The organism is Acinetobacter tandoii, from assembly GCF_008867985.1.
GTDB lineage: Bacteria > Pseudomonadota > Gammaproteobacteria > Pseudomonadales > Moraxellaceae > Acinetobacter > Acinetobacter tandoii.
In genome coordinates, this window is sequence record NZ_VXLD01000001.1 from 288358 (window position 1) to 346028 (window position 57671).

The following is a 57671-nucleotide window of genomic DNA, read 5'->3' on the forward strand; positions in this document are numbered from 1 at the left end:
TTAACCGAATCACGTGAAACACCAATGATCGTAGTTTTCAGTGCATCAAACTGGTCTTTTAAACATGAAAAACCAACGGCCTGTGTGGTACAACCTGGTGTTGAATCTTTCGGGTAGAAATAAACAATTAACCATTCACTAGGTACTTCAGTTAAGTTGATTTCGCCTGTAGTGGTAGGGAAAGTTTGATTTGGAAGTTGAATTGTCTCTGTCATGGTTCATCCTTCAATCTGGTGTTGTTCTAGTTCAAGGGGTAAAAAGGCGTAATTTTCGTGATAGAGAATATCACCTTTCATAATGTTGAGTGCATGTTTAAAAATTGGGCCATTAATCACTGTCGTGTGAAACTCACCCGCTTCTCCGCAAGGGTCAATCCCTCTGGCTACAAGCTCTTGTATATAGTCCAGTGTCAGAATTTGTCCCAGATCTTCAATTTTCATGCCTAAGTTCAGATTGACTGTCACAATAATGCTTTGAAACCCTAGTGAAATAAATTCCTGCACAATGTCTAAACGTGGACGTTGCCAAAGTGGCATACATAAACTGAGCTGACTTTTATCGCAAACAGATTGGTTCCATTCTGCATGTGCCATTAAGTCAATATCGCCTGTAACCAACGTTTCTGCGCCTAAGATTTGGGCTTTTTGTAGCAGTTGAATAAAATGACTTTCATAATCTTGCCAAGTGGCGGAAGCCGTAAAAATAGGTAATCCAATGGCATTGGCCTGTGCATGAATAATGTCGAGTGACATCCCATGTGAGCGTGACTTTAAGCCTTGTTCTTCAAGCATCACTATTAGTGCAACGGCTTCACCCATTTGCATGGCTTGATAGAGGGCGAGGCTGCTGTCTTTACCTCCACTATAGGACGCAACAAATTTTTGACCTTGAGCGTTTGTATTCCATTCATTGCACATAGTTTCAAGTTCTATCAATTTTGTGACATAGAAAAAGCCTGCATAAAGCAGGCTTCATTCATATTGAGCGAATTATTTTTTCGCTTGCGCGTTTTTCACTGCCGCTTCAGTTAATGACTTTAATTTTGTCGTTAACTGAGGGCCAAAGCAGGCTTGTAAATCTTTATTCTGCTTTTGAACAAAAGCCAAGGTGCTTGGACTTTTCTTTTGGTTAATTGCGCTTTGAATTTCCCATTTTTGAGCATTGGTCAATTTACCATCTGCCTCGACTGCACAAGTACAGTATTTGCTTACTTCAGCGCTAGATAATTTATTACCTTTAGCTGTTTCTTCTTTACAAACATTAATTAACGCAGCTTTTACATTGGTGCTTTTATAGGCTTCTTGTAATTTGTTTGACTCAGCAGCATGTGAAGCTGTTGCGAACAATGCAGCTGCAGAAACCAATGTAGAAAGAATAATGTTTGATTTTAAATTTTTCATAAACTGTACCCTGTAATTACGGTATGTAACGTGTTGGGTCTGCTACGCCTGCATCTTCAAAGCCTTGTTTGCGTAAGCGGCAGCTGTCGCATTTACCACAAGCACGTCCTTGGTCATCTGCTTGGTAGCAAGACACCGTTTGACTATAGTCTACGCCATGTTCTATACCTAAGCGAATGATATTTGCTTTGGATAAATGTAACAGAGGTGTTTCAAATTTAAGAGGTTTTCCTTCAACACCCACCTTGGTTGCCAAGCGTGCCATGTTGGCAAAAGCTTCAATATATTCTGGTCGACAGTCAGGATAACCTGAATAATCAACAGCATTGATACCAATCACAATGGCTTCTGCACCAAAAACTTCTGCTGCTGCTAAAGCATAAGATAAGAAAATGGTGTTACGTGCTGGAACATAAGTTACAGGAATACCCTCTTGGAGTTGTTCTGGTACATCAATGCTATGGTCTGTTAAAGCAGAACCACCTAAGTTACCTAAATCAATATTAATAATACGATGTTCAACACCAACACGTTGTGTTAGGGCTTTTGCAGCATCTAACTCTGTGGTAGAGCGTTGACCATACATAAAACTAATAGCCATACATTCATAACGTGCTTGCGCCCAAGCTAAACAAGTAGTTGAGTCTAAGCCGCCTGATAACAAGACTATGGCACGAGGGCGCATATGCAAATCTCCAAAATATTTAAAAGCAATTAACGACCAGTTTCATCGTTCCATAACAATTTATGTAACTGTAATTGGAAGCGAACAGGGAGATGGTCTTCTAAAATCCATTGCGCTAAATCACGCGCAAGTTGTGGTAAGCGCACAGCACCTTTTTCTACAGCAAAAGCAGGGGAGAACCAAACGGTACTGACTTTATCTTGTAGTTGGTATTGTGCGACCTGTAGTTTTGACCACTCATAATCTTCACGGTTGCAAATCACGAACTTAATCTGATCATGTTGAGTAAGATGATCTAGATTGCTGAGCAAATTACGTTGTTCTTCACCCGAAGTTGGAGTTTTAAGGTCTAAAACTTTAGAAATACGAGGGTCAACTTTAGACACATCTAAAGCACCACTGGTTTCTAAAGATACTTCACAGCCCAGATCTGCTAGACGTTGCATTAACGGTAAGGCATTCGGCTGTGCGAGGGGTTCACCACCTGTCACGCAGACATACGGAGTTTTAAAATCGAGTGTGGTTTGAATAATTTGATCAAGCGATTGGCGTTCACCACCTTCAAAAGAGTAAGTGGTATCACAATAGGTACAGCGTAGTGGACAACCTGTTAAACGGATAAATACCGTTGGCAGTCCTGCTGTATTGGCTTCACCTTGTAATGAATAGAAAATCTCCGTGATGCGTAAGCCCGCAGCCGGATCAGAAACAGGAATAGCTGAAGATCGGAGAGTATTCATAGCACAAGATAACCACAAGATAGAAAAATAAAAATCTCTACGACCATACCTGACCGTAGAGACCGAAAAGCAGTTTGAAAAATTAGTCTTCGCGTAATAATTCGTTCAAGCTCGTTTTAGCACGAGTTTTCGCGTCAACTTTTTTCACGATAATTGCAGCGTATAAGCTGTAAGTACCGCATTTAGAAGGAAGGCTACCAGAAACAACCACGGAACCTGCTGGTACGCGGCCGTAGTGGATTTCACCAGTTTCACGGTCATAAATCTTGGTTGATTGACCAATGAATACGCCCATTGAAATGACAGAACCTTCTTCAACAATCACACCTTCAACGATTTCAGAACGTGCACCGATGAAGCAGTTGTCTTCAATAATGGTTGGGTTTGCTTGTAATGGTTCGAGTACGCCACCGATACCTACGCCACCAGACAAGTGAACGTTTTTACCAATTTGTGCACATGAACCTACAGTTGCCCATGTATCAACCATTGTGCCTTCATCTACATAAGCACCAATGTTGACATAAGATGGCATCAACACCACATTTTTTGCTTGGAAGCTGCCTTTACGTGCAACAGCTGGTGGTACAACACGTACGCCCGCAGCTTTGAATTGTTCTTCAGTCCAACCAGAGAATTTAGTGTCAACTTTGTCGTAGAAACGAAGATCACAAGACTCAATTGGCTTGTTGTCGTTTAATTTGAATGATAACAACACTGCTTTTTTAAGCCATTGGTGAACAACCCATTCGCCGTCGATTTTTTCAGCTACGCGTAATGAGCCATTATCTAAACCTGCAATCGCTTGTTCTACAGCGTCACGAATTTCAGCAGAACAGTCTGCTGCTGTGAAATTAGCACGGTCTTCAAAGGCTTGTTCGATAATTGTCGAAAGCTGAGACATGATCTTCCTTCCAAAAAAATTTTGAAGATTTTACACTATATTTGCCCAAAAATAGATGAAAAATCGTCTTAGCATCGGAATTAATAATTAAGATAGTTCAGTAAAAACCTATGTTAAATTGTATAAGTTTTTAAACAAATAAGTGTTTGCAAACTATATTTTATGAAATATGTATCAAAAGTTAACAAAAACTAAGCAAATCGTTCATAAAAAGCACCGATGTTCTGGTCTAGCATGAGTTCATCAAAACAACTTCACGATTAAAAGTTTAATCTTCTGAGGAGACCAGCAATGAAAAAATTAAGTTTAATTGCAATTGCAACAACAATGACCGCTTTTGCAGGGACTGCAATGGCAGAAGAACCTGTAATTAATGATGGTCGTGTTTCTAATCAGCTTATTCCTACTTCTGTGCGTGCTGAAGCAGGAACGACTGGATACGGTGGCGCAGTCACTTGGACCGCGAACCCGTATGTTGGCGTAACTCTAGGTTACAATGGTGGTGATGTTTCTTGGTCAGATGACTTGTCTGTTGATGGCGTAAAATACGACATGGACATGAAGAATAACCTTACATATTTAAATGCTGAAGTACGTCCTTGGGGCACAAGCTCGAACATGTGGGCAAATTCACTCTATATGGCAGCAGGTGTGGGTTATGTCGATAGTGAATATACGCTCAAATCTAAAGCAGGTAGCGGTAATATCGAGATTGATGGGACTCCAACCAGTTTTGAGTCTGTGACAGGTAAAGTTAGCTATAACAATGACATTGCACCTTACTTAGGTCTTGGTTTTGCACCTAAAATCAATGACAAGGTTGGTGTGTTTGGTGAGGTAGGTGCTTACTACACAGGTAATCCACAAGCTAGACTGACAGGTGTCGGTGGTACAGCAGCGGATCAGGCGTTATTGGCTGAACACGAACGTAATGTCGAAAATGACGATAAATATGAGTGGATGCCAGTGGCGAAACTCGGTGTAAGTTATCACTTCTAAGAGATAATCTTATTCTAGAAAAACGGGCTAAATGCCCGTTTTTTATACATTCATACAATATCAGCTAAAAGTGATGTCCGATTTTTCCACCAAATACCCATGCATCATTTTGATTCACTGAATATAAAGTAGCAAGTTTGGTGTTCTCTCCCGCATGCGCTACAGTTTTGGCTTTGTTAAAGCGTAAATACTGTGTTCCTAAAGCAAAGAAGGACTGAGGTTGCCAGTAATAGAGGGCGCCTAGACCAACTCCATAGTAACCGTCGACAGGACTTAAGGTCGAAGCTGTATTACCGTTCCCTGAGTCCCAGCTCATATCAAGAGTAGAGACCCAGCGCGAACTGAATTGATGCGCAATGCCAATTTTTCCAGACCATTGATCTTCTTGATATTGAATCATGTTAAAAGAAGCAATTTCAGGGGCATATTGCGCTGCACTTTCAATAATGGCGGCAAACTGAGTCGGCTGAATGATGTAGTCACTCCAATTCACCCAGCGCAGTGAAGCATACAACAGATTTTGGGGTGAAAGTCCTGTTTGGAAATCCAGATTGACTGAAGAGGGTGTTTCTATTGTAGTTTTCTTTGCTGTCGTCAAGTGAATAGGCTGGTTCTGAATTGATTCATTTACATGCACTTGATGTTTAATTGCCGAGCGATAGGTTAGGCTACTGCGTAATGCGTATTTTGGAATTTGATAACTTAGACCTGCAAGCCAACCTAGGGCATGATCCTTTTCAAACTCGGCGCGGTATCCATTTAAAAAATAGAAACTTTGTCCAAACACATCTAAGTTGCCTTCAAAGCTTTGTATGCCGAGACCTGCATAAATTTGCCACGAAGGATTAGGCTGATAGCCAAATAGGCTAGTTATATTGTGACTGTCAAAATTGATATCTGTAGCTTCAATCTCAATCGGTCCAATCACGGTATTGGGGCGATAAAGGTATTGGATATCGACACCAAAGGGTTGATCAAAGATGAGACCGAATGAAACTTTCGGATGAGGCTGAAATTTTAAAGCAGCCTGTACAAAATTACGGTTTTCCACAAAGTTTCCAGTGGAAAAGTCAGTGACCCCAATTTCAGCCAATTCAGCTTGATTTTGGACTTGACCTGAAATATCTGCATTTAAACGGGCGAAGGTTAATTCGGCATAATTGCCTTTTTCAAAAAAAGGCCAAATGGATTGACCAGACAACTCCATGCCACCCGCTTGCAATGTGGGGGGAATAAAAATAACTATAGATGTAAATGTTCGGATCACCCACATATTAAAATACTCTGAATTATTATAAAAAGAGGTTTTGTTTTGGTGTGCGAGTGATTGTTATTGTGTGGAATTCTACAGAGTGAAGCAAGAGGTTTATGTCATTCACATTTTTGTGAATAGCACATTTGAGCATTGTAGTGTTGAGTTGATAACATGGAGGTAATACAGTGCATTACCTCCATGTTGATAGTTATTCTTCAGGATATGCGACTTTTTTCAAAGCTTTAATATCAGTTTCTGGTGAGCAAAGTGAAATAAACTCATAACCATAACCACGCAGTAAATGCCCTTTACGTACTGCAAGCCATGTGGTGTTTACACCAAAAATATCAGTTTGAATTTGCTTTAAGCGATAATCACGCTCAGCGTCGTAAGCAACATTATTGACAATACCAACGCCCATACCGAGTTCAACATAGGTTTTGATGACATCGGCATCCAGTGCAGACATGACAATATCGACATCGATATGGGCATCTTCAAATGCTTTATCAATTTTAGAACGACCCGTGAAACCACCGTGATAAGTAATTAATGGGTAATGTGCTAAATCAGCCAATTCAATGTTTTCTTTTTGCGCTAGCTCATGTTGTTGTGGGGTAATAATGCAGTGCTGCCAGTTATAAAATGGCACACTGGCCAAATTATCTTCAGTAGTCAAAGATTCTGTAGCAATACCGATATCCGCTTCGCCTTGTAACAACATTTCCGTAATTTCAACAGGGCTGGCTTGTTGCAAAATAAGGTGAACTTTAGGAAATTCTTTTTTAAATAAGTTCACAATTGGCGGCAGGACATAACGCGCTTGGGTGTGCGTAGTAGCAATGGTCAAAGTCCCTTCATCTACTTTATTAAAATCGTCGGCTAAACGTTTAATATTATCGGCATCGACCAACATCCGCTCCACAATGCCGAGTAAGGCTTGTCCTGGTTCTGTTAATCCCAGTAGACGTTTACCCTTACGAATGAATAATTGAACCCCTAATTCATCTTCTAAGTCTTTAATATGTTTACTTACCCCAGATTGAGAGGTATATAAGGCAGCAGATGCTTCGGTCAAGTTGAAGTTCTGTCGCACTGTTTCTCGAATAATTCTGAGTTGTTGGAAATTCATTTCTCTATACCTTAAAGCGGGTGAGGTGTTGATGCCTCACCTCTATGTCTCTATGCGACTTGATTTTCGAATAAGTGTAATGCAGTTGCACTCAACCAAACAGTTTGATTTGGTCTAAATTGGTGTAATTTTGACTCTTCTGGGCTGAGTGTGATTTCAATCAGGTTGCCCTGACGGTCTTGTAACTCGGCCAAGACTTTGCCTGCAATCCAAATTTCACGTAAGAATGTGGCTTGAATTGCATTGTCTTGGGGTTGGGTATGAATGCGTAATTCATTCGGACGTGCAAAGGCAATGACATTGCCATGTGGCACATGTTGAGCAGCATCTAACTGAATACGGTCTTCACCCAATTGAATAATGCCTTGATGATTGTGACCTTCAAATCGGTTGGCTTGACCTAAAAAGTCAAAGACAAACGGTGTGGCAGGTTTTTCGTAGACTTCGCGAGGCGAACCAATCTGTTCGACATTGCCTTTGTTCATTACCACAATTTGATCGGCAACTTCTAGCGCCTCTTCCTGATCGTGCGTCACGAAAATTGAAGTAATGTGCAATTCGTCATGTAAGGTACGTAACCAACGACGTAGTTCTTTACGTACTTTGGCATCGAGTGCACCAAAAGGTTCATCCAGCAACAATACTCGTGGCTCAACCGCTAAGGCACGGGCCAAGGCAATACGTTGACGTTGTCCACCTGAAAGTTGAGCAGGATAGCGGTCTGATAAGAAACCAAGCTGAACCAAATCCAGTAAACGGGTAACACGTTTTTTAATTTCTGCTTCCGAAGGGCGTGTTGCACGTGGACGAACTCGTAAACCAAAGGCAATATTGTCAAAGACAGTCATATGACGGAATAGGGCATAGTGTTGGAATACAAAGCCAACTTGACGCTCTCGGACATGTACATCAGTGGCATCTTGACCTTCTAAAATCACCTGTCCACCATCTGCCGATTCTAAACCCGCAATAATACGGAGCAGGGTGGTTTTACCGCAACCTGAAGGACCAAGCAAAGCCACCAATTGACCTTCTGGGAAATCTAAAGAAATATTTTTAAGTGCATGGAATGCACCAAAGTTCTTTTCAATGTTTTTGACTTGAATACTCATGGGGACATTCCTATTTAAAGACTTGAACTGCTGTTACTTTTGTTTTGCTTTTCCTGACGATATTCAACCCAAGTTTTCAAAATCAAGGTAACAATCGCCAATAGAGCCAATAAGGAGGACACTGCAAAAGCCGCACTAAAGGTGTACTCGTTATAAAGAATTTCGACATGCAAGGGTAAGGTGTTGGTTTCTCCACGAATGTGTCCTGAAACTACAGATACCGCGCCAAACTCACCCATAGCCCGTGCATTACACAGAATTACACCGTAAATCAGACCCCATTTAATGTTTGGCAGGGTGACTTTCCAGAAGGTTTGCCAACCTGAAGCGCCGAGAACCATTGCAGCTTCTTCTTCCTCAGTACCTTGTGCTTCCATAAGCGGAATAAGCTCACGTGCCACAAAAGGAACGGTAATAAAGACAGTTGCAAGTACAATCGCTGGGACTGCATACAGAATTTTGATGTCATGGTCGAGTAACCAATTCCCTATCCAACCTTGCGTACCAAAAATTAGTGCCAGCATTAAACCTGCAATAACGGGTGAAACAGAAAATGGCAGATCAATTAAGGTGGTTAAAATAGATTTTCCACGGAAATTAAACTTAGCGACCGACCATGCTGCCGCTACGCCAAACACTACATTTAATGGAACTGCAATTGCCGCTGTAAGTAAGGTAAGTTTGACCGCAGACAAAGTGTCTGGATCGACTAGAGCCTGAATATAAACTGCAATCCCTTGCTTAAAGGCTTCTACAAAAACCAGAATAAGCGGAAGAATTAAACAGCTTAAGAAAAAAATTAAGGCAATGCTCAGTAAAGTGTAACGGACCCAAACAGGTTCACGAGTGGCGTCACGAGACTGTAGGCGTTCAGCAAAGGCATTGCTGTTGGTAACTAAGCTCATATTGCATTTCTCCCTGTACGACGACTTGCCCATGCTTGTAATAAGTTAATTAAAAAGAGTAGTGCAAATGAAATTAACAGCATGACCACAGCAATGGTGGTTGCACCAGCATAATCATATTCTTCCAAACGAGAGATAATCATGAGGGGTGCAATTTCAGTTTTGAACGGTTGATTACCAGCAATAAAAATGACAGAGCCATATTCGCCAACACCACGTGCAAATGCCAAAGCAAAACCTGTGAGTAGCGCAGGGAATAAAATGGGTAAAATAATTTTAGTCACAATTTGCAGACGATTCGCGCCTAATGCAGATGCTGCCTCTTCGAGTTCTGTTTCTAGGTCACTTAATACAGGTTGAACAGTACGAACTACAAAAGGAATGCCAATAAAAATAAGCGCAAGCGTAATCCCGATAGGGGTATATGCCACTTGAATACCTAAAGGATCGAGATATTGTCCAACCCAACCTGTAGGTGCATAAAGTGAAGTTAACGCGATACCAGCCACCGCAGTGGGTAAGGCAAAAGGCAAATCGACCAAGGCATCGACAATGCGTTTACCAGGAAAACGATAACGAACCAAGCACCATGCCAGTAATAAGCCAAAAACAACATTAATGATCGCTGCTAAGAGTGCAGTAGTAAAGCTGAGTTGCAAGGCTTTTAAGATACGTTCAGAACTTAAAATTTCCCATAAGCCAGACCAACCAATATCTAGAGATCGAATAAAAACTGCTGAAAGTGGAATCAGTACAATTAAAGATAAATAGGCGAGGGTAAAACCTAGCGAAAGTCCAAACCCTGGCAGCACTCGGGATCGCTGCGACATGACAATTCCTCAAAATGTGAGAATACTGATCAAATAAAATCAGTAAAATAATCAGTAAATTAAATTATGCAGACCCTAGAGTGCATAGTTCAGAAAATGTGGATAATCATCAGACAGACGCATTCGAGACATTGAGCGTTCAGGAATCAGGTAGTCATAAATTTCAGGAAATGGTCCAAAACCTGATGCAACATTAATATGTCCCACTTGACCTAAATTCACTGGTTGCAGCTTCCAGCTACGTGCCAACTGTTGCGCATCTTCAAAGCTTAACCATGGATCATTTTCACTAATGAGCAAGGTTGTAGGCACCTGAATCTTCAATTGGTGAAAGAATGCTTGATAATCAGTTTTACTGTCACGTGCGAAACCCGCTTCGCCAAATCGGGCAGGATTGGCAGGTGCAACTAAAATCAACTTTTTCACATGCTTGTTTAGCTCAGGATGCAATGCTAATGCCGCCACTGTCGTTAAACAGCCAAAGCTATGTGCGACGATTTGTACATCACTTTGAAGAGGGCGCAGAGTTTTCGTAAATTGCTCTACCCAGTGATTAAGGACAGGTTGGTTCCAGTCAGTCTGATTTACACGGGAGCTAGACATGAGGTTACGTTGCAACCAAGATTGCCAGTGTTGTGCTTCACTACCACCTACACCCGGTACGATTACGGTATGAATCATGACGTTGCTCCTGTGTAATTAAAATAACGGTTTATTTTGCGCTATTGATTTTCACGATTTGATCGAAAATACCGCCGTTGTCAAAATGCTGTTTTTGCACTTTGCTCCAACCACCAAATTCTTTATCAATTGTCACCAGTTTTAATGGTTTGAAGGTTGTTGAGTATTTTTTCAGTACGCTTGCATTACGTGGACGGTAATAGTTCTTCGCTGCGATTTCTTGTCCTTGAGGTGAATACAGGAAGTTCAGATAACCTTTCGCAAGATTTAAATTGCCATCTTTTTGCGCATTCTTTTCAACAATCGCAACAGGAGGTTCCGCTAAAATAGATAAAGATGGTGTGATAATCTCAAATTTACCGGGTTGTTCACGTACAGCGAGGTGAGCTTCATTTTCCCAAGCCAGTAATACATCTCCGATTCCGCGCTCAGCAAAAGTTGTTGTGGCACCACGGGCACCTGAGTCGAGTACTTTGGTTTGTTTGTAAATTTGACGAACAAACTCTTGTGCTTTGGCATCAGAACCATATTTGTGTTTAGCCCATGCCCATGCCCCTAAATAGTTCCAACGTGCACCACCAGAGGTTTTTGGGTTCGGTGTAATAATGTCTACACCTGGCTTAACCAAATCGCCCCAATCTTTGATTCCTTTAGGGTTGCCTTTACGAACCAAAAACACGATAGTTGATGTGTAAGGGGTCGAGTTTTGTGGGAATTTCTTTTGCCAATCTTTCGGGAGTAAGTTGGTTTTGTCTGCAATCGCATCAATATCGGCTGCCAAAGCTAACGTAACAACGTCGGCATCTAAGCCATCAATAACGGCACGTGCTTGTTTGCCTGAACCGCCATGAGATTGTTTGAAGTTAATGTCTTGACCTGTACGGCTTTTCCAATATTGTCCAAACTGTTTGTTAAAGTCTTCATAGAGTTCACGTGTCGGATCATAAGACACATTTAGGAAATCCTTTGCCGAAGCATGTACTGCTGTAATTGAAATGAGTGCAGCAACAACCCCGAGTTTAAGTGTAGAAAAACGCATTTTCAGACCTCAATAATTCTAAATGTTCGTTAACATGAGCAAAGAATAGCGTTGTGTTTTTTGCAAAAAAAATAATAAAAAACGAATTTGATATGAATAAAAAAGAAATAAGTTAGATAATCTAGTCCCTAAACTACAACAGGATCTTTGGGGGTAGTTATGCTTTGTTTTAAGAATGCACAGGAAGTTACGAACGTCACCTTACTTGATCGTGCTTTTCATTATGGCGATGGCTGCTTTACGACTGCACGAATTGTGAATAATCAGATTGAGCTGGAACGCTTACATTACGCGCGTTTACAGTTGGCATGTGAACGTTTATCACTTCATGCAAATTTAGATTTGATTGCTGAAACTTTAGTAGAAATGCAACAAAGTTTTGGGTGTCTAAATGGGACTTTAAAAGTTGTCATTAGTCGCGGTGATGGACAACGCGGCTATAGTCTGCCCGATCATGTTGCTGACGTCTGGGTGTTCTTCTATCCACAAACTGTTGAGACATTTCATTACCAGAAAATTCAGTCGGGTATCTTGCAGCGTGTTATGGGATTGAGTATGCCAAACTTGGTGGGCATAAAAACTTTAAACCGTTTAGAACAGGTCATACTTAAACAAGAAGCCGATCAACAGGGGTTGCTAGAGGCTTTGGTGTTGGATGTACAAGGCTCAGTTGTCGAAGGGATAAGCAGTAATTGTTTCTTTCGCATAAATGACACATGGATTACGCCTGAACTTCGTTATAATGGCGTGCATGGTGTCATGCGTGCTGAAATTCTTCGTCGTATGCAGCAGCAAGATATTCCATGCGAACAGCGTTTGGTGAAATCGGAAGAGATAGTAAATATACAAAGCCTATTTTTCTGTAATGCCTTGCAGCCCATGAAAATTGCCACAGTGTTAGATCAGCAAACATTAATGGTTGAACCCTGCATTGAACTTTTTAATACCCTAGAATTGAATCAGATAGCCTAATTTTATTATGAGCAGTAAACCAAAACCGAAAAAAAAGCCTGCTAAAAAAGGCAAACCAACAGCAACATTCTCCGCTAAAAAATGGGGAATTTTTATTGGGCTATTTCTAGCTGTTGTCATAGGTATTCTTTGGTCAAGTTTATTTAAGACCTATCCAGTTGAAGGGAAAAAACAGCTTTTAGCCATTGGTCAGGGGGATAGTTACTCAGGTTTGATTGATCGACTGTCGAAAGAAAATAAGATTTATTTTCCTATCATTTTAAAGCTTTATCAAAAAATCATGATTCACGAGAGCTTAAAAGCTGGTGTTTATGAAATTGATCAGGGTATGAGTGTACGTCAGGTTTTAGAGTTTATTTCTAACGCTGAAAATGCGCAGATGAATCGTGTTTTGGTCATTGAAGGCACCACCTTTAAACAACTGGTAGAGCAATTACGACAAAATCCACTGGTAAAAAAAGAGGTTTCAAACTTGCCTCAGGCTGAAATGTTGCAAACCTTGAACATTCCTTTTTCACATCCTGAAGGTTTATTTGCACCAGACACCTATTTCTTTAATAAAGGTGAATCGGACAAGAAAATTTTGACAGACTTGTACCGCCGTCAAATGAAAAATCTCGATCAAGCTTGGGAAAATCGTGCTCCGAATCTACCCTATAACAATAAATATGAAGCGCTGATTATGGCGTCTATTATTGAAAAAGAGACCAGTTTGGACAGTGAACTACAGCAAGTTTCAGGTGTCTTTGTACGTCGTTTGCAAAAGGGTATGCGTTTACAAACAGATCCAACCGTCATTTACGGAATGGGAGATCGCTATAAAGGCAATATTACCCGCCAAGATTTAAGAACACCGACTGCTTATAACACTTACACCATGAGTGGCTTACCCCCAACGCCTATTGCTTTACCAAGTAAAAAAGCAATTGAGGCAGCAATGCATCCAGATGACTCCAACACGATTTATTTTGTTGCTACGGGTAATGGTGGTCATAAATTTAGCGCAACCTTGGACGAGCATAATCGCGCTGTCAAAGAATATTTATCCGTATTAAAGTCGAAGCAGGAGTGAAGCATGTTTATTAGTTTTGAAGGCACAGAAGGTGTCGGGAAAACCACTCTCATTCGTAAAATTCATGAGCATTTTCAACAGCAAGGTAAAGATGTCGTTCTGACGCGTGAGCCAGGCGGAACGCCAATGGCTGAGCAAATCCGTAGTCTACTTCTAGCGGTGAATCATGATGAATCAATGTCAAATGATACAGAGTTATTGTTGATTTATGCTGCACGTGCGCAGCATTTACAACAAGTCATTGTCCCAGCCTTGCAAGCAGGTAAAACTGTTTTATGTGACCGTTTTACTGATGCAAGTTTTGCTTATCAATGTTCAGGGCGTGGCTTGGATCAAACTAAATTAAATTTATTAAACGATCATTTTGTCTCTCATATGCCGAATATTACCTTCTGGTTAGATGCTCCAATTGAAACTGGCATGGCACGTGCGCGTGAACGTGGTGCTTTAGATCGTTTTGAACAAGAGAAAGTCAGCTTCTTTGAAAAGGTTCGTACAGGTTATCAAATGCTTTGGGAACAGCAACCTGAGCGTATGAAACGTTTAGATGCAACGCAGACACCAGAACAAGTTTTTGCCCAAGCTTTGTCATATTTGGTGTAATAGTTGATCAATTTTCCTAGTGTCGATCACTGAATAATCTTTTATAGTGGTGATCGAATAGGGAAGACGGATCATAATAGGCAATGAATATGCAGAGTAAACAAGCTGAAATTATTCAGTTTTTGATGCAACATTTTCCGCAAAGTTTGGAAAAATGTGAGATCGAATCCATTACGGAACGGGCAGCAACAGTCATTTATCATATTGATGATCGAGATTTGCGTCCTGGTGGTACGGTTTCAGGACCGACCATGATGACGGTTGCAGATTATGCTTTGTATATTGCAATACTGGGTGAAATTGGGATTGTCGGGCTAACGGTTACCACCAATTTGAACATTAACTTTTTACGAAAACCCGCTGCTTCGCAAGACCTACGTGGAGTATGTAAACTGATGAAAGTTGGCAAATCTCTTATTGTTGGCGAAGTCTGGATCTATTCAGTGAATGAAGATGAACCTGTAGCACATGTGACGGGAACATATTCTGTTCCACCTCGGCGCACAATTATATAACGACTTATTTGATTTATTGTACTTATTTAAATTTGATGGTTTAAAAGGCAGGTACAGTTCAAAATAACTGTACCTGCCGTATTTTATTCAGCATTCACTAAAGGTGTTTCAACTTGAAAGTTTGGAGGAGTGAGTACTGTTTTGCGTAGTTCGGGTGCCAATTCAGGATAGTCTAAAGTGAAATGTAGCCCGCGAGATTCTTTGCGTTCCATAGCACATCGAACAATCATTTCTGAAACTAACACCAAGTTACGCAGTTCAATCAGGTTTTTACTGACCTGATAGTCTTCATAATATTCCGTGATTTCACGCTTGAGCATTTCAATACGGTGTAAGGCGCGCTGTAAGCGTTTGGTGGTACGGACAATACCTACATAGTTCCACATGGTTTGACGTAATTCATCCCAGTTCTGCAAAATGACGACATCTTCATCGGGATTCATAACTTGCGAATCATCCCATTCTGGAACTTGAGGCGAGCGATAGTTTTCAACATAATGTGATTGAATATGTGCAGCAGCACTCATGCCGTAGACGAAGCATTCGAGCAGAGAGTTACTCGCCATACGGTTAGCGCCATGTAGTCCTGTATAAGAAGTCTCACCAATCGCGTATAAACCGTGGATGTCAGTTTGACTATGCTCATCAACCACCACGCCACCGCAAGTGTAATGTGCAGCAGGCACCACAGGAATCATTTCCTTAGTGATATCAATGCCCAATTCAAGTAGACGAGCATACAACGTTGGGAAATGCTCTTTTACGAAGGCTTCTGGCTTATGTGTAATGTCTAACCAGACATGACGGATACCTAAACGCTTAATTTCATAGTCGATAGCACGCGCAACAATATCACGTGGAGCCAGTTCAGCACGTTCATCAAAACGCAGCATGAAACGCTCACCATCAGGCAATCTTAAATAAGCCCCTTCGCCACGCATCGCTTCGGTGATGAGGAATGAGCGAGCTTGCGGATGGTATAAGCAAGTAGGGTGGAATTGGTTAAATTCCATATTTGCCACGCGGCACCCTGCACGATAGGCCATGGCAATCCCATCACCAGTAGCGATGTCAGGATTCGAGGTATACAGATAAGCTTTCATTGCTCCGCCACATGCCAAAGCGGTAAATGGTGCGAGGAAAGTATGAACTTGTTCGGTTTTCTCATCGAGTGCGTATAGACCAAGGGCACGATTATGTGCTTCGTCTAGACCAAGTTTTTGCGAAGTAATTAAATCTATCGCGATAAAGTTTTCAAAAATCGTAATATTGTCTTTTTCTTGCGCACGTTGTACCAACGTGGTCGAAATTGCACGCCCTGTCGCATCGGCTGCGTGAATAATACGACGTTGTGAATGACCACCTTCACGGGTTAAATGTAACTGCGATTGTTCATCTAAAGTGAACTGCACGCCATTATTAAGCAGGAAATCGACAGAAGGTTTGCCGCCTTCAACGGTTTGTTTGACTGCATCAAGTTCACATAAATGTGCACCTGCAATCATGGTGTCATCAATATGCTGTTGAATGGAATCCGTTTCATCCAGAACAGCGGCAACCCCACCTTGTGCATAATAAGTGCTGGCATCGGTTAGGGTTGATTTTGCTAAAACTGCAATGTTGAAATGATGAGGTAATGACAGTGCTAAACTTAAACCTGCACCACCACTGCCCACAATAATCACATCAAATTGATGCGTTGAGCTTAAATTAGACATTTCCATCAGCTAATTTTAAAAAAAGTTTGGTAATGACAACGCTTTTTGCGATAAAAGGCAAGTGTAAAATAGTCGAGTGCTCATCAGAAAAAGCAATTAACTTCCTATAACTTAATCTAAAAATAAGTACTTGTTTTGCTAAAACATAATTGAACATATTATTACGCAAGAATAACGAGTTTTATGATAAAAAATTTTTGTGTAATACGTAACAATAATTGAGTGAATGAGTTTTATGAAAAGTGGCTATTTACAAAAAGGAATGTATGCTGCGGTTTTTACAATGGTGGCAGTACAAACTCAAGCCGCACCAGCAGTGGATTTTTCAAATTTAGTTGAGCAAGTTAGTCCTGCGGTTGTGAGCGTGAATGTGGTCAAAAAAATGACCCAAGAAGAAATTATGCAGCAACAAGTACCAGAGATCTTACGTCGTTTTTTTGGTAATCAAGTCATAATTCCACAGCAGCAAGTTCCACAAGAAAAAACGGCTTATGGCAGTGCATTTTTTATCAGTAAAGATGGTTATTTGTTGACGAATCATCATGTAGTCGAAAATGCTTCAAAAGTCACGATTATGATGAACGATCGTCGTGAACTAGATGCAACGGTCATTGGTAGTGATGAACGTACTGATGTGGCATTGCTCAAAGTCAAAGGTAATCAATTTCCTGCATTAATAACGGGGAATGTAGATCAACTTAAAGTGGGTGAACCTGTATTGGCCATCGGTTCGCCGTTTGGCTTTGATTATTCGGCTTCTGCTGGGATTGTCAGTGCTAAAATGCGGAATATGATGGGTGAAACATCGGTTCCATTTATTCAAACGGATGTTGCCTTAAACCCTGGTAACTCAGGTGGACCATTATTTAATCAGCGTGGCGAAGTGGTTGGGGTCAACTCGCGTATTTTTAGTGGAACAGGTGGCTATATGGGCTTGTCTTTCTCTATCCCAATTGATGTTGCTATGGATATTGCAGACCAGTTGAAGAAGAATGGTAAAGTAACGCGTTCTTATCTGGGCGTTATGATGCAGGATATTGATCGTAACTTGGCAGAATCTTACAATTTACCAAAACCTGAAGGTGCCTTAATTACCGATGTAACACCAAATTCACCCGCAGCAAAAGCAGGTCTAAAAACAGGTGATATTGTGTTGAAATACAATGGTGCAGCGATTTCACGGACCTCAGAACTCCTCAATTATTTAAACCGTTCTGTACCAAATCAAACTATTCAACTTGAAATATTGCGTGATGATAAAACCCGTAATATTTCTGCAACCTTAACTACAGCCCCAGATGATACACCTGCTAAAGTAGATCAGGGCGCAGAAAGTGCTGGGCCAAAAATTGGGGTAGCAATTCGTGATTTAACACCTGCTGAATTAGCACAACTGAACATTAAAGGTGGTGTATTGATTCAAGACGTCATGCGTGGTGGGGTGGCGTCTCAAGCACGGATTCTACCAGGTGATGTCATTACCCAATTGAACAATACAACCATCAATAATTCGAAAGAGTTCATCAAAACAGTTTCAGGTTTAAAGAAAGATAGCATTGTGCGTGTTTCACTGATTCGTGAAGGACAGCGTGCTATTTTAGGGATGCGTATTTAACTGTTTTATGTGAAATCATGACATGAACTAGTAAAAGCCAGTCTATTCAGTTTAGACTGGCTTTTTTGACTGATGTTCGGACAGTCAAATCAGCTTAAGTGTGAAAAACATATACATGGTTTTTAAACATGAATGTAACCATGGACAGGACGAATAAATTAATGAGCGCGATTTTTGATTTAAATTTGACGGTAAAGCCAGAACATATTGATGTTTTGGGGCATGTGAATAATGTAGTTTATGTACAGTGGATGCAGGATGTTGCAACAGCACATATTGATCAGCTAGGTTTAGGCATTCAACAGTATTTAGAACTCAAACATGCCATGGTTGCAGTCGAGCATCATGTGCAATATCGAAAAGCAGCATTATTAGACGACCAAATTGTCTTACGTACATGGCTAAGTGACATCAATAGTATGTATTTATTTCGTCAATATGTTTTTTACCGACCAGCCGATCAAGCTGTGCTATTTATGGGGCAGACTAAATGGGCATGTGTTGAAATTGAAACAGGAAGACCTAAACGTATTTCGCCGACATTTTCGCAAGCGTATCAACCCTTAAATGATCAGATTAATCCATTAGATTTTTCACATAGCTATATGGTTTAAAAGCCGATTGGCACAAGTTTGAAAAATGTACAGGCTTAAAAACCTGAACGTTTAAACGAATTTATCACTTTTTCATTTTTGCAATCTGCTATAATCGGCAGCAATTTGTTTAACCGCTTACGCTTAGTACCTCAGCTTTGTACTTGGCACTATTTTTTTCTTAAGGTAACTCATGGCGCAAGCTAAAAAATCCGTTGATATCAATAACATCCGAAATTTTTCGATTATTGCTCACATTGACCATGGTAAGTCAACTTTGGCTGACCGTTTTATTCAAATGTGTGGTGGTTTACAAGATCGTGAAATGCAAGCCCAAGTTTTGGACTCAATGGAGTTAGAACGCGAACGTGGGATTACCATTAAAGCGGCTTCTGTGACCTTATATTATACGCATCCAAACGGGCAAGAATATCAATTGAACTTCATTGATACCCCAGGACACGTAGACTTTTCTTATGAGGTGTCTCGTTCTTTAGCGGCTTGTGAAGGTGCATTGTTGGTTGTAGACGCTGCACAAGGTGTTGAGGCTCAATCGGTTGCAAACTGCTATACCGCAATTGAACAAGGTTTAGAAGTTTTGCCAATTTTGAACAAAATTGATTTACCGCAAGCAGAACCAGAGCGCGTTATTCACGAAATTGAAGAAATTATCGGCATTGAAGCGACGGATGCCCCAACTTGTTCTGCAAAAACTGGCTTGGGTGTCGAGGGTGTACTTGAACGCTTAGTAGACGTGATTCCAGCACCTGTGGGTGATCGTGATGCGCCTTTACAAGCTTTAATTATTGACTCTTGGTTCGATAACTATCTAGGCGTTGTATCTTTAGTTCGTATTAAACAAGGTCGTATCCGTAAGGGCGACAAAATGTTGGTTAAATCGACAGGTCAAACTCATCCAGTAACTTCAGTGGGTGTATTTAATCCTAAGCATACGGAAACAGATATCCTTGAAGCTGGTGAAGTAGGTTTTGTAATTGCGGGTATTAAAGATATTTTTGGTGCACCGGTAGGTGATACCATCACGCTTGCAGCAACCCCTGAAGTTGCTACTTTACCGGGTTTCAAAAAGGTTAAACCACAGGTTTATGCAGGTCTGTTCCCGATTGATTCAAGTGATTTTGAACCGTTCCGTGAAGCATTGCAAAAATTACAAATCAATGATTCGGCATTGTTCTTTGAACCAGAAAGTTCAGATGCCTTAGGCTTTGGTTTCCGCTGTGGCTTCTTGGGCATGTTACATATGGAAATTGTTCAAGAACGCCTTGAACGTGAATACGATCTTGATCTGATTAGTTCTGCGCCTACGGTCGTGTACGAAGCATTAACCAAAAAGGGTGAAATAATTTATATCGATAGTCCATCAAAAATGCCTGATGGTTCAACGGTAGAAGATTTACGTGAGCCAATTGCTGAGTGTCATATCCTTGTACCGCAAGAATACTTGGGTAATGTGATGACCCTATGTATTGAGCGTCGTGGTGTGCAAAAGGACATGAAATTCTTAGGTAATCAAGTCTCGATTACTTTTGAAATTCCAATGGCTGAAGTCGTAATGGATTTCTTTGACAAGCTTAAATCATGTTCACGTGGTTTTGCATCGCTAGACTATAACTTCGTACGTTTCGAAAGTTCATCTTTAGTTAAGGTTGATGTCTTAATTAACAGTGAAAAAGTAGATGCCTTGGCTATGATTTGTCACCGTCAAGATGCTCGCCATCGTGGCATTGCATTAGTTGAAAAGATGAAGGATTTGATTCCACGCCAAATGTTTGATGTCGCAATTCAAGCTGCAATTGGGGCACAAATTATTGCGCGTTCAACTGTAAAAGCGATGCGTAAAAACGTATTAGCTAAATGTTATGGTGGTGACGTTTCACGTAAGAAGAAACTTCTTGCTAAACAGAAAGAAGGTAAGAAACGCATGAAACAAGTGGGTAGTGTAGAAATCCCGCAAGAAGCGTTCTTGGCTGTGTTGAAAGTAGAAAGATAAGAATTAGAGGTTGTTTAGCTCATGGATTTTGATTTTAATTTAATACTCGTGCCTGCCACCCTGATTTTTTTCTTGGTGTGGTTACTAGATAAGTTTGTATTAAAACAAAGACAAACTAAGGGAAGGGGTAATGAAAACTTCATTATTACATGGGCTTATGACTTCTGGCCTGTATTGGCGGTGGTTTTGGTTTTACGCTCATTCTTGTACGAACCATTTAATATTCCGTCAGACTCTATGGTGCCAACTTTAGAGACAGGTGACTTTATTCTAGTAAATAAGTTTGACTACGGTGTGCGTTTACCCATTGTGAATAAGAAAATTCTCGAAGTTGGTGAACCAGCACGTGGCGATGTTATTGTCTTCCGTTATCCACCACAACCGACTATTAGCTATATTAAGCGTGTTGTGGGTTTGCCAGGTGACCATATTATTTATGATCATGGTCAGTTAACGATTAATGGGAAAAAAGTTGCGAAAGTTCCAGTGGAATTTAGTCGTGAGAAAGATGCCTTAGATACACCGACCTCTATTTATCATAAGGAAACTTTGGGCGAACATACCTTTACCATGCGTGAGTTGGAAGGGGTGAATGTTGCTCGTCAAGCACCATTTATTAATTATATTGAAAATGGTAAATACTCAACTGAAAATGGTTTATATTGGGAAGTGAAAGTTCCTAAAGGGCACTACTTTGCGATGGGGGATAATCGTGATCAAAGTGCTGACAGTCGTTTTTGGGGATTTGTACCTGAAGAGAACTTAACTGGGCGAGCATTCTATGTTTGGATGCATAAAGAGCCTGGCTTTAAACTGCCGTCGTTTAGTCGTAACGGCAAAATTGATTAATTGACCGAAATGGAAAATAAAAAATGCGTCGAAATCAAAAAGGTGCATCATATATTGGTATTTTAATTGCAGTTATAGGCTTTGCTTTTTTAGCAAAGGTTGCCATTGCAGTTTGGGGACCCTATTGGGATGATCGTGTGATTGATAGTCAGATTACAGAATTACTGCAAAGTAGCCCTGCTGATACCAGTCCATCGAAATTTTCAAGCGAAATGGGGCTACGTTTAGATATGAACAATGTTCGCGATATTAAATTTGAAGACATTGCTCAAGTGACCAATATTGATGGTTTGCAAGTGAAAAAGAGTTATGAGGTAAGAAAGCCTTTCTTACTGAATATTGATTTAGTGTTAAAGTTTGAGAAAAGTTTTGATCAAAGGTCAGCCCAAACTAAGTGATATTCGCTTGGTGAATCGTATTGGTTATCAGTTTAAGCAAGCTGAGTTACTTCAGCTTGCTTTAACGCACCGTTCGGTAAGCCATAAATATAATTACGAACGCTTAGAGTTTCTAGGTGACTCGTTGTTAGGAATGATTATCGCTAATTATTTGTACCATGCTTATCCACATGAAAATGAAGGTCGTTTGACGCGTATGCGAGCGACCTTAGTTCGGCAAGAAGCCTTAGGTAAAATCGCAAATGATTTAAAACTCAGCACCAGCTTAATTTTAAGTACAGGTGAGTTGAAGTCTGGTGGGCATCATCGTGAGTCGATCTTGGCAGATACGGTTGAAGCGATTATCGGTGCAATTTATGTGGATTGCGCTGACTTAACTGTATTAGAGCGTATCGTGCTAAAATGGTATGAACCTTACTTAGATCATATCGAACCGACAGATCAACTGAAAGATCCTAAATCAAGATTGCAAGAATATTTGCAAGCACGTAAGAAGCCGCTTCCTATTTATGAAGTGGTCGATATACAAGGGGATGCGCCTAACCAACATTTCAAGGTGAATTGTACGGTTGAGGGCTTACCTCTATTTAAAGGTGAAGGTTCAAGTCGTCGTTTTGCAGAGCAAGCTGCAGCGGCGGATATTTTAAAACTTTTGGAGCAGTAATCTGCCATGTCAAATTCTTCCGATCACAACGATGCTGATCACGAGTCGCAAAGCGACACTAATGATTTAATTAGCCAGTTTTTTAGTGAACAAGGCACTACCATTCCTTCTGATTTCAGAAGTGGTTTTGTTGCAATTGTTGGTCGTCCAAATGTGGGTAAATCTACATTGATGAATCACTTACTGGGACAAAAACTTTCAATTACTTCACGTAAACCGCAAACTACGCGCCATAAAATTGTCGGTATTGATTCACGTGAAAAATCTCAGGCGGTGTTTGTTGATACCCCAGGGATGCATAAAAAAGAAGTACGTGCCATCAATAAAATGATGAACCGTGCGGCTTCTTCTGCATTGCGTGACGTAAACTTGGTCATGTTTGTTCTTGATGCAGACAAGTGGACTCAAAACGATGAACTTGTTTTGGAAAAACTTCAAAATGCAGAAATGCCAGTGATTTTAGTGATCAATAAAATTGATACACTTGAAAATAAAAATCATGCATTACCCTTGATTCAAGAGCGTGCAAAGTTAATGAATTTTGCTGAGATTGTTCCAGTTTCTGCACTTCGTGGGGCAAACTTGGAGCATCTACGTGACACAATTGAAAAATATTTACCTTTCCAGCCGCCAATGTATTCATTGGATCAATTAACAGATCGTTCTGAGCGTTTCTTGGCTTCGGAAATTATCCGTGAAAAAATTATGCGTCAGCTCGGTGAAGAGCTTCCGTATGATTTAACGGTTCAAATTGAATCATTCCGTATAGAAGATGCTGTTGTACATGAAAAAACAGGCAAACTTAAACCTGCATGTACTTATATTGATGCGACAATTTTTGTGGATCGTCCAGGACAAAAAGCAATTGTGATTGGAGAAAAAGGTTCAAAATTGAAGAAAATCGGTATGGATGCCCGTGTCGATATGGAAAAAATGTTTGAACAAAAGATCATGTTAACGCTTTGGGTGAAAGTGAAAGGTGGTTGGTCTGACGATGAGCGAGCACTGAAAAGCTTAGGTTATAGTGATATCTAAGTCTTCATAAAACAAATCTTATAGGGATAGTGTTATGGTCAAAGTATTTGCAGTTATAGCTTGTGTGTTGTTTTTGCAAGGTTGTATCTACAAGATCGTTACTGTCCCTGTAAAGATTGCTTATAAAACCACAAAAGGCGTGGTGAAAGGAACCGCAGCAGTGGTTGGTGCTGTTATCCCAGATGGGGATGATGAGGACAGCGAAAAGAATGATAAAGATAAGAAAGATTAGTTAATTTCTCATGCGTAACGAAGTACTGCATGGTTATTTAATTCACCATAGAAAATACCGTGAACGTAGTCATATTGTGCATTTATTTACCCAAGAGCATGGGCGAGTTGATGGTATTTTAAGACAAACTCCAGCTCCACAATATCAACCGTTGCGTCTACAAGCATCAGGAAAGTCTGAACTCAAAAATTTCAGTAAATTGGAAATTATGCATCATCCCATTTTCTTTTTTGGCGATGCTTTTTTTTCAGGTTTTTATCTAAATGAAATTTTATTACGCTTATGTCCGCTCGAAGTGGAAATGCCTGAAACTTTTCGGCAATATTCCGCAACCATTCAGCATCTACAAACACTCAATAATCACGCTAATCCAGCACTATTTTTAAGACAAATCCTACGCCAATTTGAACATGCATTATTAGAGGAATTGGGTTATCCACTTGATTTTACAATTGATGCAAATCAAGAGGCGATTCAAGTACATCAAAACTATGCTTTTCAGTTAAATGATGGCTTTATTCCCACTGTTCGGGCTTCATCTTCTACGCTGTTGGGTGAACAGATTCTGAGTATGCAGGATTATGAAAGTGGTAGGGAATTTAACCTAGAACAGTTACAATTATTGTCGAAGCTGTATAGGCAAATGATTACATCCTTGTTGGGAGATCGACCGTTGAAAAGTCGCCAGCTTTGGATTCAAAACACTCAATCTAAAACATGATTAGGAAAAAATGATGGCTGCTTTGCTTGGTGTAAATATTGACCATGTTGCAACTTTGCGACAAGCACGTGGAACAACGTATCCGGACCCAGTTAATGCTGCTTTAATTTGTGAGCAAGCGGGTGCTGAAGGAATTACACTGCATTTGCGTGAAGACCGTCGTCACATTCAAGATGATGATGTGCGTCGTATGCGTCCAGTATTAAAAACTCGTATGAATTTGGAGCTTGCTGTAACGCCTGAAATGATTGCATTTGCGAAAGAGATTCAGCCACAGCATGTGTGTTTTGTACCAGAAAAGCGTCAAGAAGTAACCACGGAAGGTGGGCTGGATGTGCTTGGTCATTTTGAAGAAGTAAAAGCGGCGACACAAGAACTTATTGCTATAGGCTGTGATGTTTCGCTTTTTATTGATGCAGATTTTGCCCAAATTGATGCTGCTGTTGCATGCGGAGCACCAACCATTGAAATTCACACAGGGGCTTATGCAGATGCTGAAACGCCTGAAGCACAGCAATATGAGTTGGATCGTATTGTGAAAGCTTCGCGCTATGCCGCCGAAAAGGGGTTGGTGGTGAATGCTGGTCATGGCTTAAATCTAGAAAATGTTACCCCGATTGCACAAATTCCTGAGATTCATGAATTGAATATTGGTCACTCTCTAATTGCAGATGCTGTATTTGTTGGTTTGGCGCAAGCTGTGCAAGAAATGAAAGCAGTGATTAAAGCTGCACGTTAATTATCTATTTTAAGATTCAAATATGTCGAATATAAATTACGATGAACTAATGAAGCCAGTCATTGGCTTCTTGGGTTGTACTACGCCACAAGCTTGGTTGGATGAAGCATTGAATCATCTTGAGATTCTGATGCAAGACCATGCCAATTGTGAAAAAAAAGCAGCAGGTACTGCAATGAACCTGATGTTTCGTTACAGCTTCTTTACGGATCTTCAAGTGAAGCTGGCTCAATTGGTGCGTGAAGAAATGCTGCATTATGAGCAAGTGCTTGAGTTTATGAAGAAGCGTGGTCAAGCGTGGTCAAACTTAAGTGCTGGGCGTTATGCGGGTGGATTGCGTAAGGAAGTTCGCACTTATGAACCAGAAGCCTTAATTGATATTTTGATTATTGGAGCTTTTGTAGAGGCACGTTCTTGTGAGCGTTTCTATGCACTGGCTCCGCTTGTGGATGATGAGTTAGGGCGTTATTACCGTTATTTACTTAAATCTGAATCACGGCATTTTGAGGATTATTTGACTTTGGCACTAGATGTTGCACGAACAGGAAAATTGAAGGATCCTGAAGAAGATATACAGCAACGCATTGAACATATTCGTGAAGTTGAAGCAAATCTGATTCTATCGTCTGATGAAACTTTCCGCTTCCATAGTGGTATTCCAGCCATAGTTGCAGCGTAACGTTAGATCATGGTGTTTCAACTGGATGAACCACCATGATTTTACTGAATCTTTTTTTTAATCAGGTTTGCGGAAAAAAAGTCCAATACCAATCAAAAAAATAAGACCAGTTTGCATGAAAAAGGCAGTATTAAATCCTGCATAAAATTGCTGTGCATAGCCTGCAATCATCAAGGCTCCAATCCCATAAAAAAGCATGTATAAGGGTCTAGAGAAAGCATAAAGCACACCAGATAAGCTAAGAAAAAAACATCCTATAGTCATGTAGTGCAGATCCCAAATGACACTATGGACGGCAAATAATATACAGACCAATAATCCAATAGAAAGATTCCGATAACTTTGAAACCCTCTGTCAATACGATAGAAATAAGCGACAAGTAAGGGAATGAAAAGTAATAACAATGGAAAATAAGTTAGCTTGTTACGTCCTAAAAAGAAGCTTGAAGGCTTGGAGGTAATTGGGTTTTCATTAAAGCTTAATCTAACCCAACCATTTTGATAACCTTTGGGTATTTGGGCATTCACTAAAAATTGTAATTGTTGCGCGTGTACAACAGGAAGTACATAGGCATCGCTATGTCCATAAAAGTACCAAGATTGATTGGTTTGGATAGCTTGATAGTCAGTGTTATTTGCTGTATTGAAGTTAAAAAATGGAGTAGGGGTAGATTGAGATGATAAGGATGTACAGGCTTGTATTAATGTCCCATTGGTACAGATAGGTAGGACATAAAATTCAGCATCTTTACGAGAGCTCTGTTGACCACCAAAATCCAAATAAAAATGGAGTTGGCTGCTTTGATTATTAAATGTAGTGGATGGGCTAAGCCAAGCACGATCTCCTAAACTTTTGGTTAATTCATTCAAGTTCAAATTAGTTTCAATTACATTTGAGTCAAATTGACCTATAGGAATAATCCATTGTTGTGTGGTTGGAATGGGTTGATTGGTCAGAGCATCATATAGCAATGGCGGGGTGTTACTTAGTTGTTCGACTTTACCTTGTGGATGACAACTGACTAAGACAAGACCGATCAGAATAAGAAAGCTGATGAGCACAATGCTGAAAATTTTGAGCCTGCGCAAGGTTGAATGGTGTGTCGAATTCATATACTGAACTTTTTATAAAGAATATAAGATATTTTTTTCATTATTTAGGCATAAAAAAGCCCGCTTTAATGCTGCGGGCTTTTTTGTATTTGGCTCTCCAACCTGGGCTCGAACCAGGGACCTGCGGATTAACAGTCCGTCGCTCTACCGACTGAGCTATTGGAGAATCTGAGTGCGATTATAAGCAGATTTTAAAGTAGGTCAAGCATTACTAGCATAAAAAGAGAGATTTTAAAGTTGTATGTTTTATATTTGAGCAAACAAAAAGAATTTATATAAAAAAAGCGCTTTTGACTTGTACTTTGAAAAAAGCGTTGTTAGATTAATTAAAGAAAGTTGTTGAGGTGTAAACCTTAACAGTGTGGATTTAAACCAACTTGCCAGCACTAAAATGGCTAAATCGGAGTAAGCGAATGAATACGCTCAGCATCCCTGAAATTTTTTCTCAATTCTCATATTATCAAGAAAACTATTTATCTTTAATTCAGCAGCCAGAATTATATTACACGGCTGTAGAAGGTGCTTTTGTATCTGTACGACCATTTGCTACGGTGCAATTATATTTAGGTGATTTATTGCAACTGTGGTTTTCAGAAAAGTGGTTGGTTGAATCTGAACGTGAAAGTTGGATTGCAACATATTTTTCTGAGCAGACCGAAGCGCAAGAACGTGTTTATATTTATGCTTTAGAAGGCAAACTCTGGTCTAAGTCATTACAAGCTCAAGCTTGGTCGAAATCACAGCATGCGTCATGTACTATTCAGCTAGAACGAACTCTGAAATATTATTGCTATTACAAAGCTTTAACTGCACCACAGTCGAAATTAAAATCTGTGCAAAAAACCTTTCATCATGCTTAATTTAATATTATTGCACAACACCAAGGGGTGTTGTGCAATAGCATTTACGCGCGAATAATCATGCATGTGGCTGTCGCATGCGCATAGAGTTTTCCTTCTTCATCTATGATTTTTCCTTCAGAAATCCCCAAATTCTTACTCATGTTGATGACCGTTCCAATCGCAATGAGTTCTTTATTTTGAGGAATTGGACGGCACATTTTAATATTAAGATCGATGGTGCCATAGCCGACACCTGCCTCAAGCATAGTGTGAACTGCACAACCTGTTACTGAATCAAGTACTGTTGCTGCAAAGCCACCATGTACGCCACCTAAGGGGTTTAAATGGCGCTGATCTGCCTTGGCTTTAAAATGAATGCTACCAAGTGTGACTTCATAGGGTGCCATAGGGATCGTTTCACTGATACTCGGTGCAGGTACTTTTCCAGCACACATGGCTTCGAGCAACTGTAATCCAGTCATTTCTTTTATGTTCATTTGCAATCCTTTAATTTATCAAGTTCTAAAAAGGAACTATATGGTTAAGATAATAGTGAGCGCAAAATGAAGTCAAGTGAAGATGAAGACTGGGGGGTTACGCATCTAGCTCATAAATTTTATCGAGGCTATCTGCTCCCGTTAAAATATGTAGAGAAATGCGTTCACCTGTTGCCCAAGTGGCTTGATCAGAGTTGAAGTCAACATCAACAATATCTAAATCACGGCAAAGGGTTAAAGCACTTTCGATAACGATAAACTGCGGTGAACGGGCTTTTAAGCATTTAGCAATGTAACGTTTAATATTTTGTTGTCGGTATACATCGATAATCTTATAGCGCATGATGAACTCATAGGCATTTAGCTGTGTGTGAGCGTATATTAGAAGATCGAGCCAAAGGTTGCTATGCTTAATGTGTTGCGAAATGTTTGATTCATAAAAATAAATAGGGTTTACATTTATTTATAAAGTGTAAGCAGTAGAATGAGTAAAATTATTTTTTAATACACATTGATGAAAATTAAAATAGTTCAAGAGGTGTCAAAAATGAAAAAAAAGGGCATGCGCAGTGCTTATGCGGGACAACACAATTTGAAGTAAATTTAGCAAATTATCAAGTTCATGTCTGTCATTGCTCGCTTTGTCGTCGGCAAAGTAGTGGCTTACTTATGACGATTGATGTAGAGCCTGAGAGTTTGGTTTTTTTTAAACAGGATCAATTGGGAGTTTTTAAATCATCGGAATGGGGTGAACGTGGTTTTTGCAAGCAATGTGGGACCACTTTGTTTTGGCGTATGCACGATCATAGTTATTGCAATATTAATGTGTTTGCACTGGATCAATTGCCTAAAGAGCTGAGTTTAGACATGGAAATTTACATTGATAATAAACCCGATTTCTATTCATTGAGTCAGCCAACTAAAAAATTAACAGAGGCTGAAGTGGTGGCGATGTTTAACCCCTAAATATCTGTCGATAGTTATAATATATAGAAATAAAAAAGAGCCCAACTATTGTAGAGCTCTTTTTTACAAAATAATAGATGGGATTATTTTGCTGTTTTTTCAGCGTCAATCGATGCAATTGCAGCGTCAACGCCTTCAATTGAATCTGCTGCTTTCTTGATACGAGCAAGTGCATCTACAAGTACTTCATCAGCAGTTGCGTAAGAAATACGCATGAAACCACCAAGACCGAATGCATCACCAGGAACTACGGCTACGCCAGTTTCTTCTAATAACCATTCAGAGAATTCTGTGCAAGATTTTAAACCTTTTGCACGAATTAACGGACGGATGTTGGCATAAGCATAGAATGCGCCATCAGCAGGTAAGCATGAAATACCGTTGATTTCGTTTAAGCCATTCACAACTAAGTCATGACGACGTTTGAATGCTTCAATCATTGGCTCAAGTACATCTTGAGGGCCATTCAATGCAGCTTCAGCAGCAACTTGCGAAATAGAAGTTGGGTTAGAAGTTGATTGAGATTGAATTTTTTTCATTGCGCCAATGATTTTTGCAGGACCCGCTGCATAACCAATACGCCAGCCAGTCATTGCATAAGCTTTAGACACGCCGTTTAATACGATTGTACGGTCATATAAGTCTGGGGCAACAGTGGCGATGTTGTAGAACTCGTCATCCCAACGGATTGGTTCGTACATGTCATCAGATGCAACAAATACTTGTGGGTGACGACGCAATACTTCAGCTAAAGCTTCAAGTTCAGCTTTGGTGTAGATCATGCCTGTTGGGTTAGATGGGCTGTTCAGTACCACTAAACGAGTTTTTTCAGTGATCGCCGCTTCTAATTGTTCTGGTGTAATTTTGAAACGCTGTTCTTCACCACATTTCACAATGACAGGTGTACCTTCAGCGATGATTACCATATCTGGATAGCTAACCCAGAAAGGCGCAGGAATAATCACTTCATCGCCTTTGTTTAACAAAGCTAAAGCTAAGTTAAAGAAAGATTGTTTACCACCGCAAGAAACCAAAATTTGGTTTGCTTGGTAGTCAAGGTTATTGTCGCGTTTAAGTTTTGCAATAATTGCTTTTTTAAGGCCTGGCGTACCATCTACAGCGGTATATTTAGTAAAACCGTTGTTAATTGCTGCAATAGCAGCATCTTTGATGTGTTGCGGGGTGTCGAAATCTGGTTCACCAGCTCCCAAACCAATGACATTTTTACCAGCAGCTTTAAGTTCAGCAGCTTTGTTAGTCACAGCTAGTGTAGGGGACGGTTTGATGGCATTTACACGATCAGATAGACGTACGTCCACGGCGTTATTCCTTCTTATGGAGGGTAAAAAATAAAAAGCATATTATCTTAGCCTAAAAAGAGTGACTGCGTCGTTTAAAAAAAGTACAAATTCATAAAAAAGCGTAAAATAAATCTTTTTTGCTTTGAAAGCAGGCAAAAATTATTAAGTGCTAGGAAGTCACTCGCAACTGAGCGTAAAAAACTTTAAACTACAGGCAGATTTTATTTGAGTCATGGTCATGAGTAAGCAACAGCCTACGAATAAGCCATTGGTGAAACTCCCATTCCCAATGCCAGCAACTGATGAGCAATCGTCAGACTCAGCTGCCCATAATCAGGTTCGTCCTAAACCTGAGCAATATGCAGATCGAACTTGGATGCCTCCACGTGGTACACGACGTTCGATGGGTAAACGTTAAAAAAAGAAGTGCACATGCACTTCTTTTTTTATGAACAAAATTAACGTATGCGACGTTCATTGTGTTCATAATACTGTTCTTTATTTAGATACATCATTTGATCTGCGCGTTTAAGCATGTCTTCAACACGTTCATGTGCTTTGATAGTTGCATGTCCAATCGATAAGCTAATCGGTTGACTGGCATAAAATTGATTATCGACATGTAGCAGTTCTTGCAAACTCTGCAAGCAGTTGTGTAAGGCTGCTTCATCTGCACCTGGCAAAAGTACCACTAATTCATCACCACCTATTCGGGAAGCAGAATATAAAGTATTTTGAATGAGCTGATTTAATATACCGCCCATGCGTCGAAGTAGTCCATCACCAACATCATGTCCTAAACTGTCATTTACTTCTTTTAAGCCATTCATATCTAGAAAAATGCAGGAGACTGGACGTAAAGGACTACGTTCCAAGCGATTCATTTCTTCGGTGTAAAATGAGCGATTGTAAAGTTTGGTCAAGACATCATGTTTGCCCAAATATTCCAGATAATTTTCGGCTTTTTTTCTTGCTGTAATATCGGTCAGAGCAACTTGCACCATGCTCCAATCATCTTTGTAGTCTGGGAAAACGGTAAATTGTAGTAAGACATGTCGGATACTGCCATCAAGGGCATAATTTACGGCTTCCCGTTGATGATGAATGTTGCCATTCCATAATTCAATTAATTGCTCACGGAACGTTTGTACCATTTCTTTCGCAAAAATTTTATGGGTATTTTTGAATAGAGTATCTTTGTCAGCCGCGCCAAACAAATCAAGCGTTGCTTGGTTGACATCAATGATAATAATGTCCTGAATACATTGCAGAATAAAATCATGATGTACATCTAAGAAGGTTTGAAAATCCTGAATGCCCATGTGCTTGAGTTGATCTAGACGATATTTGATTCGGCTAAAATCTTCGACCCACAAAGAGGTCGGAGAATATTTAAACCTTGATTCAGCAAGTAGTCGGTTTTTTTCTTCTAATCGACAGGCTGTTTTATATGGTGTTATATCTTCAGTTGTGATTAATAGTAGTGATAAATCATGTTCATGCCCAGGAATAACTGTACCTCGTAACTGAATATCTAAGCGTTGTCCTGAAATGGTGTAATTGACTGTACTACTCATAAATTCAGTATGACCTTCCCATAAACTGATTAACTCTTGAATATGAGTTTTGGCCATGTCTTGTTTGAAGATGAGATCCAGATTTTGTTGTAAGTGAGCCAAGTCATGTGCTTGAAAGAGCTCTAAAGTTTTGGTGTTGACTTGTAGAATTTTAATTTTACGTGCGCAGTCTAATACGCGAGATTCATCTTCGAGTAAAAAGTGTTGGAGGTCTTGGATACCTTGTGCTCGCCAGAGATCAAATTGTTTTTTGACCTCGCTAAAGTCTTCTAGCCACATGGCGATGGGGGATAATTCAAAAATTGAGGAATCTAATAATTCCATGGATTGCTCGTATTTATTATTTAAGTTGAACTTAGTATAGGGATAATTTTTTCATTTTTAAATCATGTGATTAATAAAAGCATTAAATCTAAATTGGTGATGATTTTGGCATTAAATTTGCCATAAAATGGGGTTATCTGAACTCATTTTCAGTGCAACCCCATATTAATACAGTTGAATTAGTGAGCTGCTTTTCGGGCTTTATTCTCAGGTCTAGGTGCTGCTATTTCGCGTTGATGATTCCAGACATCGAGGAAATCTTGTTCATTGATGTTGTAAAGCTCAAGTAATGCAAGCACTACACCGCCAATCACCATGCGACTTTCTAAAGGTGAATCTACCTTGAAGCCTTGTGCATCTAATCGGTGCAAAATATCTTCAATTTCAAAAATACGATCTCGCCCATTACTGTCGGTTGGATACATTGGTGTATTTAAAATGATTTGTGCCAGACTTTTTTCATTTTCTGCCAATGGAAGCTGTTCAATCACTTGATCAAGTGGTTCATTGGGGAAAATGACGTGATCTTGCAAAACAGCTTTTAAGAATGCTTGGCGTAATTTAGGTAAAGTTTGCTCCACAAAAGGACGGAATGAAACAGGGAAAATGACGTTATGAGAAATGCCTTTAAACATCGGTGCAATTTCTTCAACTTTATAACCTGCAACACCGCAACCTACGGAAGTAATGAAATATTTGGTTTTAGGATGATGCTTGGTATAAATTTTAAAATCATCAATATAATGTTGAATTTGGGATAGTGGCATTTGTTGTAAATGTTCATTCATGGTGGGAATAGCATAGCTTTGACCTGCCCAGCCACGCCCTGAACCTTTCATGGCACCAAAATGTAATAAGGCAATTTTAGCAGCACCGCCCGCATGCGTACCCGCCAGATTACTGCCAAAAACAAACACGGTATCTTCAGGTAAACTTTTTACAATTGTTTCATCGTGGTAATGGTAGCGCATAAGTACTTTATCTAATCATCATTATTGATTCATGTTGCAACTGAATAGGGCATGGGTCAAGTAGCAGGCTATGCTTTTTTAAACAGATTATTTTTAGGCATCATTTGAAGTAGATGTGAAATATTCGAACATGCTTCATGTAAAAGTCTAACAATGCTTATTGCATGTTGCTTAACTGCCCCCATACTATGTTAAGTCATAAGTGTACCGAAGATGGAAACCATGCAAGAGCGTCAAAAACCTGTGCAAGATAACCAACAACCTTTTGATTTGGTGACTCAGTTTCAACCTGCTGGGGATCAGCCGCAGGCGATTGAAAAACTGGTACATGGTGTTGAGCAAGGTTATCGCAATCAATTATTACTTGGTGTAACAGGGTCTGGTAAGACGTATACCATGGCGAACGTGATTGCTCGGACGCAACGTCCCACTATTATCATGGCGCATAATAAGACACTTGCAGCCCAGCTTTATGGCGAATTTAAAGCATTTTTCCCGAATAATGCGGTTGAGTATTTCGTCAGTTATTACGATTACTATCAACCTGAAGCTTATGTGCCATCTTCAGATACTTTTATTGAGAAAGATGCTGCCATTAATGATCATATTGATCAGATGCGTTTGTCTGCAACGCGGGCTTTACTTGAGCGCCGCGATGCCATTATTGTCGCTTCGGTTTCTGCTATTTATGGTTTGGGTGATCCGAATGCCTATATGAGCATGTTGTTACATATTGTACAGGGCGATCGAATGAACCGAGATGACATCATTCGTCGTCTGGTTGAAATGCAATATAGCCGTAACGAATTGGAATTTTTACGTGCGACTTATCGTATCCGTGGTGAAATTATTGATATTTTCCCTGCCGAATCGGATCAACATGCGATTCGAATTGAACTGTTTGATGATGAAGTCGATTCCATCCGTTGGTTTGATCCATTAACAGGAAAAATGATTAGAAAAGTCCCACGTGTCACCATTTATCCGAAAAGCCATTATGTAACACCCAAAGATAATCTTGAGCGTGCGATTGGTACCATTCGAGAAGAACTCAAAGATCGTCTTGTATTTTTCCGTGAACACGACAAATTGCTAGAAGCGCAGCGAATTGAACAGCGTACCCGTTATGATTTGGAAATGATGCAGCAGTTGGGTTATACCAACGGTATCGAAAACTATTCGCGTCATTTATCTGGACGGCCATCTGGGGAAGCACCACCCACTTTATTTGATTATGTGCCTGATGATGCCTTATTAATTATTGATGAATCACATGTGACTGTGCCACAAATTGGCGCTATGTATAAGGGTGACCGTTCGCGTAAAGAGAATCTGGTGAATTATGGTTTTCGTTTGCCAAGTGCTTTAGATAACCGTCCAATGAAATTTGAGGAATGGGAGCGCATTGTTCCGAGCACCATTTATGTAAGTGCAACTCCCGCAAAGTATGAATTGGAAAAATCCGAACAAGTGGTTGAACAGGTGGTGCGACCAACAGGATTGGTTGATCCTGAAATTGAAATTCGTCCAGTATTGACACAAGTCGATGATGTGCTGTCTGAGATTAATATCCGTAAAGAACTCAATGAACGTGTTTTGGTGACGACATTAACCAAGCGAATGGCGGAAGATTTGACCTCATATTTAAAAGAATATGGTGTGAAAGTCGCATATTTACATTCAGATATTGATACGGTTGAGCGCGTCAAAATTATTCACGAATTACGTTCAGGTATTCATGATGTTTTAGTCGGGATTAACTTGTTACGTGAAGGCTTAGACATGCCAGAAGTGTCTCTGGTGGCAATTTTGGATGCCGATAAAGAAGGTTTCTTGCGTTCAGAACGTTCTTTGATCCAAACTATTGGTCGTGCTGCACGTAATTTAAAAGGTAAAGCGATTTTGTATGCTGACCGTATCACCGACTCTATGCAAAAGGCGATTGATGAAACTGACCGTCGTCGTGCTAAACAAATTGAGTTTAATTTAGAACACGGGATTACACCACGAAGCGCTGTGCGTCAGGTTGTCAAAGAAATTGACACAGGTGAAGTACTCAATGATGATCAGATTGAAGCCAATATTGCAGATCAGGCACAAGCCTTATCGGCAGATGAACAACATATTTTGGCGAATCCGAAATTGTTCAGTAAACATATTACTAAACTAGAAAAAGAAATGTTGAAAGCATCGAAAGAGTTGCAGTTTGAGCAAGCAGCACGTTTACGTGATGAAATTGTGCGGTTGAAAGCACAGTTGTTGCAATAAAGTCACAAACTTTTTGCAGCAAAATCATTACATAACGCTACAGTGTGTAGGATCAAAGCCCGTTATTTTTTAAAGAAATTACATTCGGGCTTGGTCCAGATCAATCGTTTAAAGGATGTTGTTATGAGTGAAAATCATCTTCCTAAAGCAAGTTGGCGTATAACAAAAATAGTCATTGGTGGGGCGATTTTAGTGGGGTTGGGGGCTGCGACTTTGGCATATGCGCAAACCAGACCCATGCCTGTGGTTGAAAAAGTCGAATTAGACCGCTATTTGGGAGTGTGGTACGAGATTGCTCGGAAGCCTATGTACTTTCAAAATAAATGTGCGCGTGATGTATCTGCGACCTATACCTTAAATGAAAATGGCAATGTGAGTGTGGATAACCGTTGTTATTCTAAAGAGGGGATTTTGCAGCAAGCTTTAGGTGAAGCCTTTGTGCAAAATCCGCCATTTAATTCGAAGTTAAAAGTCAGCTTTTTACCCGAAGCTGTGCGTTGGATCCCTGTTGCACGAGGTGATTATTGGATTTTGAAACTGGATGATGACTATCAAACTGTGTTAGTCGGTGAGCCGCGCCGTAAATACATGTGGGTGTTGTCACGTACACCAGAAGTAAAACCAGAAGTTATGAATGAATATTTAGAATATGCTAAAAGCTTGGGCTATGATTTGAGTGATTTAATTCGAACAGCACACACTAAAGGCAAAGCAGAATAATTTTAAGACTTAAAATAAATTTTGAAGATACATTATCCGAACACATTCAAAGTTGTGACTTGTGTGAAAGTTATTCTAATCATGACGTATTTTATTTAACTTATCGCTATACTAAGCCCAGCGAATAGTTTGGGTGAAAAGATGTATAAAGGCGTAGCACTGTCGGTATTGGCATCCGTCACATTTGGCGTGCTTTACGGCTATACAGAATTTTTAAAACCTTTAGATAGCGAGCAGACTTTTGCTTGGCGTATGTTGTCGACATTGCCTTTTTTAACCTTGTTTATGTGGTGGTCAGGCGAACTCAAGCTTATTGCTGAATTATTCAAAAAAGTACTCCAAAATCCAATTTATCTCCTTTGGCTGTTCATCAGTTCACTGTTATGTACCTCACAGTTATGGTTATTCCTCTGGGGACCAATCAATGGGCGAGGGTTAGCGGTATCGTTAGGATATTTTTTACTGCCTTTGGTTATGGTGCTGATTGGTTGTGTCTTGCATAAAGAGAAACTTTCCCGTTGGCAACTGTTGGCTGTAATTCTTGCGGCACTGGGTGTTATCCATGAGATTTGGCGTATAGGTAGTGTCGCGTGGGAAACATGGTATGTTGCCTTGGCTTATCCTTTATATTTTTATTTACGCCGACGCTTTAAATCCGATCACTTGGGTGGTTTTTGGTGGGATTTGTTTTTAATTCTTCCAGTCGCTTTTTATCTGTTATCTGATGCAGAAGCTTTAAGGGTCATATCGCACTACCCGCATCTAATCTGGGCCATTATCGGCTTGGGTTTTTTAAGTGCACTTGGCCTAGGAAGTTATATTCTAGCGAGCCGTTTTTTACCATTTATTTTATTTGGTCTGCTTAGTTATTTAGAACCCGTATTATTGGCGACAGCATCAATTGCTTTAGGTGAGCAAGTTGCGCCTGAAGAATGGCTGACTTACATTCCAATTTGGTGTGCAGTTCTGGTCTTGGTGCTTGAAGGATGTTTACATTTGTATAAACAACAGCGTCAGAAACAAAACCTCATTCGTAATATTGATAAAGTAGAAACACGCTTAAATGATCAAGATTAGTTGTTCTATTAAGGGCGTTTAGGCTAGCTAAGAATCCACAAAATGAAGGGATTCTCATGTTCTCTTTTGGGGGTTAAAAGAAAGTCAGATTTATTGAAATTTGGCAGGAAAAGTACAATCATCATAAAAATTACAACTATTTTGTAAATTTATAATGAATATGTAGGAAAATAGCAGCGACTGAACCAGCTTTTGATTCAAACTTGGCGCTAAATCCTTTACAATTGTTGGGTTTTAAAATTTATGCTTAGATTAAATTAATTAGAGGACGTATCTGTGAGCAAAGAGACTATTATCGCCCTACACGCAGAACACCAAGGTCGCTGGAAAAACCGTGAAGAAATCGCGGAACAAATGATCGCTTTGATCGGTCAGCTTTACCGTGAAAAAAATATTGTGGTTTCAGTGTTTGGACGTTCTTTAGTTAACCGTTCAGTTATGCAAATTTTAAAAGCACACCGTTTCACTCGTATGATGGACGTTGAGCTTTCAGTTGTACACACGTTCCCAATTCTTCAAGCGTTGGCTAAAATTGAAAATATCGGTACTGCTGAAATTGATCTAGGCAAATTAGCTGTTGCATTTAAAGAGCAAGGTGGCGATGTTGATGCATTTGTTGCAGCAGCTGTTAAATCTGTAGAAGGTCGTGCGACTTCAGTAGAAGGTCGTGACGTTGTCCTTTACGGTTTTGGTCGTATCGGTCGTATCCTTGCACGTTTAATGATTGGTCAGTCTGGTCTTGGTCGTGGCTTAAACCTAAAAGCGATTGTAGTTCGTAAGTCATCTGACGGTGATTTAGAGAAACGCGCGTCTTTATTGCGTCGTGACTCAATTCATGGTCCATTCTCTGGCACGATTTCTGTAGATGAAGAAAACGAAGCAATTATTGCTAACGGTCAATTCATCAAAGTTATTTATGCGTCTAATCCAACTGAAGTTGATTATACTGCTTATGGTATTACCAATGCGTTAGTGATTGACAACACGGGTAAATGGCGCGATGCAGAAGGTCTTGCACAACACCTTAAATGCCCAGGTGCTGCACGCGTAATTTTAACTGCACCTGGTAAAGGTGAGATGAAAAATGTGGTGTTTGGTGTAAACCAAGCAGACATTCTGGATGAAGACCAAATCATCTCAGCTGCAAGCTGTACAACCAATGCAATCACACCAACATTGAAAGTATTACATGACAAATACACAGTGTTAAATGGTCACGTTGAAACAGTTCACTCGTTCACAAACGACCAGAACTTAATCGACAACTACCACAAAGCAGACCGTCGTGGTCGTGCTGCAACATTGAACATGGTAATTACTGAAACTGGCGCGGCGAAAGCAGTTGCGAAAGCACTTCCAGCACTTCAAGGTAAATTGACAGGTAACTCTGTACGTGTTCCAACACCAAACGTTTCACTTGCGATTTTGAACTTAACTTTAGATAAAGAAGTGGATCGTGAAGAAGTAAACGAATACATCCGTCAAATCTCAATCAGTTCAAACCTTCAAGGTCAAATTGGTTACACCAACTCAACTGAAGTTGTATCTTCTGACTTCATCGGTTCACGTACTGCGGGTGTGTTTGATGCACAGGCAACGATTACTTCAGGCAACCGCTTAACTGCATACGTATGGTATGACAATGAAGTGGGTTATAGCTGCCAAGTATTACGTATTGCTGAACAAATGGGCGGTGTAAGCTATCCAAAAGTTCCTGCTGAAACAAATGCATAATTTGTTCGGTTAAGAAAAAAGAGCTTCAGAAATGAAGCTCTTTTTTTTGTATCAAAACTCCCGACATTCTTTTTTGAATTGACCAAAATAATAAGATGCATTCATATTAGGTCAATGCCATAATTCCGACAAAATTAGTAGTATTAAGCGAAACGCGCTATGTTAGTGTCGCTTTTTCATCTCAAAATAAATGTGATCGTTACTCGATTGGAATTAAAGACAGTAATGGTCGATAGAACGGCTCAAATGAATTGAGTCTATTAAAAACGAACTTAAAGGATTAAGTCATTGCAAATAAAAAAAGTGCTTGCTGGTTTGGCATTTTTGAGTCTAGCAACCCTCAGTGGTGTCTTACTTGCAATTTGGATCTTTCAACATTTCAGTATTTATATTCCTCTGAACAATCAAGCTGTGAATATTGACTTGCAAGAGCCATTACAGGCCAAAGTTAAAATACATGATGCCTTAGATGTGGATGTCTCTGGGCGAATTCGCGCCGAAATTCCAATTCAAGAACAGCTTGAGATTCCACTGGCGCAGACACTTACCCCACGCGTGTATTTTGATAATCAAGTGCCAATTAAAACTATGATTCCTGTGCGAGAAGCTCTGAAAGTGCAGCAAAATTTACCCATCGATACGCGTGTAAATGTGATGATCATGGGGAAAAATATTAGTCTGCCGTTAAAAGGTTCAATCCCGATCAATCTTGATGTGCCGATTCAGATTGATGTGCCATTAGAACAAAATGTACATCTGAAATTTGATGCGCCTGTGCGAACAGTATTGAAAGAAAATCTGCATATTCCTTTAAATGCAACGTTAAAGACCGAAATACCAGTGCAAGGGCAATTAAATGTACCCATTAAGACAGCCCTAAATGCCACCGTAGATGTCAAAAATACCTTACCCGTAAAAATTCAGAATGGACAACTTAAAGTCCCTTTAAATACGGTAAAACTTTCGTCTCCACAGTACGAACAACCACAGTTGGTTCGAGCTGAATAGGAGGGATAAGCAGGTGTTTTTTTCTTATCGCTTTTGGTGTTTGAGCTTTATTGGGTTGGTCGCTACGATTGCACTTTTATTTTGGTTGTACTTGAATGTGATTGCATCGATGCAAATTTCAGCACACCGCTCCGAAATTATATTACCAGCATCTTTGCCGACTCAAATTCATGTGGGTAATTATTTGGATATTCATTCTAAAGGGCGGTTGGGTACACAAATTGATATTGATCGGCGATTGGAGTTGCCGTTAAAAGGAAAATATCTTGCCGCTTTACAGTTTGAAGTCGAAACGCCAATTACTGTGAATATTGACTATCAAACCATGATCCGTATTGATCAGTTGATGCCTGTGGAAACGACTACAGATTTAATTTATCAAAATCGTTTGTTGCCTCAATTTCCTCTGAAATTGAATATTCCAGTTAAATTGGACGTACCTTTCCATTTAAAGCGAGAGTATACCATTCCTGTGAAGATTCAATTTGATGGTCCCGTGTATTTTGAATTTAATGAACCTGTTGGTTTACACGTCGTTCATCATTTTGCACCACAACTCAACTTGAATGATCCAATGAAGATGGAACGCATCGCAAGTTTTAATGCCACCATGTACAACGCTGTACGAAAAACCTCAGCCAATTTAGAACTGAATATGCATTTGCCTGTACGGAATATTCATCCTTGAGTAAAGAATGCAGCGCTTCCTTGATGGTTAAAGATTAATCTGGTAGCTTACCTATTGAAAGTACGTATAAGAAAAGTAAGCTGATTAAAGTAAGGGGAATACATGAGTACCTATGCAACCAGTAATCTATTGGGGCAAGTTCTTTCAACTGCTTGCCCATCACGCGAAATACTTGAGCATCTTTCCAGTAAATGGTCGTTGTTGGTGTTACATTGTTTAAGTGAAGGTGTACACCGCTTTAGTGAATTAAAAATAAAAATTGAGGGGATTAGCGAAAAGATGCTGTCGCAAACCCTGAAAACATTAGAGCAGGATGGTTTTATTCTACGGACAGTTTATCCGATTGTGCCACCGAAGGTTGAATATCAATTGACAATTTTAGGCTCGCAGGCTGTGGAAAAAGTGAATGAGTTAATTTTCTGGATAGAGCGAAATTTATCTGAAATCTTAGAGCAGAAACCTAAAGTAAACATTTAGATAAATGATGTACTTGGTCGTTTAACTTTAGGCATTAAGCCGCATTGAGATTAATCTCTTTCTTAAGAATCTTAATTAAATTAAAGTTTAATGTTTCAAGTATGCTTAAGTTCATTGTGTATAAATTAATGTAAAACAAGTATAAAAATAACTAGACCTATAAAAATAATGCGTGAAATTCATATTTAGTTGAATAATACTATTCGAGAAATTCTTTAAAATGTGGCAGAATAAGCGGTTTTAAAGATTTTAGAGGATTGGCAGTATGCGCTTTGTTGATGAAGCAGTCATTACCGTAGAGGCTGGCGACGGTGGCAATGGCGTAGCCAGTTTTCGCCGTGAAAAATTTGTACCTTTTGGTGGGCCAGATGGTGGAGATGGTGGTCGTGGTGGCAGCATTTATATTCAAGCTGACGACGACACGAGCACACTGGTAGATTATCGTTATACCCGTAAATTCCGTGCAGAACGGGGTAAAAATGGTTCAGGCGCAAACTGTGCTGGGCGTGGCGGACAAGATGTCATTCTCAAAGTTCCAGTTGGTACAACCATTGTAGATACTGACTCTGGCGATATTATTGGCGATTTGGTTGAAGATGGTCAGAAAATTCTAGTGGCTTCTGGTGGTGATGGGGGGTTAGGAAATACACACTTTAAATCATCGACCAACCGTACGCCGCGTAAATGTACGCATGGTTTTAAAGGTGAATTCCGCGAAATTCGTTTAGAGTTGAAAGTATTGGCAGACGTTGGTCTATTGGGTATGCCAAATGCGGGTAAATCAACCTTTATTCGTGCAGTTTCAGCAGCAAAACCAAAAGTTGCAGATTATCCATTTACTACGATGGTACCAAACTTAGGTGTTGTCGATGCAGATCGTCACCGTTCATTTGTCATGGCGGATATTCCTGGACTAATCGAAGGTGCTTCGGAAGGTGCAGGTCTTGGTATTCGTTTCTTAAAGCATCTGGCACGTACACGTATCTTATTGCATATTGTAGATGTACAGCCTATTGATGGTTCGGATCCTGCATATAATGCTAAGGCGATCATCAAAGAATTAAAGAAATTTTCTCCAACCTTGGCGAAACTTCCAGTGGTTTTGGTACTTAATAAGTTAGATCAACTTGCACCAGACACCAGTGAAGAATGGTGTAATCACATTCTTGAAGAATTAGAATGGAAAGGTCCAGTATTTAAAACTTCTGGTTTACTCGCAGAAGGGACAAAGCCAGTAGTTTATTACCTCATGGATCAAATTGAACAACAACGTGAACGCGAAGTTGAAGATCCTGAGTACGCAGCAGAAGTGAAAGCATTCCGTGAGCAGCTAGAAGCTGAAACACGTGAACAAACCATTGCCGCTAAAGAAGCTTATCGTGAAATGCGTCGTCAACAGCGTCTTGCTGGTCTATTGGGCGATGATGATGAAGACGATGATGATGGCGACGATGGCGATATGGAAGTGTTTTACGTTCGTTAATTTCCAAGCGAACAACATGTAACTGAGGACAAGATGATAGAAGTGGTAGATGGGCAACGTCAGCTCAAGGCTTTAAAACGTATCGTTGTTAAAATCGGATCATCTTTACTCACAGCAAATGGGCAAGGCTTAGATTTAGATGCAATTTCGCATTGGGCGAAACAAATTGCAGATTTACACCAAGCTGGACATGAAATTATTCTTGTCTCCTCAGGCGCTGTGGCTGAAGGTATGGTTCGAATGAAGCTAGAGAATCGACCCACCGATCTACCCAGTCTTCAGGCATGTGCTGCCATTGGTCAAATGGGTTTAATCCATACATGGTCAAGTGTACTCGAACAGCACAGTATTCAAACAGCGCAAGTACTTTTAACCCACGATGACCTTGCGGATCGTCGTCGTTATTTAAACTCTTGTGATGCTTTGCAAAATTTAATCGATTGGCGTGTGATTCCAGTCATCAATGAGAATGACACAGTTTCCACTGATGAAATTCGTTTTGGTGATAATGATACTCTTGCAGCAATGGTTGCAGGTCAAGTCCATGCAGATTTGTTGATTATCTTAACAGATCAGCAGGGTATGTTTGATTCTGACCCACGCTCAAACCCAGATGCGAAACTGTTCCATACCGTACGGGCTTTAGATGAAAGCTTGTTTGATATGGCAGGTGGTGGTGGTAAGTTTGGTCGTGGCGGTATGTTGACCAAAGTTCGTGCTGCACGACTAGCGGCAAAGTCGGGTTGTCCAACCCTGATTGCGAGTGGTGAAAGTGATCAAGTGCTTGCCCGTTTAATGGCAGGTGAAATGCTTGGCACTTTGTTTATCACGGACAATGACCGTATTACCGCGCATCAGCAATGGTTGGCCGCACATTTGCAAACTGCGGGACGTCTAATTTTAGATGATGGTGCAGTTAAAGCCATTAAAGACAATCATCGTAGTTTATTACCTGTTGGTGTGAAAGCGGTTGAAGGGCATTTTGACCGTGGCGATGTTGTAGAGTGTGTTGACCCTTCTGGTTATCGTGTCGCGGTTGGGCGTGTTAATTTTAGTTCGCGTTCGGCAGAATTGGTTAAAGGTTTGTCTTCAGACAAGGTTTATCAAGTTCTGGGTGAAGCTCGTTCGCTTGAGATGATTCATCGCGATCATATGGCAATTTACTAAAAAATTTAAAAAAATCCCGCTTTAGAGCGGGATTTTTTATTTTAAGACCAAGTTATTTAATATAGCCTTTTTGAATCAGTGGTCTAAATACATAGAAGTGAAGCGTCAGTACCCATTCCATAAGTTTTTCTTTATAGTGATTCCAGAGCGTTAAACCAGACAAATTCAGCGCAAAAGCCAGTACAAAGGCACCGAGCATATCTAAAGGGAAATGAACACCTACATAAATGCGTGACCATGCAACTAACCAAGCCAGCATAATTAAGAAAATACCAAGTTTACGGTAAGTTGAAAAGAAATAAGAAAAAGCAATACTGCTAAAAATGAGCATATGATCGCTAGGAAAAGAGCCATTCGGCGAGTGATAAATCAAAGTTCGTCCAACATCCATCACAAAAGGGCGTGGGTGATAGTAGATGTGTGAAATACATTGACTGATGAAAAGCGCAATGCTGGTAAAAATAAAGGCTTTAAGAATTTGTTTCTTTATTTGATAGTCACCACGTAACCAAAACCAAGCAAAAAGTGCAATCATGCAATACAACAGGTCATTAGCAATAAAAATCGCAAAATTAATCTTTAAGTCGCTAGCATCTGAAGATGCATTGATGAATGAAAAGAGCGAGAGATTGAGTTCAGAAAGAGACATGAAAGCGGATTATGTATGCAAAGTGCGTAAAGTGTAATAATTCTGTCATCCTGTTGAAATAAAAAAAGACTACAGATTTGTAGTCTTTTTTTATTTCAAGAAACTTACGTCGTTTACGTATTATTCAGCTTAGAAGTCAAATGAGGTTTGTAGGTAGAAAGTACGTGGTTGCCCAACATATTTACCGCCAGTCGAATCGGTAGAACGTGTGAAATATTGTTTATCGAACACATTTTTAATACCGCCAGCAATTTTTAAACCGTAGTATTGCTCACCAAAGTCATAGGCTGTACGTACTGCAAAAGTTGAGTAACCTGGAATATCCCCGTACTTACCATCCGAAGATTCTATAATTTGATAAATACCAGACTCTTGGTTTCCTGGTGAATGTTGTTTCGATTGTGCAAACATATCGGCATTGACAGTCCATTGATTCACTTTATAGCCTAAACCCACATTGGCTGTATGACGTGAATAAAATGGAAGATCTTTATCTTTAAAGTTGCCTGCTTCAGCAACAGCCTTCGTGAAGGTGTAATTGCTATATATTTTGAGTCCCTCTAAGGCATCTGCGAGGTAAGCAAAGTCATAAGCCAGACCAAGTTCAATACCTTTATGGCTGGTTGCACCTAAATCGGTCCAATAGCCATTTTGAAGGGCGTCACGTTCTAGAATTAATTCTTTATTAAAGTCTAAATAGAATGCAGTTAATTCTGCATTCAAACCATTACCTAAATATTTTGTACCAATCTCATAGTTATTAGATTTCTCAGGTGAAAGACCATCTAAAGTAGAAATTGCTATACCTGTTTTTGAGTTTGTGGTTGCTAACTGATTGTATTGTTGAGGACCAAAAGATACGCCCGCATTTGCAAATATATTCCAGTTATCAGTGGCTTTATACATAATTGCCAGACTTGGTAACCATTCATCAGATTGAATGGATGGATTTACGGTATTCAGTAAGTTACCAGATTTATAGGCGCTAAAATTATTGTGCGTATCAATAGATTCAAAGCGGACACCAGGGGTAATTACCCAATTGCCTAAATCGAATCGGTTATCAATGTAGAAGGCATGTGCTTTAGTGCCACCTTTACTCGATGTGCGTGCGAGGAATTTCCCTGGTTGAGCATCAATAGCATAATCTGTACGCCCCGCAAACTCAGTACTATCTTCATCCATATAACGATAGCCGATAGTAACTTCACTCTGTGTATTACCAATTGAGTAAGCGCGAGAAAAACGAGGTTCAATTGCAAATACAGAATAATCTCGAGGAGCATTGTCTAAACGTTTGAACGGAGTACCATCCTGACGTTGTTGATTTGTTCCCAAATTACTCGTACGGAATGAATCAATATAATAGGTTAATAATTCAAAATTATTTCGTTCATCTTGATGGGTATAACGCAAAGACACATCTGAACGACGACCTGCAAAATAGCTTTGTGATTGGTTGGATTGATATGGGTTTTCTGCATATTGTTTTGCAGTTAAACCTTCAGGCATTTCTCCACGACCTTCATAATGATGTAAATTTAGCGCTACAGCATCGGCATCTGTAATTTGGTACGCTGTTTTTAACATGACATCATCAATGTCTATTTGATTGTTAGCTTCGCGGTAAGCATTTCCTTTGGTTCCTGAATAAAGTAAAGCAAGCCCTAAACCGTTATCTAGAGTACCACCCATAAATAAACTTGGGCTAAGTTTGGTTTGATCTGTGCCAGAAGTATATTCAGTGGTTAAGCTTACATTGCCTGCAAAATCTTTTGGGATTGCACGCGTAGCAAAGTTGATAATACCGCCCACATTTTGTGGTCCAAAGCGTACGGAACCAGCACCACGAACAACGTCTATAGATTCAATATTGCCTAATGATACAGGAGCAAGTGAAAGTTGAGGTTGACCATAAGGTGCAAATGATAACGGTACTCCATCAAGTAATACGGTTGAGCGAGGGGATAAACGTGAAGTTAAACCACGAACACCAATATTCAAAGAAACGTCACTACCGCCAGTACCATTATTTTCTTGGACTTGGACACCAGGAACTTGTTTAAGTGCATCTTTAATGGATGTTGCCGCAACTTCATCTAAACGTTTACGGTCGATAATCGTGCGTGCCCCCGCATGTTTTTGAACTTTTTCAGCATTAGCATTTTCCAGCCAGTTACCTTCAGCTTGAAGGGTAATAGTCTGTAATGTGTTCACAGAATGATTATCTGAATCTGCTGCGAAAGCTGCTTGTGTAGCAAAACAGGTCAAGGCAAGCTGAATTGCTCGGGTTAGCGGTGATACTTGAGTTGGCTTGTGAATACCAGACTGAATCAAAGGGTTTGACATATTGAACACAGAGATTGCAAATTTAGCGATATTTTATCGAGACTCTCGCAATTATTAAATAATAATAGTTATCATTAATTACTATTATTTTTCAAAATTATGATTAGATTTTGATCTTGAATGTGATGTAAAGTAACAAAAAATAAAAAACCGTGTCTGTGGCACGGTTTTTTTAAGTTAAATCTACTATTATTTAAATTGTACAGTACCGTTTGCATTCACCGTAATTTTAGATTCACCTGCTGCAACTTCAGGCATTGATGCTGCTTCTGCATCGGCAAATTTTGCCATACTGCTACGCATCATAATGGGTTGAGGGTAGTTGTTGCTGGTATTTAAATTTAAATTGACTAAATTATAGCCTGACTTATTCCATGACTGACTCAATAACTGCGCGCGCTGTTGGAAGTTTTTAGAGGCTTCAACCATAAGTTCATTTTCAACTTTTTTACGTTGAGCATCTGAAACAGTAAAGTTGATTGATTGAGTTTGAAAGTTTTGCTGTAACTCATTCACTAACTGACTCGCTGCTTTAAAGTCGGTACTTTCAATTTGAATTTCAGCACGACCACGCCATTCTTTTAATTTGCGACTATCGTTGTCATAAATTGGATAAGTCGTTTGAGACCCTGTTTCGACTTTTACATTTGGGTACTTACGCGAAGTCGCAATCGCCTGATTCATAAGTTGAGTGATTTGGCTTGCCAATTCAGCAGGCTGTTTATTGCTCTTTTCAATATAGAGTACAGCGTGCATTTCGTCATTTGAAACTTGACGTGATGCTTCTGCTTGTACGTTTACTAAATTGTAATTCAAAGCTTCTGTTTGCTGCGCAAAAGCAGTGCTGCTGAATAAACCACCGAGGAGGAGGGAAGAAACTACAAAATGGCGCATAAGAAGTAACCTTTATTTGAATTTTTCAAACTTATTTGATTAAGGTAATGGTATAGGCAGTTCATGGGGAACTTTTGCAGGAATTGTGGTGAGTTTGTAAATTTTTGCATGAAAGCCAAGCTAAAAATATTTAAATTAAATAGTCTTAAATCAAGGGTTTAATTTTATAAAAAACGATAAATAAAATGATCAGGAAATGAAATTTCTAAAAAGTAAAAAAAATCGTATTTTCTTTCACTTGTCACAATGTAAGATGATAATGAAAGGGCTGGTTAGGTGTACAGTTTATTTCAAAAAATTAGGGCGTATATTTGCTAAAAGTTGTTTATTTTCCTGAAAAATTCGGTATCATGCCGCTCCTAGTTATTTAATTAAATACTGTCTAACTAGATTCTATAAAGCACCGAGTCAAAGGACCGCAAGTCACCAGACTTATTTCTTTCAACCCATATCAGAGATGGTAATTCGATATGAGCGTTTCTTCTGTAAACCCTGCCACTAATTCTACTAACGAATACTATTTGACTCGCCAAAGTCAGATGGAATCCAATGTTCGTAGCTATCCACGTAAATTACCGTTAGCGATAGCAAAAGCATTAGGTTGCTGGGTTACCGATGTTGAAGGTACAGAGTACCTTGATTGTTTAGCTGGGGCAGGAACATTGGCATTAGGCCATAATCATCCTGCGGTCGTTCAAAGTATTCAAGATACACTGACAAGTGGCATTCCATTACATACTTTAGATTTAACTACACCGTTGAAAGATGCTTTCACGGAAGCGTTGCTTTCGTATCTTCCGGGCGGTAAAGAAGAGTACTGTTTACAGTTCTGTGGTCCATCTGGTGCAGATGCGACTGAAGCAGCGATTAAACTTGCGAAGACTTATACAGGTCGTAGCTCAGTAATCAGTTTCTCTGGTGGTTATCATGGTATGACCCACGGTTCTTTGGCAATGACAGGTAACTTGTCTGCTAAAAATGCTGTGAATGGTTTAATGCCAGGCGTACAGTTTATGCCATATCCGCATGAATACCGTTGCCCACTGGGTTTAGGTGGTGAAGCGGGTGTTGATGCGTTAACCTATTTCTTCGAAAACTTCATTGAAGATGTAGAAAGCGGTGTCACTAAGCCAGCAGCAGTTATTCTTGAAGCGATTCAAGGTGAAGGCGGTGTTGTGACAGCACCAACCAAATGGTTGAAAAAAATCCGTGAAGTGACTGAAAAGCACAACATTGTATTAATTCTTGACGAAGTTCAAGCGGGCTTTGCTCGTTCAGGTAAAATGTTTGCCTATGAACATGCAGGCATTGAGCCAGATGTAGTTGTAATGTCAAAAGCTGTTGGTGGTGGTTTACCACTTGCGGTGCTAGGTATTAAACGTAAGTTTGATGCATGGCAACCAGCGGGTCACACGGGTACTTTCCGTGGTAACCAGTTGGCAATGGGTACTGGCTTGGTCGTATTAAAAACGATTACTGAGCAGAACTTAGCGCAAAATGCACAAGAGCGTGGCGATTTCTTACAAGCAGAATTGAAAAAATTAGCGCAAGAATTCCCATGTATTGGTAACGTTCGTGGCCGTGGCTTAATGATCGGTGTTGAAATCGTTGATGAGCGTAAACCAGCTGACCATATGGGTTCTTTACCAGCAGACGGTCAATTGGCAGCAGCAATCCAAGCGGCATGTTTTGATAACAAACTTTTGTTAGAAAAAGGTGGTCGTAACGGTACAGTGATTCGTTTACTTTGCCCATTAATCATTACGCAAGAAGAGTGTGTAGAAGTAATTGCTCGCTTTAAGAAAGCAATTGCTGAAGCGCTTATTGCAGTGCGAGGCGCTCAATAATGGTTGATTTTGCAGAACACCGTAAAGCGTTACTCTGCAATGATGCCCAATCCATTGCTGACTATGAGTCAGCAATGGAGCAAGCTACCAAAGCGGTAGCGGCATGGTTGCAAAATGACAAAATGTACACAGGCGGCAGCATCAAAGAATTACGTGATGCGATTGCTTTTAACCCAACTAAAGAAGGTTTAGGTGTACAAAAGTCATTGGATCGTATGGTTGAGCTTTTCTTAAATAAAAGCTTAAAAGTACATCACCCTCATTCTTTAGCACATTTGCATTGCCCAACCATGGTTGCAAGCCAAATTGCTGAAGTTTTGATTAATGCAACCAACCAATCTATGGACTCATGGGATCAAAGCCCAGCGGGTTCTTTGATGGAAGTTCAATTGATTGATTGGCTTCGTCAAAAAGTCGGTTATGGTGCAGGTCAAGCAGGTGTATTCACTTCTGGTGGTACACAGTCTAACTTGATGGGTGTACTCCTTGCGCGTGATGCTTGCATCTCGAAAAACTGGAAAGACGAAAACGGTAATCCGTGGTCTGTACAGCGCGATGGTATTCCAGCAGAAGCTATGAAAAACGTTAAAGTCATTTGTTCTGAAAATGCACATTTCTCTGTGCAAAAGAACATGGCAATGATGGGCATGGGCTTCCAATCAGTGGTCACTGTTCCTGTGAATGAAAATGCACAGATGGATGTAGATGCTCTCGAAAAAACCATGGAGCATTTACAGTCAGAAGGCAAAATCGTGGCGTGTGTGGTTGCAACTGCGGGCACAACCGATGCGGGCGCAATTGACCCATTGAAGAAAATTCGTGAAATCACTAACAAGTTTGGTGCGTGGATGCATATCGATGCGGCATGGGGTGGTGCACTAATTTTATCGAATGATTATCGTTCGATGTTGGATGGGATTGAGTTATCTGACTCGATTACGCTTGATTTCCATAAGCACTATTTCCAAACCATTTCTTGTGGTGCATTCTTGCTTAAAGATGAAGCGAACTATCGTTTCATGCACTACGAAGCTGAATATTTGAACTCAGCCTATGATGAAGAACATGGTGTTCCGAACCTAGTATCGAAATCTTTACAAACAACTCGTCGTTTTGATGCGTTGAAATTGTGGATGACTGTAGAAGCTTTAGGTGAAGAGCTTTATGGTTCTATGATCGATCACGGTATTAAATTGACACGTGATGTTGCCGATTATATTAAAGCAACTGATGGTCTTGAGCTTTTGGTTGAGCCACAATTTGCCTCTGTTTTATTCCGTGTTGTACCAGCAGGCTACCCAGTAGAATTGTTGGATACATTGAATCAAAACGTTGCAGATGAATTGTTTGCGCGTGGTGAAGCGAATATTGGTGTAACTAAAGTAGGTCAAGTGCAATCATTGAAAATGACGACACTGAGCCCTGTTGCAACATTAGAAAACGTACAGAACTTGCTGTCTCTTGTTCTTGCAGAAGCAGATCGTATTAAAGGTCCTATTCAAGCAGGCACATATACACCAGCGATTGACTAATCGTCATGTTGTTCAAAAAGCCTGGAAAATTCCAGGCTTTTTTATTTGTTATATAGGAAAAATGTTTAAGCTAAATGCACAGGATGATAGTTGTGACTTTTTGATTTAAGTAAAAAGTGATTCTGTTCCTTAATTTTTTTCAAAACAATGTAAGACTTAATGTGCCCAATAAAAGAATAGGTTAATAAGCGTTCTGTCACAAAATGGGAAAGTTGCTCTAAGTTTTCAGCGACCACTTTTAGAATAAAATCTGCATCGCCACTAATCGAAAAAGCATCCTGAATATTGTCTTCCGCTTCGATGAGTTCTTGAAAGGCTTGTTGAGAAGATGCTTCATGTGTTCTTAAGTTAATATGAATCATGGCAGTCACTTCCATGCCTAAAGCCTGCTGCTGTATGCGGGCAGTATAGCCCAAAATAATGCCTTTTTGCTCCAGTAGTTGTCGTCTTCTCGAACACTGTGATGCAGATAAACCAATTAAATCGCCAATTTCCTGATTGGTGAGCCGTCCATTTTTTTGTAGTGCTTGAATGATTTGCCAGTCGAACTTATCCATGCATAAAATCCTTTTGTGATACACAAATCTTGTATTTTTATTAAAATTCGGTTTCATTATGCACGAAATTTACGGCGTAGATGAAATATTATTTTTCTATGGAATAAAAAATGGTCTCAAAGGATATCGAGCAATGTTCATAGAAATTGGTGAATTTTTAAATCTTCGTTTAAAACAAATGGGTATACAGCATCTTTTTGGTGTACCTGGTGATTTCAATCTTTCTTATTTAGAACAAGTTGAAGCAGATGCTCAGCTAGAATTTATTGGCAACTGTAATGAGTTAAATGCGGCTTATGCAGCAGATGGCTATGCACGAATTAACGGTTTTGCAGCATTGGCAACTACATATGGCGTTGGTGATCTAAGTGCAATTAACGGCATTGCAGGAGCCTATGCGGAAAATGTGCCGATGGTACATATTTCAGGTATCCCTCCTTTACATGTGGTTCAAAAAGGCATTCTGGTTCACCATACATTGATCGATGGTAACTATGACAATATTATGAATTGCATGAAAGAATTTACTGTGGCGCAAACACGTTTAACACCTGCCAATGCAGCTTTTGAAATTGATCGTGTTTTACGTCAGTGTTTTCTAGAGCGTCGTCCAGTACATATTCAGCTAGCATCGGACATTACCCATGTAAAAATCGAAGTGGATGAGCGTCCACTCGATCTCAGTTATCCATCGGTTGAACCTGATTTACTAAGTAGCGTAGTCGATCAACTGTGTGGCATTTTGGCAAAAGCAAAAAGCCCAGCATTGTTGATTGACAATGAAGCTGCTGTTTTTGGGGTAACCTCTCTATTACATGATTTATCTAACAAGTGCTCGATTCCATTTGCTGGTATGAATACAGCAAAAAATATCATGGATGAGGGCTCACCGCATTATATCGGAACTTATGTGGGTGGGGCGAGTCAACCGCACGTAAAAAATGTGATTGAACAGTCGGACTGTTTAATTGGGGTGGGTGTTCGCTTTACTGATGTAGGTTCAGCCGTATTTACGCATCAAATTGCGACTGAAAATTATATTGAAATTAAGCCTTATGGTTTGAATATTTTTGGTCAGGATGTACCGGGTATTGAAATTGGCCAATTGTTGGTTGAATTAAATAAAAAAGTCGCAGCGCGTAAAACTCCACACAATATTGTGACTCAGTGCTCTACACAAAAAAAGCCTGAAGTTAATGAGCAGCAGAAACTCAGTCAAGAATTACTGTGGAATGCTATCGCAGGTTTCTTTAAGGATGATGATGTCATTATTGGAGAGGTTGGAACTTCAAACTCTGCACTATCGGGTTTAAAGTTACCTGCCACAGCAAAATATATTTCTCAGCCACTTTGGGGTTCTATCGGTTATACATTGCCCGCTTTACTCGGAAGTTTGTTGGCTGCGCCTGAGCGTCGACAAATTTTGTTTATTGGAGACGGTTCATTTCAGTTAACTGTACAAGAACTCTCGACCATTATTCGTCATGGTCTCAAGCCAATAATTTTCTTGTTGAACAATGGTGGCTATACCATCGAGCGTTTAATTATGGGTGAAAATGCGGCTTATAACGATATTCAAAACTGGAACTATGCACAAATTCCAGCAGTGTTTAATGGAAGTAAGGCTTATCAATCACATGTGGTTGAAACAGTTGGGCAACTGCAACAGGTTTTGGATAACGTGCAGCAACAGGATGGACTGACTTTTGTGGAATTAAAACTCCCTGCCATGGATGCTCCTTTAAGTTTGAAAAAATTTGCCAACGTGATTGCACGATTTGACTATGGTGATCGTGGCTATGAAATTTTAACTCAGCGTTCAAATACGCTGGAATGTAAAAATGTAAGCTCGTTCTAAGCTGGAGACCGCAGCGTCTTTTTAAAAATGGAATTAAATTAAAGCATATTAAGTCCGAAGATTAATTATAGGTCTTCGGTCTAGTGCTGAATAAAGGTGTACAGGACGTTACACTTACAACGGAGAAAATGTATGGATGAAAATAATCAGCATGCTTTGAAACAAGGCTTGTCGAATCGGCATATTCAATTGATTGCCTTAGGTGGCGCAATAGGTACAGGGCTATTTTTAGGACTTTCACAAACCATTAAACTGGCAGGGCCTTCTATTTTGTTGGGCTATGCTATAGCAGGGATTATTGCATTTTTAATTATGCGTCAGTTGGGTGAGATGGTGGTCGAAGAACCCGTCAGTGGCTCATTTAGTCATTTCGCCAACAAGTATTGGGGCAAAATGGCTGGATTTATGTCTGGTTGGAATTATTGGGTGTTGTATGTGCTAGTCAGCATGGCTGAATTAAGTGCAATCGGTACATTTGTTCAGTTTTGGTGGCCTGAAATTCCAACGTGGCTCACCGCTTTATTTTTCTTCATTTTAATGAATGGCATTAACTTGGTGAATGTCCGCTTTTTTGGCGAATCAGAATTTATATTTTCTTTTATTAAGATTATTGCGATTTTGAGCATGATTGGCTTTGGGGCTTATTTACTGTTTTCGGGTTCAGCAGGGCCACAGGCTGGTATTGCAAATTTATGGCAGCATGGTGGATTTTTCCCACATGGTATGCATGGTTTTGTCATGGCATTGGCAGTCATTATGTTTGCTTTTGGTGGTTTAGAGTTGATTGGAATTGCCGCAGCAGAAACTAAGCAGCCAGAAACGACTATTCCTAAAGCAGTTAATCAAATTGTCTACCGAATTTTGATTTTCTATATTGGTGCAATTGGTATTTTGCTGTGCCTTTATCCTTGGAATATGGTGGCAGAAGGTGGTAGTCCATTCGTTTTAATTTTCCAGTCACTCAACAGTAATGGTGTTGCTAATGTTCTAAACTTTGTTGTGTTGATTGCCGCAATTTCTGTCTATAACAGTTGTATTTACTGTAATACTCGTATGTTGCATGGCTTGGCAGAGCAGGGTAATGCACCTGCAATATTGAAAAAAATTAACAGTCGCGGTATTCCAGTACCTGCTGCAATTGTATCGGCATCAATCACAGCAGTTTGTGTCTTGGTGAATTATTTGATTCCTGGGCAAGCTTTCCAGCTCTTTATGATGTTGGTGGTTGCTGCATTGGTGATTAACTGGCTCATGATTTCGGTAACACATTTGAAATTTAGTAAAGCCATGAAACTGCAAGGACGTCAGACCAAGTTTCAAAGTATTTTAAGTCCATGGACCAACTATTTGACCATTGCATTTGTTTGTATGATTCTGATTATTATGGCGCTTACACCAGATATGCGTTTGGCTGTGATTTTAGGTCCCATCTGGATGGCAGCTTTAGCGATCACATATGTGCTCAAATATCGTAAAAAAATATTGGTAATGCCAGAAGCACAGTCCAATTAAAGTTTTAAAAGTTATACATTTAGGGTTACCCGACTAACGTGAGGTAGCCCTTTTTGTATTTAAGAATGACTGAGTAGAGTAAGTGTAGGTATTCGAGATAGGTAAAAAATTCTTAGATTCTTAAATTCATGCTTTAAAACTGTTTAATTAGGTAGGAAAGGCTGAATTGGGTAAGAGGGTATTAAGATAACGGACACACTTTAAAGCATGTAAAAATGACATCAAGATGAATTGTTACACTTTACAGCTAGTAATTAAAACATAAAAATAAGAATATAATTTATGTTACATATTGAATCTAAAAGAATTTTAAATAAATCATCATTCAAGCTCCAAATATCATAAAAGCGTCATATTGCTGTAACTTATTTGTCATATTTTAAAATCAAAATGCATATATCGAAAAAAGTACAAAACTGAATAAAAAAGTGACGTACTTCAAATTGCACACATTAAGAGAGATGAGTATGCGCTTAAACCACATCGCACTTGCATTGGCAGTAACAGGGGCAGCTGTAGCAACAACTGCAAATGCAGCACGTGACACAATTCAAATCGCTGGTTCTTCAACAGTATTGCCATATGCAAGTATTGTAGCTGAAGAATTTGGTAATACATTTCCGCAATATAAAACTCCAGTTGTGGGTTCTGGTGGTACTTCAGGCGGTTTAAAACAGTTCTGTGCAGGTGTAGGTGACAATACGATTGATGTGGCAAATGCATCACGTAAAATTAAAGATACAGAATTAGCTGCTTGTAAAAAAGCAGGCGTAAACAAAATTCACGAAATCAAAATTGGTTATGACGGTATTGTTTTTGCGTCAAACTCACACAAAGCAGCATACAAGTTAAAGCCTTACCATGTATTTGCAGCTTTAGCTGAAAAATTACCATCAAATGGTAAGTTAGTTCCAAACCCATATACACGTTGGAACCAAATTGACAAAACACTTCCAAACGAACCAATCACTCTTGTAATTCCTGCTACAAACCACGGTACACGTGAAGTGTTCCAAGAGAAAATGGTTGAAGCTGGTTGTGAATCTTACGATTACTTCAAGAAGTTAGATAAAGATGCTCAGAAGAAAGCATGTTCAGCTTTCCGTAAAGACGGCAAAGTCATTGAAATTGCAGGCGACTACACTGAAACATTGGCTCGCTTGAAAACTTCTCCAAGTGCAGTAGGTGTGTTTGGTTTAGGCTTCTATGATCAAAACCGTGACAAGTTACGTGTAGCGACAGTGAACAACGTTGCGCCATCTGAGAAGACAATTCTGAATGGCTCTTACCCTGTTTCACGTCCATTGTTCTTCTACGTGAAAGGTGAGCACCTTCAATCAATCAAAGGCTTACAACAATACACGGAATATTTCTTAAACAAGAAAGTTTCAGGTAAAGGTTCTAAGTTAGAAAAGGCAGGCTTGATTTCTATGTCAGACAAAGAGCGTGCAAAAATTCTTGCTGACTTTAAAGCAGGCAAAGCGGTTAAGTAATTCAGTGAAATAGGCAAATGGTGGGATCTCCCACCATTGGCTTTTTGTACATAGTGAGTTTTTTCAAAGAATGAAAATTGAAAAAACGGTGGAGAATACATGAATCTGCTACTTATAGGCGTGTTACTGGCCATAATTGCGATCGCTTACCAAATTGGTCTCGCAAAAAGTCGTAACTTAGCAGGTAAGGGAAATAACTCAGCAATGTTGCATTCACGCCCAGGATATTATGGGGCATTGGTTGCGTTGTGGTGTGGTATCCCTGCTTTTTTAATTTTGATTGTTTGGAATATCGTTGAACCCAATATTTTGCGTCACATTGTCATGAACAATGTTCCTGCAAATGTATTAAGTGGTTTAGATGCTGCGGGTGTTGAAGTACTTCTAGATCGTGTACAGGCAATTGCATCAGGTTTTGGGGTAAGTGATCAAGCTGCGCCATATGAAATCGCGGCTGCACAACAATTGGCAAAGGTTGAAAGTATTGGTTCTTTTGCAAAATTAGCTGTGGTGATTTGTGCTGCCTTAGTCGGTTTAGTCTGGGCAAAAAAACGTGTACAAGGACAATACCGAGCACGAAACCAAGTTGAAAAAATCATCAATATTGGTTTGGCGTTGTGTTCGGGCGTGGCAATTCTGACAACCGTCGGTATTGTGATGTCGATGTTT

The 57671-nt window shown here is 39.9% G+C and carries 57 protein-coding genes, 1 tRNA gene and 1 pseudogene (2 of these 59 only partly in view); 34 read left to right on the forward strand and 25 right to left on the reverse strand.

What is annotated here, in order from left to right; translation table 11 throughout:
* The 6 genes from F4W09_RS01335 to dapD all read right to left on the reverse strand — a co-directional run.
* Positions 1-215: the beginning of a peroxiredoxin gene (locus F4W09_RS01335; RefSeq protein ID WP_104441729.1), read on the reverse strand. 244 nt of this gene lie to the left of the window's left edge; only the first 215 of its 459 coding nucleotides appear in the window; its start codon is at positions 213-215; its stop codon lies beyond the left edge, outside the window.
* A gap of 3 nt (positions 216-218) precedes the next feature.
* The gene (locus F4W09_RS01340) at positions 219-917 is read right to left on the reverse strand and encodes a Dph6-related ATP pyrophosphatase (protein ID WP_151503772.1); all 699 of its coding nucleotides are present in this window, start codon (positions 915-917) and stop codon (positions 219-221) included.
* Between the two features lie 72 nt (positions 918-989).
* The gene (locus F4W09_RS01345) at positions 990-1400 is read right to left on the reverse strand and encodes a hypothetical protein (RefSeq protein WP_016166861.1); all 411 of its coding nucleotides are present in this window, start codon (positions 1398-1400) and stop codon (positions 990-992) included.
* 16 nt (positions 1401-1416) lie between these two features.
* A complete protein-coding gene (queC, locus tag F4W09_RS01350; protein ID WP_044739960.1) occupies positions 1417-2085 on the reverse strand; it encodes a 7-cyano-7-deazaguanine synthase QueC in 669 nt (222 codons plus the stop codon).
* A 29-nt stretch (positions 2086-2114) separates the two neighbouring features.
* A complete protein-coding gene (queE, locus tag F4W09_RS01355) occupies positions 2115-2825 on the reverse strand; it encodes a 7-carboxy-7-deazaguanine synthase QueE (protein WP_044739961.1) in 711 nt (236 codons plus the stop codon).
* Between the two features lie 82 nt (positions 2826-2907).
* Positions 2908-3729 carry a 2,3,4,5-tetrahydropyridine-2,6-dicarboxylate N-succinyltransferase gene (gene dapD / locus F4W09_RS01360; RefSeq protein ID WP_016166858.1) on the reverse strand — a complete coding sequence of 274 codons (822 nt, stop codon included), beginning with the start codon at positions 3727-3729 and terminating at the stop codon, positions 2908-2910.
* A 291-nt stretch (positions 3730-4020) separates the two neighbouring features.
* Here dapD and carO point away from each other — a divergent pair, with 291 nt between their 5' ends.
* Entirely contained in the window at positions 4021-4728 is a 708-nt protein-coding gene (gene carO / locus F4W09_RS01365; RefSeq protein WP_151503773.1) for an ornithine uptake porin CarO, read from the forward strand.
* Positions 4729-4792: 64 nt separating this feature from the next.
* Here carO and F4W09_RS01370 read toward each other — a convergent pair whose 3' ends face one another.
* The 7 genes from F4W09_RS01370 to F4W09_RS01400 all read right to left on the reverse strand — a co-directional run bounded on the left by F4W09_RS01370 (position 4793) and on the right by F4W09_RS01400 (position 11682).
* Positions 4793-6001: an OmpP1/FadL family transporter gene (locus F4W09_RS01370; RefSeq protein WP_151503774.1), complete on the reverse strand. Its 1209-nt coding sequence runs from the start codon at positions 5999-6001 to the stop codon at positions 4793-4795.
* Positions 6002-6191: 190 nt separating this feature from the next.
* Positions 6192-7115, reverse strand: coding sequence for a CysB family HTH-type transcriptional regulator (locus tag F4W09_RS01375; RefSeq protein WP_016166855.1), 924 nt, complete (start codon positions 7113-7115; stop codon positions 6192-6194).
* 50 nt (positions 7116-7165) lie between these two features.
* Complete coding sequence (locus tag F4W09_RS01380; protein ID WP_016166854.1) at positions 7166-8227, reverse strand: sulfate/molybdate ABC transporter ATP-binding protein; 1062 nt, start codon at positions 8225-8227, stop codon at positions 7166-7168.
* A 14-nt stretch (positions 8228-8241) separates the two neighbouring features.
* A complete protein-coding gene (cysW, locus tag F4W09_RS01385) occupies positions 8242-9132 on the reverse strand; it encodes a sulfate ABC transporter permease subunit CysW (protein WP_151503775.1) in 891 nt (296 codons plus the stop codon).
* A complete protein-coding gene (cysT, locus tag F4W09_RS01390) occupies positions 9129-9962 on the reverse strand; it encodes a sulfate ABC transporter permease subunit CysT (RefSeq protein WP_016166852.1) in 834 nt (277 codons plus the stop codon). Before cysT ends, cysW begins: the two co-directional genes overlap by 4 nt.
* Positions 9963-10037: 75 nt before the next feature.
* The gene (locus F4W09_RS01395) at positions 10038-10643 is read right to left on the reverse strand and encodes an alpha/beta hydrolase (RefSeq protein WP_044739966.1); all 606 of its coding nucleotides are present in this window, start codon (positions 10641-10643) and stop codon (positions 10038-10040) included.
* A gap of 31 nt (positions 10644-10674) precedes the next feature.
* Positions 10675-11682: a sulfate ABC transporter substrate-binding protein gene (locus tag F4W09_RS01400; RefSeq protein ID WP_151503776.1), complete on the reverse strand. Its 1008-nt coding sequence runs from the start codon at positions 11680-11682 to the stop codon at positions 10675-10677.
* 159 nt (positions 11683-11841) lie between these two features.
* Between F4W09_RS01400 and pabC the strand changes: the two genes are divergently transcribed.
* From pabC to F4W09_RS01420, 4 genes are all read left to right on the forward strand, one after another.
* Positions 11842-12654 carry an aminodeoxychorismate lyase gene (pabC, locus tag F4W09_RS01405; RefSeq protein WP_151503777.1) on the forward strand — a complete coding sequence of 271 codons (813 nt, stop codon included), beginning with the start codon at positions 11842-11844 and terminating at the stop codon, positions 12652-12654.
* Positions 12655-12661: 7 nt separating this feature from the next.
* The gene (gene mltG / locus F4W09_RS01410; protein WP_151503778.1) at positions 12662-13726 is read left to right on the forward strand and encodes an endolytic transglycosylase MltG; all 1065 of its coding nucleotides are present in this window, start codon (positions 12662-12664) and stop codon (positions 13724-13726) included.
* A gap of 3 nt (positions 13727-13729) precedes the next feature.
* Positions 13730-14329, forward strand: coding sequence for a dTMP kinase (gene tmk, locus F4W09_RS01415; RefSeq protein ID WP_151503779.1), 600 nt, complete (start codon positions 13730-13732; stop codon positions 14327-14329).
* Positions 14330-14418: 89 nt separating this feature from the next.
* The gene (locus F4W09_RS01420; protein WP_044739977.1) at positions 14419-14844 is read left to right on the forward strand and encodes a PaaI family thioesterase; all 426 of its coding nucleotides are present in this window, start codon (positions 14419-14421) and stop codon (positions 14842-14844) included.
* 83 nt (positions 14845-14927) lie between these two features.
* Here the strand turns inward: F4W09_RS01420 and nadB are convergent, their stop codons facing one another.
* Positions 14928-16568, reverse strand: a complete 1641-nt coding sequence (gene nadB / locus F4W09_RS01425; protein WP_171492372.1) for an L-aspartate oxidase — start codon at positions 16566-16568, stop codon at positions 14928-14930.
* A gap of 229 nt (positions 16569-16797) precedes the next feature.
* On the opposite strand from nadB, the gene F4W09_RS01430 reads away from it, so the two are divergent.
* The 11 genes from F4W09_RS01430 to F4W09_RS01480 all read left to right on the forward strand — a co-directional run bounded on the left by F4W09_RS01430 (position 16798) and on the right by F4W09_RS01480 (position 26098).
* Complete coding sequence (locus F4W09_RS01430; protein WP_151503781.1) at positions 16798-18177, forward strand: Do family serine endopeptidase; 1380 nt, start codon at positions 16798-16800, stop codon at positions 18175-18177.
* Positions 18178-18338: 161 nt separating this feature from the next.
* Positions 18339-18791, forward strand: coding sequence for an acyl-CoA thioesterase (locus F4W09_RS01435; protein ID WP_151503782.1), 453 nt, complete (start codon positions 18339-18341; stop codon positions 18789-18791).
* Between the two features lie 172 nt (positions 18792-18963).
* Positions 18964-20781, forward strand: coding sequence for a translation elongation factor 4 (gene lepA, locus F4W09_RS01440; protein ID WP_104441738.1), 1818 nt, complete (start codon positions 18964-18966; stop codon positions 20779-20781).
* A gap of 21 nt (positions 20782-20802) precedes the next feature.
* Positions 20803-21630, forward strand: coding sequence for a signal peptidase I (gene lepB / locus F4W09_RS01445; protein ID WP_016166841.1), 828 nt, complete (start codon positions 20803-20805; stop codon positions 21628-21630).
* Between the two features lie 23 nt (positions 21631-21653).
* A complete protein-coding gene (locus tag F4W09_RS01450) occupies positions 21654-22028 on the forward strand; it encodes a DUF4845 domain-containing protein (RefSeq protein ID WP_151503783.1) in 375 nt (124 codons plus the stop codon).
* Positions 22000-22692 (forward strand): ribonuclease III, encoded by a 693-nt coding sequence (gene rnc, locus F4W09_RS01455; RefSeq protein WP_016166839.1) that lies wholly within the window; start codon positions 22000-22002, stop codon positions 22690-22692. The genes F4W09_RS01450 and rnc overlap by 29 nt, the downstream gene beginning before the upstream one ends.
* A 6-nt stretch (positions 22693-22698) precedes the next feature.
* A complete protein-coding gene (gene era, locus F4W09_RS01460) occupies positions 22699-23727 on the forward strand; it encodes a GTPase Era (RefSeq protein ID WP_016166838.1) in 1029 nt (342 codons plus the stop codon).
* Between the two features lie 34 nt (positions 23728-23761).
* Complete coding sequence (locus tag F4W09_RS01465; RefSeq protein WP_104441740.1) at positions 23762-23959, forward strand: NF038104 family lipoprotein; 198 nt, start codon at positions 23762-23764, stop codon at positions 23957-23959.
* 10 nt (positions 23960-23969) lie between these two features.
* Positions 23970-24680, forward strand: coding sequence for a DNA repair protein RecO (recO, locus tag F4W09_RS01470; protein ID WP_016166836.1), 711 nt, complete (start codon positions 23970-23972; stop codon positions 24678-24680).
* A gap of 13 nt (positions 24681-24693) precedes the next feature.
* A complete protein-coding gene (gene pdxJ, locus F4W09_RS01475) occupies positions 24694-25419 on the forward strand; it encodes a pyridoxine 5'-phosphate synthase (RefSeq protein WP_104441741.1) in 726 nt (241 codons plus the stop codon).
* A gap of 22 nt (positions 25420-25441) precedes the next feature.
* Complete coding sequence (locus tag F4W09_RS01480; RefSeq protein ID WP_151503784.1) at positions 25442-26098, forward strand: MiaE family protein; 657 nt, start codon at positions 25442-25444, stop codon at positions 26096-26098.
* Positions 26099-26155: 57 nt separating this feature from the next.
* On the opposite strand, the gene F4W09_RS01485 is transcribed toward F4W09_RS01480, so the two are convergent.
* Positions 26156-27211: a hypothetical protein gene (locus F4W09_RS01485; protein ID WP_151503785.1), complete on the reverse strand. Its 1056-nt coding sequence runs from the start codon at positions 27209-27211 to the stop codon at positions 26156-26158.
* Positions 27212-27301: 90 nt separating this feature from the next.
* A tRNA-Asn gene (locus F4W09_RS01490) sits at positions 27302-27377 on the reverse strand.
* Between the two features lie 247 nt (positions 27378-27624).
* Between F4W09_RS01490 and F4W09_RS01495 the strand changes: the two genes are divergently transcribed.
* Positions 27625-28071: a hypothetical protein gene (locus tag F4W09_RS01495; RefSeq protein WP_151503786.1), complete on the forward strand. Its 447-nt coding sequence runs from the start codon at positions 27625-27627 to the stop codon at positions 28069-28071.
* A 44-nt stretch (positions 28072-28115) separates the two neighbouring features.
* Here F4W09_RS01495 and F4W09_RS01500 read toward each other — a convergent pair whose 3' ends face one another.
* Positions 28116-28550 (reverse strand): PaaI family thioesterase, encoded by a 435-nt coding sequence (locus F4W09_RS01500; protein WP_044740236.1) that lies wholly within the window; start codon positions 28548-28550, stop codon positions 28116-28118.
* Between the two features lie 97 nt (positions 28551-28647).
* A complete protein-coding gene (locus F4W09_RS01505; RefSeq protein ID WP_016166830.1) occupies positions 28648-28893 on the reverse strand; it encodes a hypothetical protein in 246 nt (81 codons plus the stop codon).
* Between the two features lie 218 nt (positions 28894-29111).
* On the opposite strand from F4W09_RS01505, the pseudogene F4W09_RS01510 reads away from it, so the two are divergent.
* Positions 29112-29516, forward strand: a pseudogene (locus F4W09_RS01510) (GFA family protein); the annotation flags it as partial.
* A gap of 83 nt (positions 29517-29599) precedes the next feature.
* Here F4W09_RS01510 and F4W09_RS01515 read toward each other — a convergent pair.
* Entirely contained in the window at positions 29600-30835 is a 1236-nt protein-coding gene (locus F4W09_RS01515; protein ID WP_044740238.1) for a pyridoxal phosphate-dependent aminotransferase, read from the reverse strand.
* Between the two features lie 220 nt (positions 30836-31055).
* Here F4W09_RS01515 and F4W09_RS01520 point away from each other — a divergent pair, with 220 nt between their 5' ends.
* A complete protein-coding gene (locus tag F4W09_RS01520) occupies positions 31056-31235 on the forward strand; it encodes a hypothetical protein (RefSeq protein WP_016166827.1) in 180 nt (59 codons plus the stop codon).
* Between the two features lie 40 nt (positions 31236-31275).
* Here F4W09_RS01520 and F4W09_RS01525 read toward each other — a convergent pair whose 3' ends face one another.
* Complete coding sequence (locus F4W09_RS01525; RefSeq protein WP_151503787.1) at positions 31276-32718, reverse strand: sensor domain-containing diguanylate cyclase; 1443 nt, start codon at positions 32716-32718, stop codon at positions 31276-31278.
* A gap of 179 nt (positions 32719-32897) precedes the next feature.
* The gene (locus F4W09_RS01530; RefSeq protein ID WP_151503788.1) at positions 32898-33689 is read right to left on the reverse strand and encodes an A1S_2505 family phage non-structural protein; all 792 of its coding nucleotides are present in this window, start codon (positions 33687-33689) and stop codon (positions 32898-32900) included.
* A gap of 222 nt (positions 33690-33911) precedes the next feature.
* Here F4W09_RS01530 and uvrB point away from each other — a divergent pair, with 222 nt between their 5' ends.
* The 9 genes from uvrB (at position 33912) to proB (ending at position 44311) form a co-directional block, all read left to right on the forward strand.
* The gene (gene uvrB, locus F4W09_RS01535; RefSeq protein WP_044740314.1) at positions 33912-35957 is read left to right on the forward strand and encodes an excinuclease ABC subunit UvrB; all 2046 of its coding nucleotides are present in this window, start codon (positions 33912-33914) and stop codon (positions 35955-35957) included.
* A 123-nt stretch (positions 35958-36080) separates the two neighbouring features.
* Positions 36081-36677, forward strand: coding sequence for a lipocalin family protein (locus tag F4W09_RS01540; RefSeq protein ID WP_100241301.1), 597 nt, complete (start codon positions 36081-36083; stop codon positions 36675-36677).
* Between the two features lie 141 nt (positions 36678-36818).
* The gene (gene rarD / locus F4W09_RS01545; protein WP_100241300.1) at positions 36819-37754 is read left to right on the forward strand and encodes an EamA family transporter RarD; all 936 of its coding nucleotides are present in this window, start codon (positions 36819-36821) and stop codon (positions 37752-37754) included.
* Positions 37755-38030: 276 nt separating this feature from the next.
* Positions 38031-39488 (forward strand): glyceraldehyde-3-phosphate dehydrogenase, encoded by a 1458-nt coding sequence (locus tag F4W09_RS01550; RefSeq protein ID WP_016166821.1) that lies wholly within the window; start codon positions 38031-38033, stop codon positions 39486-39488.
* A 288-nt stretch (positions 39489-39776) separates the two neighbouring features.
* The gene (locus F4W09_RS01555) at positions 39777-40496 is read left to right on the forward strand and encodes a hypothetical protein (RefSeq protein WP_044740244.1); all 720 of its coding nucleotides are present in this window, start codon (positions 39777-39779) and stop codon (positions 40494-40496) included.
* A gap of 13 nt (positions 40497-40509) precedes the next feature.
* Positions 40510-41184 (forward strand): hypothetical protein, encoded by a 675-nt coding sequence (locus F4W09_RS01560; RefSeq protein ID WP_151503789.1) that lies wholly within the window; start codon positions 40510-40512, stop codon positions 41182-41184.
* Between the two features lie 102 nt (positions 41185-41286).
* On the forward strand, positions 41287-41661 hold the full coding sequence (locus tag F4W09_RS01565) for a winged helix-turn-helix transcriptional regulator (RefSeq protein ID WP_151503790.1): 375 nt from the start codon (positions 41287-41289) through the stop codon (positions 41659-41661).
* Between the two features lie 265 nt (positions 41662-41926).
* Entirely contained in the window at positions 41927-43144 is a 1218-nt protein-coding gene (cgtA, locus tag F4W09_RS01570; RefSeq protein WP_016166817.1) for an Obg family GTPase CgtA, read from the forward strand.
* A gap of 33 nt (positions 43145-43177) precedes the next feature.
* Entirely contained in the window at positions 43178-44311 is a 1134-nt protein-coding gene (gene proB, locus F4W09_RS01575) for a glutamate 5-kinase (protein WP_016166816.1), read from the forward strand.
* Between the two features lie 52 nt (positions 44312-44363).
* Here the strand turns inward: proB and F4W09_RS01580 are convergent, their stop codons facing one another.
* The 3 genes from F4W09_RS01580 to F4W09_RS01590 all read right to left on the reverse strand — a co-directional run bounded on the left by F4W09_RS01580 (position 44364) and on the right by F4W09_RS01590 (position 48203).
* Positions 44364-44960, reverse strand: a complete 597-nt coding sequence (locus F4W09_RS01580) for a phosphatase PAP2 family protein (RefSeq protein ID WP_044740254.1) — start codon at positions 44958-44960, stop codon at positions 44364-44366.
* Positions 44961-45089: 129 nt separating this feature from the next.
* Entirely contained in the window at positions 45090-47309 is a 2220-nt protein-coding gene (locus tag F4W09_RS01585) for a TonB-dependent receptor family protein (protein WP_151503791.1), read from the reverse strand.
* 189 nt (positions 47310-47498) lie between these two features.
* Entirely contained in the window at positions 47499-48203 is a 705-nt protein-coding gene (locus F4W09_RS01590) for an SIMPL domain-containing protein (protein ID WP_044740256.1), read from the reverse strand.
* 470 nt (positions 48204-48673) lie between these two features.
* Here F4W09_RS01590 and F4W09_RS01595 point away from each other — a divergent pair, with 470 nt between their 5' ends.
* Both F4W09_RS01595 and F4W09_RS01600 read left to right on the forward strand, forming a co-directional pair.
* The gene (locus F4W09_RS01595; RefSeq protein ID WP_016166812.1) at positions 48674-50050 is read left to right on the forward strand and encodes a diaminobutyrate--2-oxoglutarate transaminase; all 1377 of its coding nucleotides are present in this window, start codon (positions 48674-48676) and stop codon (positions 50048-50050) included.
* Entirely contained in the window at positions 50050-51582 is a 1533-nt protein-coding gene (locus F4W09_RS01600; RefSeq protein WP_016166811.1) for a pyridoxal phosphate-dependent decarboxylase family protein, read from the forward strand. The genes F4W09_RS01595 and F4W09_RS01600 overlap by 1 nt, the downstream gene beginning before the upstream one ends.
* Before the next feature lie 65 nt (positions 51583-51647).
* Here the strand turns inward: F4W09_RS01600 and F4W09_RS01605 are convergent, their stop codons facing one another.
* Positions 51648-52139 (reverse strand): Lrp/AsnC family transcriptional regulator, encoded by a 492-nt coding sequence (locus tag F4W09_RS01605; protein WP_016166810.1) that lies wholly within the window; start codon positions 52137-52139, stop codon positions 51648-51650.
* 133 nt (positions 52140-52272) lie between these two features.
* On the opposite strand from F4W09_RS01605, the gene F4W09_RS01610 reads away from it, so the two are divergent.
* The 4 genes from F4W09_RS01610 to pstC form a co-directional block, all read left to right on the forward strand.
* Positions 52273-53997 (forward strand): alpha-keto acid decarboxylase family protein, encoded by a 1725-nt coding sequence (locus F4W09_RS01610; RefSeq protein WP_151503792.1) that lies wholly within the window; start codon positions 52273-52275, stop codon positions 53995-53997.
* Between the two features lie 132 nt (positions 53998-54129).
* The gene (locus F4W09_RS01615) at positions 54130-55509 is read left to right on the forward strand and encodes an amino acid permease (RefSeq protein ID WP_151503793.1); all 1380 of its coding nucleotides are present in this window, start codon (positions 54130-54132) and stop codon (positions 55507-55509) included.
* Positions 55510-55976: 467 nt separating this feature from the next.
* Positions 55977-57002, forward strand: a complete 1026-nt coding sequence (locus F4W09_RS01620) for a substrate-binding domain-containing protein (protein ID WP_016166807.1) — start codon at positions 55977-55979, stop codon at positions 57000-57002.
* A 99-nt stretch (positions 57003-57101) separates the two neighbouring features.
* Positions 57102-57671, forward strand: the 5' portion of a protein-coding gene (pstC, locus tag F4W09_RS01625; protein ID WP_016166806.1) for a phosphate ABC transporter permease subunit PstC. It continues 810 nt past the right edge of the window; 570 of the gene's 1380 nt are visible here — the first part of the coding sequence; its start codon is at positions 57102-57104; its stop codon lies beyond the right edge, outside the window.

Coding starts and splice junctions, on each gene's coding strand:
- mltG (WP_151503778.1), top strand. CDS start 12,662: ATGAGCAGTAAACCAAAACCGAAAAAAAAGCCTGCTAAAAAAGGCAAA.
- carO (WP_151503773.1), top strand. CDS start 4,021: ATGAAAAAATTAAGTTTAATTGCAATTGCAACAACAATGACCGCTTTT.
- F4W09_RS01585 (WP_151503791.1), bottom strand. CDS start 47,309: ATGTCAAACCCTTTGATTCAGTCTGGTATTCACAAGCCAACTCAAGTA.
- proB (WP_016166816.1), top strand. CDS start 43,178: ATGATAGAAGTGGTAGATGGGCAACGTCAGCTCAAGGCTTTAAAACGT.
- F4W09_RS01530 (WP_151503788.1), bottom strand. CDS start 33,689: ATGCGCTACCATTACCACGATGAAACAATTGTAAAAAGTTTACCTGAA.
- lepB (WP_016166841.1), top strand. CDS start 20,803: ATGGATTTTGATTTTAATTTAATACTCGTGCCTGCCACCCTGATTTTT.
- uvrB (WP_044740314.1), top strand. CDS start 33,912: ATGCAAGAGCGTCAAAAACCTGTGCAAGATAACCAACAACCTTTTGAT.
- F4W09_RS01400 (WP_151503776.1), bottom strand. CDS start 11,682: ATGCGTTTTTCTACACTTAAACTCGGGGTTGTTGCTGCACTCATTTCA.
- rarD (WP_100241300.1), top strand. CDS start 36,819: ATGTATAAAGGCGTAGCACTGTCGGTATTGGCATCCGTCACATTTGGC.
- F4W09_RS01595 (WP_016166812.1), top strand. CDS start 48,674: ATGAGCGTTTCTTCTGTAAACCCTGCCACTAATTCTACTAACGAATAC.
- F4W09_RS01480 (WP_151503784.1), top strand. CDS start 25,442: ATGTCGAATATAAATTACGATGAACTAATGAAGCCAGTCATTGGCTTC.
- F4W09_RS01525 (WP_151503787.1), bottom strand. CDS start 32,718: ATGGAATTATTAGATTCCTCAATTTTTGAATTATCCCCCATCGCCATG.
- F4W09_RS01600 (WP_016166811.1), top strand. CDS start 50,050: ATGGTTGATTTTGCAGAACACCGTAAAGCGTTACTCTGCAATGATGCC.
- F4W09_RS01485 (WP_151503785.1), bottom strand. CDS start 27,211: ATGAATTCGACACACCATTCAACCTTGCGCAGGCTCAAAATTTTCAGC.
- F4W09_RS01370 (WP_151503774.1), bottom strand. CDS start 6,001: ATGTGGGTGATCCGAACATTTACATCTATAGTTATTTTTATTCCCCCC.
- F4W09_RS01420 (WP_044739977.1), top strand. CDS start 14,419: ATGCAGAGTAAACAAGCTGAAATTATTCAGTTTTTGATGCAACATTTT.
- F4W09_RS01540 (WP_100241301.1), top strand. CDS start 36,081: ATGAGTGAAAATCATCTTCCTAAAGCAAGTTGGCGTATAACAAAAATA.
- tmk (WP_151503779.1), top strand. CDS start 13,730: ATGTTTATTAGTTTTGAAGGCACAGAAGGTGTCGGGAAAACCACTCTC.
- nadB (WP_171492372.1), bottom strand. CDS start 16,568: ATGGAAATGTCTAATTTAAGCTCAACGCATCAATTTGATGTGATTATT.
- F4W09_RS01345 (WP_016166861.1), bottom strand. CDS start 1,400: ATGAAAAATTTAAAATCAAACATTATTCTTTCTACATTGGTTTCTGCA.
- queC (WP_044739960.1), bottom strand. CDS start 2,085: ATGCGCCCTCGTGCCATAGTCTTGTTATCAGGCGGCTTAGACTCAACT.
- cysT (WP_016166852.1), bottom strand. CDS start 9,962: ATGTCGCAGCGATCCCGAGTGCTGCCAGGGTTTGGACTTTCGCTAGGT.
- F4W09_RS01520 (WP_016166827.1), top strand. CDS start 31,056: ATGAGTAAGCAACAGCCTACGAATAAGCCATTGGTGAAACTCCCATTC.
- F4W09_RS01395 (WP_044739966.1), bottom strand. CDS start 10,643: ATGATTCATACCGTAATCGTACCGGGTGTAGGTGGTAGTGAAGCACAA.
- F4W09_RS01620 (WP_016166807.1), top strand. CDS start 55,977: ATGCGCTTAAACCACATCGCACTTGCATTGGCAGTAACAGGGGCAGCT.
- cysW (WP_151503775.1), bottom strand. CDS start 9,132: ATGAGCTTAGTTACCAACAGCAATGCCTTTGCTGAACGCCTACAGTCT.
- F4W09_RS01375 (WP_016166855.1), bottom strand. CDS start 7,115: ATGAATTTCCAACAACTCAGAATTATTCGAGAAACAGTGCGACAGAAC.
- F4W09_RS01495 (WP_151503786.1), top strand. CDS start 27,625: ATGAATACGCTCAGCATCCCTGAAATTTTTTCTCAATTCTCATATTAT.
- pabC (WP_151503777.1), top strand. CDS start 11,842: ATGCTTTGTTTTAAGAATGCACAGGAAGTTACGAACGTCACCTTACTT.
- recO (WP_016166836.1), top strand. CDS start 23,970: ATGCGTAACGAAGTACTGCATGGTTATTTAATTCACCATAGAAAATAC.
- F4W09_RS01615 (WP_151503793.1), top strand. CDS start 54,130: ATGGATGAAAATAATCAGCATGCTTTGAAACAAGGCTTGTCGAATCGG.
- F4W09_RS01590 (WP_044740256.1), bottom strand. CDS start 48,203: ATGCGCCATTTTGTAGTTTCTTCCCTCCTCCTCGGTGGTTTATTCAGC.
- F4W09_RS01450 (WP_151503783.1), top strand. CDS start 21,654: ATGCGTCGAAATCAAAAAGGTGCATCATATATTGGTATTTTAATTGCA.
- queE (WP_044739961.1), bottom strand. CDS start 2,825: ATGAATACTCTCCGATCTTCAGCTATTCCTGTTTCTGATCCGGCTGCG.
- F4W09_RS01565 (WP_151503790.1), top strand. CDS start 41,287: ATGAGTACCTATGCAACCAGTAATCTATTGGGGCAAGTTCTTTCAACT.
- F4W09_RS01505 (WP_016166830.1), bottom strand. CDS start 28,893: ATGCGCTATAAGATTATCGATGTATACCGACAACAAAATATTAAACGT.
- F4W09_RS01605 (WP_016166810.1), bottom strand. CDS start 52,139: ATGGATAAGTTCGACTGGCAAATCATTCAAGCACTACAAAAAAATGGA.
- lepA (WP_104441738.1), top strand. CDS start 18,964: ATGGCGCAAGCTAAAAAATCCGTTGATATCAATAACATCCGAAATTTT.
- F4W09_RS01340 (WP_151503772.1), bottom strand. CDS start 917: ATGTGCAATGAATGGAATACAAACGCTCAAGGTCAAAAATTTGTTGCG.
- F4W09_RS01465 (WP_104441740.1), top strand. CDS start 23,762: ATGGTCAAAGTATTTGCAGTTATAGCTTGTGTGTTGTTTTTGCAAGGT.
- cgtA (WP_016166817.1), top strand. CDS start 41,927: ATGCGCTTTGTTGATGAAGCAGTCATTACCGTAGAGGCTGGCGACGGT.
- pdxJ (WP_104441741.1), top strand. CDS start 24,694: ATGGCTGCTTTGCTTGGTGTAAATATTGACCATGTTGCAACTTTGCGA.
- F4W09_RS01580 (WP_044740254.1), bottom strand. CDS start 44,960: ATGTCTCTTTCTGAACTCAATCTCTCGCTCTTTTCATTCATCAATGCA.
- F4W09_RS01610 (WP_151503792.1), top strand. CDS start 52,273: ATGTTCATAGAAATTGGTGAATTTTTAAATCTTCGTTTAAAACAAATG.
- era (WP_016166838.1), top strand. CDS start 22,699: ATGTCAAATTCTTCCGATCACAACGATGCTGATCACGAGTCGCAAAGC.
- dapD (WP_016166858.1), bottom strand. CDS start 3,729: ATGTCTCAGCTTTCGACAATTATCGAACAAGCCTTTGAAGACCGTGCT.
- F4W09_RS01435 (WP_151503782.1), top strand. CDS start 18,339: ATGAGCGCGATTTTTGATTTAAATTTGACGGTAAAGCCAGAACATATT.
- F4W09_RS01500 (WP_044740236.1), bottom strand. CDS start 28,550: ATGAACATAAAAGAAATGACTGGATTACAGTTGCTCGAAGCCATGTGT.
- F4W09_RS01380 (WP_016166854.1), bottom strand. CDS start 8,227: ATGAGTATTCAAGTCAAAAACATTGAAAAGAACTTTGGTGCATTCCAT.
- F4W09_RS01430 (WP_151503781.1), top strand. CDS start 16,798: ATGAAAAGTGGCTATTTACAAAAAGGAATGTATGCTGCGGTTTTTACA.